This is a genomic window from Enterobacteriaceae endosymbiont of Donacia proxima (assembly GCF_012569285.1).
GTDB lineage: Bacteria > Pseudomonadota > Gammaproteobacteria > Enterobacterales > Enterobacteriaceae.
Genome location: NZ_CP046198.1, coordinates 2313 through 59983, shown reverse-complemented (window position 1 = coordinate 59983; position 57671 = coordinate 2313). Strand labels below are relative to the sequence as shown.

General features: G+C 20.7%; 50 protein-coding genes, 6 tRNA genes, 2 rRNA genes and 1 other RNA gene (1 of these 59 only partly in view). 29 read left to right on the top strand and 30 right to left on the bottom strand.

Annotated features, from left to right (window positions below):
* Positions 1-104 carry the 5' end (the start) of a 30S ribosomal protein S20 gene (gene rpsT, locus GJT97_RS00305; RefSeq protein ID WP_169767517.1) on the bottom strand. The gene continues 160 nt to the left of window position 1, outside the view, so only the first 104 of its 264 coding nucleotides appear in the window; its start codon is at positions 102-104; the stop codon falls past the left edge of the window.
* 138 nt (positions 105-242) lie between these two features.
* On the opposite strand from rpsT, the gene ileS reads away from it, so the two are divergent.
* From ileS to dapB, 3 genes are read left to right on the top strand one after another with little or no spacing between them, the layout of a single operon-like run.
* Complete coding sequence (gene ileS, locus GJT97_RS00300; protein WP_425482455.1) at positions 243-3041, top strand: isoleucine--tRNA ligase; 2799 nt, start codon at positions 243-245, stop codon at positions 3039-3041.
* Complete coding sequence (gene lspA / locus GJT97_RS00295; protein ID WP_169767515.1) at positions 3016-3501, top strand: signal peptidase II; 486 nt, start codon at positions 3016-3018, stop codon at positions 3499-3501. Before ileS ends, lspA begins: the two co-directional genes overlap by 26 nt.
* A gap of 27 nt (positions 3502-3528) precedes the next feature.
* The gene (gene dapB / locus GJT97_RS00290) at positions 3529-4305 is read left to right on the top strand and encodes a 4-hydroxy-tetrahydrodipicolinate reductase (RefSeq protein ID WP_169767514.1); all 777 of its coding nucleotides are present in this window, start codon (positions 3529-3531) and stop codon (positions 4303-4305) included.
* Between the two features lie 75 nt (positions 4306-4380).
* Here the strand turns inward: dapB and rplY are convergent, their stop codons facing one another.
* Genes rplY through GJT97_RS00275 form a run of 3 tightly spaced genes read right to left on the bottom strand, consistent with a single transcriptional unit; the run spans position 4381 to position 6640 of the window.
* Positions 4381-4674, bottom strand: a complete 294-nt coding sequence (gene rplY, locus GJT97_RS00285) for a 50S ribosomal protein L25 (RefSeq protein ID WP_169767513.1) — start codon at positions 4672-4674, stop codon at positions 4381-4383.
* Positions 4675-4699: 25 nt separating this feature from the next.
* Positions 4700-5662, bottom strand: a complete 963-nt coding sequence (gene pfkA, locus GJT97_RS00280) for a 6-phosphofructokinase (RefSeq protein WP_169767512.1) — start codon at positions 5660-5662, stop codon at positions 4700-4702.
* 33 nt (positions 5663-5695) lie between these two features.
* The gene (locus tag GJT97_RS00275; RefSeq protein WP_169767511.1) at positions 5696-6640 is read right to left on the bottom strand and encodes a cation diffusion facilitator family transporter; all 945 of its coding nucleotides are present in this window, start codon (positions 6638-6640) and stop codon (positions 5696-5698) included.
* A gap of 177 nt (positions 6641-6817) precedes the next feature.
* On the opposite strand from GJT97_RS00275, the gene glyQ reads away from it, so the two are divergent.
* Positions 6818-7696 carry a glycine--tRNA ligase subunit alpha gene (gene glyQ / locus GJT97_RS00270; RefSeq protein ID WP_169767510.1) on the top strand — a complete coding sequence of 293 codons (879 nt, stop codon included), beginning with the start codon at positions 6818-6820 and terminating at the stop codon, positions 7694-7696.
* A 29-nt stretch (positions 7697-7725) separates the two neighbouring features.
* Entirely contained in the window at positions 7726-9801 is a 2076-nt protein-coding gene (glyS, locus tag GJT97_RS00265) for a glycine--tRNA ligase subunit beta (RefSeq protein ID WP_169767509.1), read from the top strand.
* On the opposite strand, the gene dapA is transcribed toward glyS, so the two are convergent.
* From dapA to leuA, 6 genes are all read right to left on the bottom strand, one after another.
* A complete protein-coding gene (dapA, locus tag GJT97_RS00260) occupies positions 9793-10671 on the bottom strand; it encodes a 4-hydroxy-tetrahydrodipicolinate synthase (protein WP_169767853.1) in 879 nt (292 codons plus the stop codon). The genes glyS and dapA overlap by 9 nt on opposite strands.
* A gap of 129 nt (positions 10672-10800) precedes the next feature.
* Complete coding sequence (locus GJT97_RS00255; protein WP_169767508.1) at positions 10801-11472, bottom strand: adenylate kinase family protein; 672 nt, start codon at positions 11470-11472, stop codon at positions 10801-10803.
* A 17-nt stretch (positions 11473-11489) separates the two neighbouring features.
* Positions 11490-12089, bottom strand: a complete 600-nt coding sequence (gene leuD / locus GJT97_RS00250; RefSeq protein ID WP_169767507.1) for a 3-isopropylmalate dehydratase small subunit — start codon at positions 12087-12089, stop codon at positions 11490-11492.
* 10 nt (positions 12090-12099) lie between these two features.
* A complete protein-coding gene (gene leuC / locus GJT97_RS00245) occupies positions 12100-13497 on the bottom strand; it encodes a 3-isopropylmalate dehydratase large subunit (protein ID WP_169767506.1) in 1398 nt (465 codons plus the stop codon).
* Positions 13498-13510: 13 nt separating this feature from the next.
* Positions 13511-14599 (bottom strand): 3-isopropylmalate dehydrogenase, encoded by a 1089-nt coding sequence (leuB, locus tag GJT97_RS00240; protein WP_169767505.1) that lies wholly within the window; start codon positions 14597-14599, stop codon positions 13511-13513.
* A gap of 14 nt (positions 14600-14613) precedes the next feature.
* Positions 14614-16158 (bottom strand): 2-isopropylmalate synthase, encoded by a 1545-nt coding sequence (gene leuA / locus GJT97_RS00235; RefSeq protein ID WP_169767504.1) that lies wholly within the window; start codon positions 16156-16158, stop codon positions 14614-14616.
* A gap of 282 nt (positions 16159-16440) precedes the next feature.
* On the opposite strand from leuA, the gene ribD reads away from it, so the two are divergent.
* The 3 genes from ribD to nusB are packed head-to-tail and all read left to right on the top strand — an operon-like array spanning position 16441 to position 18496.
* Positions 16441-17553, top strand: coding sequence for a bifunctional diaminohydroxyphosphoribosylaminopyrimidine deaminase/5-amino-6-(5-phosphoribosylamino)uracil reductase RibD (ribD, locus tag GJT97_RS00230; protein WP_169767503.1), 1113 nt, complete (start codon positions 16441-16443; stop codon positions 17551-17553).
* A gap of 25 nt (positions 17554-17578) precedes the next feature.
* The gene (ribH, locus tag GJT97_RS00225; protein ID WP_169767502.1) at positions 17579-18064 is read left to right on the top strand and encodes a 6,7-dimethyl-8-ribityllumazine synthase; all 486 of its coding nucleotides are present in this window, start codon (positions 17579-17581) and stop codon (positions 18062-18064) included.
* 12 nt (positions 18065-18076) lie between these two features.
* The gene (nusB, locus tag GJT97_RS00220) at positions 18077-18496 is read left to right on the top strand and encodes a transcription antitermination factor NusB (protein ID WP_169767501.1); all 420 of its coding nucleotides are present in this window, start codon (positions 18077-18079) and stop codon (positions 18494-18496) included.
* A gap of 79 nt (positions 18497-18575) precedes the next feature.
* On the opposite strand, the gene GJT97_RS00215 is transcribed toward nusB, so the two are convergent.
* The 3 genes from GJT97_RS00215 to tadA are packed head-to-tail and all read right to left on the bottom strand — an operon-like array spanning position 18576 to position 20906.
* Complete coding sequence (locus tag GJT97_RS00215) at positions 18576-19142, bottom strand: DJ-1/PfpI family protein (RefSeq protein ID WP_169767500.1); 567 nt, start codon at positions 19140-19142, stop codon at positions 18576-18578.
* Positions 19143-19180: 38 nt separating this feature from the next.
* Positions 19181-20431 (bottom strand): serine hydroxymethyltransferase, encoded by a 1251-nt coding sequence (locus GJT97_RS00210; protein WP_169767499.1) that lies wholly within the window; start codon positions 20429-20431, stop codon positions 19181-19183.
* Between the two features lies 1 nt (position 20432).
* Positions 20433-20906: a tRNA adenosine(34) deaminase TadA gene (gene tadA, locus GJT97_RS00205; protein ID WP_169767498.1), complete on the bottom strand. Its 474-nt coding sequence runs from the start codon at positions 20904-20906 to the stop codon at positions 20433-20435.
* Between the two features lie 233 nt (positions 20907-21139).
* Here tadA and hisS point away from each other — a divergent pair, with 233 nt between their 5' ends.
* From hisS to dapD, 7 genes are all read left to right on the top strand, one after another.
* The gene (hisS, locus tag GJT97_RS00200; RefSeq protein ID WP_169767497.1) at positions 21140-22426 is read left to right on the top strand and encodes a histidine--tRNA ligase; all 1287 of its coding nucleotides are present in this window, start codon (positions 21140-21142) and stop codon (positions 22424-22426) included.
* Between the two features lie 446 nt (positions 22427-22872).
* The gene (der, locus tag GJT97_RS00195) at positions 22873-24240 is read left to right on the top strand and encodes a ribosome biogenesis GTPase Der (RefSeq protein ID WP_169767496.1); all 1368 of its coding nucleotides are present in this window, start codon (positions 22873-22875) and stop codon (positions 24238-24240) included.
* Positions 24241-24291: 51 nt separating this feature from the next.
* On the top strand, positions 24292-25272 hold the full coding sequence (dusA, locus tag GJT97_RS00190) for a tRNA dihydrouridine(20/20a) synthase DusA (protein WP_169767495.1): 981 nt from the start codon (positions 24292-24294) through the stop codon (positions 25270-25272).
* Positions 25273-25330: 58 nt separating this feature from the next.
* Positions 25331-26716: a replicative DNA helicase gene (gene dnaB, locus GJT97_RS00185; protein WP_246208923.1), complete on the top strand. Its 1386-nt coding sequence runs from the start codon at positions 25331-25333 to the stop codon at positions 26714-26716.
* A gap of 87 nt (positions 26717-26803) precedes the next feature.
* Positions 26804-28210, top strand: a complete 1407-nt coding sequence (cysS, locus tag GJT97_RS00180; protein WP_169767493.1) for a cysteine--tRNA ligase — start codon at positions 26804-26806, stop codon at positions 28208-28210.
* The gene (gene ligA, locus GJT97_RS00175; protein WP_169767492.1) at positions 28192-30276 is read left to right on the top strand and encodes an NAD-dependent DNA ligase LigA; all 2085 of its coding nucleotides are present in this window, start codon (positions 28192-28194) and stop codon (positions 30274-30276) included. Before cysS ends, ligA begins: the two co-directional genes overlap by 19 nt.
* A gap of 74 nt (positions 30277-30350) precedes the next feature.
* Positions 30351-31178 (top strand): 2,3,4,5-tetrahydropyridine-2,6-dicarboxylate N-succinyltransferase, encoded by an 828-nt coding sequence (dapD, locus tag GJT97_RS00170; RefSeq protein WP_169767491.1) that lies wholly within the window; start codon positions 30351-30353, stop codon positions 31176-31178.
* Between the two features lie 100 nt (positions 31179-31278).
* On the opposite strand, the gene GJT97_RS00165 is transcribed toward dapD, so the two are convergent.
* The 5 genes from GJT97_RS00165 to recA form a co-directional block, all read right to left on the bottom strand.
* Positions 31279-31351, bottom strand: a tRNA-Arg gene (locus GJT97_RS00165).
* Between the two features lie 8 nt (positions 31352-31359).
* Positions 31360-31446 (bottom strand) — tRNA-Ser (locus GJT97_RS00160).
* A 45-nt stretch (positions 31447-31491) separates the two neighbouring features.
* Entirely contained in the window at positions 31492-31683 is a 192-nt protein-coding gene (gene csrA / locus GJT97_RS00155) for a carbon storage regulator CsrA (protein ID WP_169767490.1), read from the bottom strand.
* Positions 31684-31749: 66 nt separating this feature from the next.
* Positions 31750-34389, bottom strand: coding sequence for an alanine--tRNA ligase (gene alaS, locus GJT97_RS00150; protein WP_169767489.1), 2640 nt, complete (start codon positions 34387-34389; stop codon positions 31750-31752).
* A gap of 62 nt (positions 34390-34451) precedes the next feature.
* Positions 34452-35450, bottom strand: a complete 999-nt coding sequence (gene recA / locus GJT97_RS00145) for a recombinase RecA (protein WP_169767488.1) — start codon at positions 35448-35450, stop codon at positions 34452-34454.
* Positions 35451-35556: 106 nt separating this feature from the next.
* Between recA and GJT97_RS00140 the strand changes: the two genes are divergently transcribed.
* Complete coding sequence (locus GJT97_RS00140; protein WP_169767487.1) at positions 35557-35808, top strand: sulfurtransferase TusA family protein; 252 nt, start codon at positions 35557-35559, stop codon at positions 35806-35808.
* Between the two features lie 11 nt (positions 35809-35819).
* Here GJT97_RS00140 and rsmD read toward each other — a convergent pair whose 3' ends face one another.
* On the bottom strand, positions 35820-36401 hold the full coding sequence (gene rsmD, locus GJT97_RS00135) for a 16S rRNA (guanine(966)-N(2))-methyltransferase RsmD (protein ID WP_169767486.1): 582 nt from the start codon (positions 36399-36401) through the stop codon (positions 35820-35822).
* A gap of 118 nt (positions 36402-36519) precedes the next feature.
* Here rsmD and ftsY point away from each other — a divergent pair, with 118 nt between their 5' ends.
* From ftsY to metG, 6 genes are all read left to right on the top strand, one after another.
* The gene (gene ftsY / locus GJT97_RS00130; protein WP_169767485.1) at positions 36520-37464 is read left to right on the top strand and encodes a signal recognition particle-docking protein FtsY; all 945 of its coding nucleotides are present in this window, start codon (positions 36520-36522) and stop codon (positions 37462-37464) included.
* 65 nt (positions 37465-37529) lie between these two features.
* Positions 37530-38411 carry an RNA polymerase sigma factor RpoH gene (rpoH, locus tag GJT97_RS00125; RefSeq protein WP_169767484.1) on the top strand — a complete coding sequence of 294 codons (882 nt, stop codon included), beginning with the start codon at positions 37530-37532 and terminating at the stop codon, positions 38409-38411.
* 79 nt (positions 38412-38490) lie between these two features.
* The gene (gene ssb, locus GJT97_RS00120) at positions 38491-39009 is read left to right on the top strand and encodes a single-stranded DNA-binding protein (protein ID WP_169767483.1); all 519 of its coding nucleotides are present in this window, start codon (positions 38491-38493) and stop codon (positions 39007-39009) included.
* Between the two features lie 15 nt (positions 39010-39024).
* Positions 39025-40968 carry an exoribonuclease II gene (locus GJT97_RS00115; RefSeq protein ID WP_169767482.1) on the top strand — a complete coding sequence of 648 codons (1944 nt, stop codon included), beginning with the start codon at positions 39025-39027 and terminating at the stop codon, positions 40966-40968.
* 35 nt (positions 40969-41003) lie between these two features.
* Positions 41004-41525 (top strand): metal-dependent hydrolase, encoded by a 522-nt coding sequence (locus tag GJT97_RS00110; protein WP_169767481.1) that lies wholly within the window; start codon positions 41004-41006, stop codon positions 41523-41525.
* Between the two features lie 40 nt (positions 41526-41565).
* Positions 41566-43197 (top strand): methionine--tRNA ligase, encoded by a 1632-nt coding sequence (gene metG, locus GJT97_RS00105; protein ID WP_169767480.1) that lies wholly within the window; start codon positions 41566-41568, stop codon positions 43195-43197.
* Positions 43198-43242: 45 nt separating this feature from the next.
* Here metG and alr read toward each other — a convergent pair whose 3' ends face one another.
* Positions 43243-44322, bottom strand: coding sequence for an alanine racemase (alr, locus tag GJT97_RS00100; protein ID WP_169767479.1), 1080 nt, complete (start codon positions 44320-44322; stop codon positions 43243-43245).
* A gap of 230 nt (positions 44323-44552) precedes the next feature.
* On the opposite strand from alr, the gene hspQ reads away from it, so the two are divergent.
* Positions 44553-44873, top strand: coding sequence for a heat shock protein HspQ (gene hspQ, locus GJT97_RS00095; RefSeq protein ID WP_169767478.1), 321 nt, complete (start codon positions 44553-44555; stop codon positions 44871-44873).
* A gap of 71 nt (positions 44874-44944) precedes the next feature.
* Here hspQ and gltX read toward each other — a convergent pair whose 3' ends face one another.
* The gene (gene gltX, locus GJT97_RS00090; protein ID WP_169767477.1) at positions 44945-46354 is read right to left on the bottom strand and encodes a glutamate--tRNA ligase; all 1410 of its coding nucleotides are present in this window, start codon (positions 46352-46354) and stop codon (positions 44945-44947) included.
* A gap of 144 nt (positions 46355-46498) precedes the next feature.
* Here gltX and GJT97_RS00085 point away from each other — a divergent pair.
* Positions 46499-46571, top strand: a tRNA-Val gene (locus GJT97_RS00085).
* 31 nt (positions 46572-46602) lie between these two features.
* Positions 46603-46675, top strand: a tRNA-Lys gene (locus tag GJT97_RS00080).
* Positions 46676-47550: 875 nt separating this feature from the next.
* Here GJT97_RS00080 and GJT97_RS00075 read toward each other — a convergent pair.
* Positions 47551-47624, bottom strand: a tRNA-Arg gene (locus GJT97_RS00075).
* A gap of 93 nt (positions 47625-47717) precedes the next feature.
* Between GJT97_RS00075 and folD the strand changes: the two genes are divergently transcribed.
* A complete protein-coding gene (gene folD / locus GJT97_RS00070) occupies positions 47718-48566 on the top strand; it encodes a bifunctional methylenetetrahydrofolate dehydrogenase/methenyltetrahydrofolate cyclohydrolase FolD (protein ID WP_169767476.1) in 849 nt (282 codons plus the stop codon).
* Positions 48567-48590: 24 nt separating this feature from the next.
* Here the strand turns inward: folD and rnpB are convergent.
* An RNA gene (rnpB, locus tag GJT97_RS00065) (RNase P RNA component class A) lies at positions 48591-48948 on the bottom strand.
* 37 nt (positions 48949-48985) lie between these two features.
* On the bottom strand, positions 48986-49849 hold the full coding sequence (gene rsmI, locus GJT97_RS00060; protein WP_169767475.1) for a 16S rRNA (cytidine(1402)-2'-O)-methyltransferase: 864 nt from the start codon (positions 49847-49849) through the stop codon (positions 48986-48988).
* Between the two features lie 88 nt (positions 49850-49937).
* On the opposite strand from rsmI, the gene GJT97_RS00055 reads away from it, so the two are divergent.
* Together GJT97_RS00055 and GJT97_RS00050 are read left to right on the top strand one after the other, a co-directional pair.
* A tRNA-Ser gene (locus GJT97_RS00055) sits at positions 49938-50022 on the top strand.
* Between the two features lie 52 nt (positions 50023-50074).
* Positions 50075-50344, top strand: coding sequence for a TusE/DsrC/DsvC family sulfur relay protein (locus GJT97_RS00050; RefSeq protein WP_169767474.1), 270 nt, complete (start codon positions 50075-50077; stop codon positions 50342-50344).
* A 73-nt stretch (positions 50345-50417) separates the two neighbouring features.
* Here GJT97_RS00050 and mreD read toward each other — a convergent pair whose 3' ends face one another.
* The 3 genes from mreD to GJT97_RS00035 are packed head-to-tail and all read right to left on the bottom strand — an operon-like array spanning position 50418 to position 52797.
* On the bottom strand, positions 50418-50900 hold the full coding sequence (mreD, locus tag GJT97_RS00045) for a rod shape-determining protein MreD (RefSeq protein ID WP_169767473.1): 483 nt from the start codon (positions 50898-50900) through the stop codon (positions 50418-50420).
* Between the two features lie 3 nt (positions 50901-50903).
* The gene (mreC, locus tag GJT97_RS00040) at positions 50904-51725 is read right to left on the bottom strand and encodes a rod shape-determining protein MreC (RefSeq protein ID WP_169767472.1); all 822 of its coding nucleotides are present in this window, start codon (positions 51723-51725) and stop codon (positions 50904-50906) included.
* A 25-nt stretch (positions 51726-51750) separates the two neighbouring features.
* Complete coding sequence (locus GJT97_RS00035) at positions 51751-52797, bottom strand: rod shape-determining protein (protein ID WP_169767471.1); 1047 nt, start codon at positions 52795-52797, stop codon at positions 51751-51753.
* Positions 52798-52990: 193 nt separating this feature from the next.
* Here GJT97_RS00035 and aroQ point away from each other — a divergent pair, with 193 nt between their 5' ends.
* A complete protein-coding gene (gene aroQ / locus GJT97_RS00030) occupies positions 52991-53446 on the top strand; it encodes a type II 3-dehydroquinate dehydratase (RefSeq protein WP_169767470.1) in 456 nt (151 codons plus the stop codon).
* A gap of 23 nt (positions 53447-53469) precedes the next feature.
* Here the strand turns inward: aroQ and murB are convergent, their stop codons facing one another.
* From murB to GJT97_RS00015, 3 genes are all read right to left on the bottom strand, one after another.
* Positions 53470-54516, bottom strand: coding sequence for a UDP-N-acetylmuramate dehydrogenase (gene murB / locus GJT97_RS00025; protein ID WP_169767469.1), 1047 nt, complete (start codon positions 54514-54516; stop codon positions 53470-53472).
* Positions 54517-54539: 23 nt separating this feature from the next.
* A 5S ribosomal RNA gene (gene rrf / locus GJT97_RS00020) occupies positions 54540-54655 on the bottom strand.
* 53 nt (positions 54656-54708) lie between these two features.
* Positions 54709-57645 (bottom strand): 23S ribosomal RNA (locus GJT97_RS00015).
* Positions 57646-57671 lie beyond the last annotated feature (26 nt).

Genomic DNA, 57671 nt, shown 5'->3' with positions numbered 1-57671 from the left:
ACTTTTTTAATAAAAGTACGCAACATAGAACGATATTTTTTATTATGTTGTCTATTTTTTTCTGATTTTAAAGCTCTTTTTTTAGATGATTTTATATTAGCCATATAATATCCGATAATTATAATATTAATTGTAATATTTTATAAAAATAAAATATTTACATAAAATATTATTATATATAATATTCTTAGATAAATAAAATAAAAATTTTAATAATTTAAAATTAATTTTTAAGATTAAAGATAATAAGTATGAAAAATAAATTTCAATTAAATTTACCAAAAACAAAATTTCCGATGAAAGCTAATTTAATAACTAATGAATTAACAATATTAAAACAATGGGAAAAAGATAATTTATATAAAAAAATTTTAAATATAAAAAAAAAAAAAAAAAAAAAATTTATTTTACATGATGGTCCTCCTTATGCAAATGGTGATATCCATATTGGACATGCTTTAAATAAAATTTTAAAAGATATTATTTTAAAATCTAAAAATATGGATGGTTATTATACTCCTTTTATTCCAGGATGGGATTGTCATGGATTACCTATAGAACAAAAAGTAGAAAAAATTTTAAAAAATAAACATAAAAATATTTCTAAAAAACAATTTAGGATCGAATGTAGAAAATATGCCTTAAAACAAATTTCTAAACAAAAAAAAGATTTTATTAGACTAGGAATATTAGCTGATTGGTCAAATTCTTATTTAACAATGGATTTTAAAACAGAGGCAAATATTGTACGTACTTTAGGTAAAATTATTAAAAATAATTATATATATAAAGGAGAAAAACCAGTTTATTGGTGTATAAAATGTATTTCTTCTTTAGCAGAAGCTGAAGTTGATTACATAAGAGAAAAAACATTAACATGTTATATTAAATTTACTACCATTAGTAATGATTTTTTTACAAAATTTTTAGATTTTAAAATTAAAAAAGATAATAATATTTCTTTTTTAATATGGACTACTACTCCATGGAGTATACCAGCTAATCAAGCAATTGCTATTAATCCAAAAACATATTATCAATTAGTTAAAATTAATAAAGATATTATAATTATATCAAAAAATTTAGTAAGTATTATTATGAATAAAGCGCAGATTATAAATTGGAAAATTTTAGGAGAAATACAAGGAAAAAATTTTAAAAATTTATTAATATATAATCCTTTTAATAATAAAATTTCACATTTAATTATAAATAATTATGTTTCTGAACAATCAGGTACCGGTATTGTCCATATGGCTCCTAATCATGGATTAGATGATTATAATATTTGTAATCAACATAATATAAAATTTATGAAAAATATTATAGATAAAAAGGGATTTTTTATAAAAGGAATCCATCCTAAATTAGATAATATCAATGTATTTTATTCAAAAAAAATAATATTAGATATTTTAAAAAAAAAAAGAGCATTATTTTTAGTAGATAATTATATACATAAATATCCATATTGTTGGCGTCATAAAATACCAATTATTTATATATCTACTCCACAGTGGTTTATTAGTATAAATAAAAATAATTTTAAAGAATTAGTAAAGGAATCAATTAAAAAAGTAAAATGGATACCTAATTGGGGACATAAAAGAATGTCTATTATGTTAGATAAAAGACCTGATTGGTGTATTTCTAGACAAAGAGTTTGGGGAATCCCAATTCCTTTATTTATTCATAAAAAAACACAAAAAATACACGATCATTCAATAGAATTTATTGAAAAAATAGCTTGTATGATAGAAAAAAAAGGTATACAAGCATGGTGGGATTTAGATATTAAAAATTTTTTAGGTAATGATTCTATTTTTTATGAAAAAGTTACAGATACATTAGATGTATGGTTTGATTCTGGTTCAACTTATAATTCTATTATAAATCAAATTAAAGAACTTAAAAATAATATTATTGATATGTACTTAGAAGGAACTGATCAATACAGAGGATGGTTTATATCATCATTAATTATTTCGTTAATTATACATAATCGTTCTCCTTATAAAACAGTTATTAGTCATGGATTTACTGTAGATAGTCAAGGGAAAAAAATGTCTAAATCTTTAGGTAATATTATAAAACCTCAAGATATAATTACTAATTTAGGTAGTGATATTCTTAGATTATGGGTATCATCTACAGATTATTCTAATGAAATTAATATATCTAATGATATTTTAAAAAGAACCACAGAAATTTATAGACGTATTCGTAATACAATTAGATTTTTATTATCAAATTTATATGATTTTAAACCAAATATACATATGATTAAACCTGTTAAAATGATAATTTTAGATAAATGGATTATTCATAAAACAAAAATTGTGCAAAATAACATTATCAAGTATTATAAAACATATAATATACAAAATGTTATTAAAGAAATAACACAATTTTGTTCTATAGATTTAGGTTCTATATATTTTGATATTATAAAAGATAGACAATATACATTTAAACAATATAGTATAGAAAGATTAAGTTGTCAAACTACTCTATATATGATTCTTGAATCTTTAGTAAGATGGATAGCTCCAATATTATCTTTTACAGCTCATGAAATTTGGAATTATATTCCTGGTACAAGAAGTAAATATATTTTTATAGAAGAGTGGTATTCTCATCTATTTTATCTTTCATCAAAAGATATTATGAATAATGAATATTGGAATGATATTTTTACTTTTAAAAATGAAATTAACCAAATTATAGAATTTGCAAGAAATAAAAAAATTATTAAAAGTTCTTTAGAAATAGATATAATTGTATTTGTAAAAAAAAATATTTATAATAAATTATTATTATTAGGTTCGGAATTACGTTTTTTATTATTAATTTCTAATATTACTATTTTTTTAGAAAAAACAAAAATTAAAAATAAATTAATACAAAAATTTAAAATTATGAAATCGAAATATATGAAGTGCCACCGTTGTTGGTATCATGAAAAATATATAGTAAATAATATTTGTAATCGTTGTCAATTAAATATGACAGGAAATGGAGAAAAACGTTTGTTTATTTAAAATTCTGTTTAAAAAAATAAAATATTTCTTAAATATTTATATTATATTACTTATAATCATAGATTTTTTTAGTAAAATTATAATTATTAAAAATATAAAATTATATGAATGTTTTTATATAAATCATTATATAAATTTTATTTATATACGTAATTATGGTGTTACTTTAGGATTTTTAAAAAATAATAAAATAACTATTTGTTTTTTAACAATTATAAGTATTCTAACTTTATTTTATATTAAATTTTTATTAAAAGATAAAAATATTGAATTATCATATAATTTAATAATTAGTGGAATATTAGGTAATTTAATTAATAGAATTTATTATGGTTTTGTAATAGATTTTATAAGCATAAATATTTTTGATTATCAATATCCTATTTTTAATTTTGCAGATATTTTAATTTTTATTGGTTTTATTTTAATATTAAAAAATAATATTTTTTTTTTATATTAAAATAATATATTTTATAGGTTTATTTATATGAATAAAAATCAAATTCGTTTAGCTATAGCAGGTATTAATGGTCGTATGGGTAAAAGTATTTTAAAATTATTAAATATGCAAATAGATAAAAATATTTTATTAAATGGAGTTATAGAAACAAAATCTTCTTTAAAAGAAAGAAAAAAGATTTTTTATAAATCTAATTTTTTAAATATTAAATCTAATATAATAGATATTATAGATGATTTTGATGTTTTAATAGATTTTACAAATCCAAAATCAACAATAGAAAATCTTAATATATGTAAATCATATAATAAAAAAATTGTAATTGGTACTACAGGTTTCAATATACAACAAAAATTAATAATTGAAAAAATATCTAAAAAAATAGCTATTGTTTTATCTGCTAATTTTAGTTTAGGTATTAATATTTTACTAAAAATTTTGGAAAATATTACAAAAATTTTTTGTAAAAATAAATTAGAAAATAAAGTAGATATAAATATAATAGAGAAACATCATAAGAATAAAAAAGATGCTCCTTCTGGAACAGCTTTATCGTTAAAAAATATTATAATTCAAATTTATAAAAAATATAATTTTATGAAAGAAATTAAATGTCATTCTATTAGAGCAGCTGATTTATATGGAGAACATAATATTTTATTTTCTTTTATTGGAGAACAAATTGAGTTAATTCATAAAGCTTCTAATAGAAGAGCATTTTCAGAAGGTGCTATTAAAGCTGCTATTTGGTTGTATACAAAAAAAACTGGTATATATAATATGAGTCATGTATTAGAAATATAAATAATAAAATTTTATAAAAAGATTAAACGATTATTTATTTTTAAAATAAAAATCTTAAACTTTAATTTAAAAATATTATATGGTAATAAAATCTATATGATATATTTTATTAATTTTAAAAGGATGATATTGAATATCTATAATTTTTACTTTAAATAAAGTATTTTTTTTATTTATTAAAGTTAATAAAATTTTTTTTTTATAAAAATTTTGTATATTAATATGATTAATATCATTATTATTTATAATAATAGGCAACGTTTTTATTTTTTTCCCATATATAACAGCCGGGATTTTATTATTTATTCTTAAACGCCTACTAAATCCTTTTCCTATTTTTATTCTTTTAAAAAATTGTACTTTATACATGTTTTATATCTCGATTTTAAATTAATTAGTATAATTTCTTAGCAGTATTTAATAAATCTTTTTTAAAAATTTTTTTCATATTTAAAATAGCATCTATAATATCATGATGCACCATTTTATCATTTTGAGTTCCTATACATTTTCCACTGTATCCTTTATATAATAATTCAACTGCATAAGCACCCATTCTAGATCCTAAAATGCGATCATATGCTACAGGAGATCCTCCTCTTTGGAGATAACCTAAAACTGTAGTTCTTGTCTCACGTTTAATTCTATTTTGAATAAATTTAGCTAATTTATTAATATCACAAATAAATTCTGTAATCAATACTATTGCATGTTTTTTACCTTTATCTATACCTAATTTAATTTCTTTAACTAAATCATCTTGATTATAATCAATTTCAGGTAAAACAATAAATTCACATCCTCCTGCTATAGCAGCAGCTAAAGTTAAATCTCCACAATGTCTTCCCATAATTTCTATTATAGATATTCTTTGATGAGAAGTAGAAGTATCTCTTAATTTATCTATTGATTGTACTATAGTTTCTAAAGCTGTAAAATAACCAATACTATAATCAGTTCCAACTACATCATTATCTATTGTTCCTGGTATTCCTATACAAGGAAAACCCATTTCTGTTAATAATTTAGCCCCCATGTATGTACCATCTCCACCTATTACAACTAATGCATTAATACCGTTTTTTTTCATATTATTTATAGCAATAGAACGTATTTTTTTATTTTTAAATTGAGGAAAACGTGCAGATCCTAAAAAAGTACCTCCTTTATTAATAATATCAGATACACTATATCTGTTTAATTTAATAATATCATTATTATATAATCCTATATAACCATTGTATATTCCAAATACTTCAATATTATAACTAATAGCAGTTCTAACAACACCTCTTATAGCAGCATTCATGCCAGGTGCATCTCCTCCACTTGTAAGAACACCAATTTTTTGAATCATAAAATACCTCAAAATAAATAATTTTATTAATAGTTAATTTTTAAAAAAACCTCTATATTTATCAGATACAATAGAATATGGATCTTGATGTATAATTATATCTGAATAAGGAAATTTCTCATTTAAAGCCTTCTCTATTTTTTTTGCAATTGAATGCGATTCTAATAAAGGTAAATTATCTTCTAATACTAAATGAAGTTGTATAAAACGAGTAGGACCTGATTGTCTTGTTTTTAATTGATGTGCTCCTTTAACTTTAGGCCAAGATTTTATTAAATCTATTATAATTTTTTTTTCATGATCTGGTAAAGATCTATCTAATAAAGATTGTATTGCTTTATATCCTACTTTAAAAGAATTATAAAAAATAAATATACTTATAGTTAATGCTATAAAAGAATCTGCTTGTTTTATATTAAAAATATTTAAAATTAAAGCTAATAAAATTGCAGTATTAATTAAAATATCTGATTCATAATGTATCATATCAGCATGAGTTGCTTGGCTATTTGTTTTTGCTATAACTTTTTTTTGGAAAATAACTAATATTAAAGTTAAAAAAAATGAAATAATAATAACTATTATTCCTATTATTGGATAACCTATTTTAGTAGGATGAGATATATAATGTAAACTATTTAAAAATAAAAATATTGCTGTTCCACAAATAAAAATACTTTGAGCTAAAGCAGATAATGATTCAGCTTTACCATGTCCGAAAGTATGTTCTGAATCTGCTGGTTGTAAAGAATAATATATAATTAATAAATTAATTGTTGAGGATGTAATATCGATTAATGAATCTATAGATGCAGCTAACATACTTAAAGATTTAGTTTTCCACCAAGCTAATAATTTTAATGATAATAGTATTACAGATAATAAAATCGCTAAATTTGTAGTTTTAGTAATTAATTTATTATATTCATTTTTTTCTTTTTTTAAAGAAATTTTATTATATATATTATTTATATTCATAATTAATCCCTGTTAATGTTTATAAGAAAATAAAATTATTTTAAATTTTATGGATAATAAATTATTTTAACATTTTTTTTTTCTATAAAAAAATAAGTTAAATTTTAATTTATATCTTTTTATTTACAATAATATATAATAGTTATGTTAGAATAAAAAATTTAATAAATTTGAAATATGAAAATATTTAGTGAAAAAACCTTTCAAGGTATGATTTTAATTTTACAAAATTATTGGGCAAAACAAGGTTGTAGTATTATTCAGCCAATTGATATTGAAGTAGGAGCCGCAACATCTCATCCAATGACATGTTTCTATGCAATTGGTAATAAACCAATAAAAATAGCTTACGTTCAATTATCTAGAAGACCTTCAGATAGTAGATATGCTAATAATTCTAATAGATTACAACAATATTATCAATTTCAAGTAATAATGAAACCTCCACCTTATAATTTTCAATTTTTATATTTTAAATCTTTAGAAGAACTAAAATTAGATTTAAAAAATAATGATATTCTTTTTATAGATGATAATTGGGAAAATCCTTCTTTAGGAGCTTATGGAATTGGTTGGGAAATATGGTTAAATGGGATAGAAATTACCCAATTTACATATTTTCAGCAAATGGGAGGAATAAATTGTGATCCGATTACAGGTGAAATTACTTATGGTTTAGAAAGGTTAGCGATGCATATACAAAATGTAGATAATGTATTTCATATAATATGGAATAAAAATAAAAATAAATATATTACTTATGGTGATTTTTTTTATAAAAATGAACTTGAACAGTCTATTTATAATTTTGAATATGCAGATATTAATTTTATTAATTTATGTTTTCAACAATATGAAAAAGAAATTAATGTTTTATTAAAATTAAAACAACCATTAATTTTTCCTGCATATGAGAAGCTTTTAAAAGCTTCTCATTGTTTTAATTTATTAGAAGCACGTAAATCTTTATCTCATACAGAACGTCAAAGATATATTTTAAAATTACGTAATATGACTAAATTAATTATAATTCAATATCGTAATTTTATAAATTAAAATTCTTAATAAGAAGGTAGTATAATGTTATGGATAATAATATTTTATTATTAGAAATAGGTATAGAAGAAATACCTGCTAATTATTTATTAAAATTATCTAATATAATTTTAATAAATTTTAAAAATGAATTAAAAAATAATTATTTTACATATAAAAAAATAAAATGTTTTTTTACTTGTAGACGTATTGCAATACAGATACATTTATTAAATATAATACAAAATAATTCTCAATATATCATTAAAGGACCTTTTATAACTAAAAAAGAAGATATTTTTGTAAATAAAAAAGTTAAATTTTGGATGAAAAAATATAATATTATAAATAATAATGATTTAATATATAAAAATAATTATGTTTTTTATAAAAAAAACATTAAAGGATTACATATTAAAAATTTATTATCTAATATGTTAATAAATTCTTTAAAAAAAATAGTTTCTTTTCCTCATTTTATGTATTGGGAAAAAAATATATTTAAATTTATTAGACCTATAAGAAGTGTAGTTTTTGTTCTTGGAGAAGAAAATATTAAACAAAAATTATTAAATATTCAATCTAATAATATTATTCAAGGACATAGATTTATGTGTGAAAAAACAATTATTTTAAAACATGCCAAAGAATATGAACATTTATTATTTAAAAAAGGGAAAATTATTGTTGATTTTATAAAACGTAAAAATGTTATTATTAATAATATAAAAAATATAATAAAGAAATTAAATGCAATTGTAAAAATTAATAATCATTTTTTAGAAGAATTAACTTCTATGGTTGAATGGCCTATACTTTTAGTAGGGAAATTTCATAAAAAATTTTTAGTATTACCATCTAAAATATTAGAACATGTAATGATAAAATATCAAAAATATATTCCTTTATATGATAAAAGAAATAATTTATTAACTTCTTTTATTATATTAACTAATATTAAAACAAAAAATAGTCAAATGATTATTTATAGTAACGAAAAAGTACTTACTTCGAGATTTAAAGATATTCAATTTTTTTTAAAAAATGATTTAAAAATAAAATTTGAAAAATTTTTAGAAAAATTAAAAAATATTATTTTCCAAAAAAAATTAGGTAATTTATTTGAAAAAACTATACGAATTGAAATGATATCAAAATATATAGCTAAAAAAATTAAAAATGTTAATTATTTAGATTGTATTAGAGCGAGTAGATTATCTAAATGTGATTTAGCAACACAAATGGCTTATGAATTTCCAGAATTACAAGGTGTTATTGGTATGTATTATGCTAAATATAATAAAGAAAATATAAATGTTATTACAGCGATTAAAGAACAATATCAATATATTAAAAATAATTTAATACCTAAAAATATTATTTCTTGTATTTTGTTTATTGCAGATAAAATAGATACTTTAGTAGGAATATTTAGTATATCTTTAATACCTAAAGGTAATAAAGATCCTTATGCTTTAAAACATATTACTTTATGTATTATACGTATTATTCTAAAAAATAAATTATATATTAATTTAATTAAATTAATTAATTTTAATTTATCTTTATATAAAAAAGAAGATAATTTTAATAAAGAGATAATTATAACTAATATAATTTCTTTTATACATGGTAGATGTAGAAATTGGTATGTTTTTTTAGGTTATAAAAAAAATATTATTAATTCTATTTTAGATAATCCAGTTAATAATTTAATTATTTTAGATTTTAAAATAAGAGCATTAGATATGTTTTTAAAAATTGAAAAAAAACAAAGTAAACTTTTAATTTTAACAGATAAAAGAATTAACAAAATTTTACAAAAAAACAGCATATATATAAACATTAATGATGATATCAATTTTTCTTTATTAAAATATAAAGAAGAATTTGTATTATTTAATCATATACGTAAATTATCTAAAATTATTAAATACCAGACAAAAAATAATGAATTTTATAAAATATTCTTAATATTATCAGAATTATTTTATCCTATAAATATTTTTTTTAAAAAAATAATAATTAATCATAAAGATAATAAAATTAAAAAAAATAGAATTTTAATTCTCAGTAAAATACAAGAATTTTTATCAAAAATAACTAATTTAAGTAAATTATATTAATTTTAATCTTTTTAATGTTATTTCTATAATTTTTTGATTACACTTTTTAAGTGTAGTCATAGGAAGTCTCATTTTATCACTAATAATTAACCCTAATCTTTTGGCTGCCCATTTTACTGGTATAGGATTGGATTCAATAAATAATTGATTATGTAATATATTTAAATATTGATTTATTTTTTTTGCTTTAATAATTTTATTGGTTTTCATATAATCACAAAATTTTTTCATTTCTACAGCTGCTATATTAGCTGTAACAGATATAACACCATCACCACCTAATAACATAAATTCAAAAGAAGTTCTATCATCTCCACTAATTAAAAAAAAATTTTTATTAATTAAATTTCTAATTTTATTTACACGAGATAAATCTCCAGTAGCTTCTTTAAGACCTATTATATTATTAATTTTAGATAATTTATATATAGTTTCTGGTAATAAATCACATCCAGTACGTGATGGAACATTATATAATATTTGAGGTAATTCTGTATTATTTGCAATTTTTTTAAAATGTTGATATAAACCTTCTTGGGTGGGACGATTATAATATGGAGTAACATTTAAACAGCCAATAATTCCTGAATTTTCAAGATTAGATATGATAGATATACTTTCAGATGTTGAGTTAAATCCAGTACCTGCTATAATAGGTATTTTCTTTTTTGCAAAATCTAATGCATACATTATTGTACTTATACGTTCATTATAAGTAAATGTAGAAGATTCACCAGTAGTTCCCATAATAACAATAGCTTTTGTACCACTGTTAATATGATATTTAATAAGTTTTTTTAAACTTTTTTTACAAATATTACCTTTAATATCCATTGGAGTTATAAGCGCTACAATACTTCCAGTAAACATTAGATTATAATCCATATTATTTATATTTAATATTTAATAATAATATCAAATTTAAAATAAATAAACAAATTATTATAAATATAACTATTTAATTAATATTTAAAATAAATAAATAATATTTAATTAAAATTAATGTTTTTTTATCTTAAAAGATTGTAAAATATGATCTATTTTTTTTTGTATATCTATAATAGATAATGTATTATTAATTTTTTTATATAGAATTTTTTTTTTAAAAAATTCTTTTTTATAATATTTAATTAATGGTTTAGTTTGTTTAGAATATTCTTTTAAACGATTATTAATTGTTATTACATTATCATCTGTTCTAGTTATTAATTTTTCTCCAGTAATATCATCTCTATTTTTTATTTTTGGAGGATTAAAAATAACATGGTAAGTTCTTCCAGAAGGTAAATGTATTCTTCTACCTATAATTCTTTCAATGATTTTTGTATTTGGAATATATAATTCTAAAACTATATTTATATTAATTTTTTCTTTTTTTAAAATATGCGCTTGTAAAATATTTCTAGGAAATCCATCCAGTAAAAAACCTTTATTATGATTTATATTGTATAATTTTTTTTTAATAATCTGAAAAATTATATTATCAGGAATCATAATTCCTTTATGAATAAATTTATTTAATTTATTAGTTAATGATAAATTTTTATTATTTAATAAAAAATTTCTTATTATATTTCCCATTGAAATATTAATTAAATTATATTTTTTAGATATAAATCTTGCATAAGTACCTTTACCTCCTCCTGGAGGTCCTAATAAAATTATACGCATTGAATAAATTTCTCATTTTAAAAAAATTTAAAATATGTTTTTTCAAACATATAAATTTTTTTAGAATATTTCATAGTTAAATCTATTTGATCTAAATTACTTATAATGAAATTAATTATATCTTTTTTTATTTTAAAAGTAAAAGATTGATTATTTATGGTAATTGTTTTATATATTAAGTCTATATAACAAATAATTCCAGGAAATTGTTTAATTATTAAAAATAATTTTTCAATGATATCTTTTTCTAAAGTAATTAATAATAATTTATTATTAATTGCATTATTATAAAATATATCTGCATAACTAGAAGAAATAATAGTATGAAAACCAAAATCTAATAATGCCCACGCTGCATGTTCTCGAGAAGAACCACAACCAAAATTTTCTTTAGTTAACAAAATTTGAGCATTTTTAAATTCTTTTTTATTTAAAATGAAATCAGGATTAATTATTTTATTTTTTTCGTCTAAATATCTCCAGTTATGAAATAAATTTTTACCAAAACCTTTTTTATTATTTTTTTGTAAAAATTGTTTTGGTATAATAACGTCAGTATCAATATTTGTAATATCTAAAGGTACTATAATACCATTATAATGAAATTTTTTTTTCATAGTTCTTACTTTATAAAGTATTAATATTAACAAAATAACCATAAATAGCTGTTATTGCCGCCATAATAGGACTTACTAAATGAGTTCGACTATTACGTCCTTGACGACCCTCAAAATTTCTATTACTAGTAGATGCACATCGTTCATTAGGTTCTAATTTATCATTATTCATAGCTAAACACATAGAACAACCTGGATATCTCCATTCAAAACCAGCGTTTTTGAAAATTTTATCTAATCCTTCTTTTTCTGCTTGTTTTTTTACCATATTAGAACCTGGTACAACTATAGCTATAACATGAGAAGCAACTTTTTTATCTTTAATCATATTTGCAGCAGATCTTAAATCTTCAATTCTAGAATTTGTACAAGAACCGATAAAAACTTTATTAATTTTTATATTAATTAATTTTGTTCCTTCATATAAATTCATATATTTTAATGATTTAATAGCTAGTTTTTTTTTATTTATATTCTTATAAGAATTAATTAAAGGAATACATTCATTTATACCTATAATTTGTTCTGGATTAGTTCCCCAAGAAATTTGGGGTGTTAATTTTGAAATATTTATATTAACAATTTTATCAAATTTAGCATTATAATCACTATATAATGTTTCCCAATATTTTTTTGCTTGTTTCCATAATTTTTTTTTAGGAGTAAATTTTTTATTTTTTAAATATTGAAAAGTAATATTATCTGGTGCTATTAATCCTGTTTTAGCTCCCATTTCGATAGACATATTACAAATTGTCATTCTAGATTCCATACTTAATTGTTTTATAACATTTCCACTATATTCAATAATATGTCCATTACCACCACTAATACCAATTTTTTTTATAATTGATAAGATTATATCTTTTGCTGTAATATTTTTAGGTATATTACCAGTAATATTTATTAACATATTTTTAGCAAGATTTTGTTTTAAAGTTTGAGTAGCTAATACATGTTCTATTTCAGTAGTACCTATTCCAAAAGCTAGTGAACCAAATGCTCCATGTGTTGAAGTATGTGAATCACCACATACAATAGTCATTCCCGGTAAGGTAATACCTAATTCTGGACCTATAACATGTACTATCCCTTGTAGGGGATGGTAAAGATCATATAATCTTATATTAAAATCATGACAATTTTTAATAAGTGTTTCCATTTGTTTTTTTGCTATATATCCGGATGCATTAATGTTTTTAATTTTTGTAGACACATTATGATCCATTGTTGCGAATGTTTTATCTGATCTATAAACTTTTCTATTTTTACTTCTTAAACTTTCAAATGCTTGAGGAGAAGTTACTTCATGAATAAAATGTCTATCAATATATAATAAATTAGTATTATTTTTTATATTACAAATAATATGTTTATTATATATTTTTTCATATAATGTTTTTCCCATATTATTACCATATCTATTTAATAGATTCCATAATTAATGTTCCCATATCATCAGTTGTAATTATCTTTTCTTTTGAATTATTTATAGATAAATCTTTAGTTCTATAACCTAAATTCAAAATTTTGTGAATAGCATTTTTAATTTTTACAGATATTTTTCTTTCTTTTAAAGAATATTCAATTAACATTGCTAATGATAGAATTTGTGCAATTGGATTAGCTATATTTTTTCCTGCAATATCAGGAGCTGATCCTCCAGCTGGTTCATATAAACCAAAATAATTTTGATTAAAACTAGCTGAGGGTAAATTACCTATTGATCCAGTAATAACTGCACATTGATCAGATATTATATCTCCAAATAAATTCGGACATAATATAACATCAAATTGCGACGGATTTTTAATTAATTGCATAACAGCATTATCAATATACATATGTTTTAATTTAACTGATTTATATTTTTGAGATATTTCTATTAAAATTTTTCTCCATAATATAGATGTTTGTAAAACATTTGCTTTATCAATAGAACATATTTTTTTATTTCTTTTTAATGCTATATTAAAGGCAATATGTGCAATTCTTTCTATTTCAAATCTTGAATAGATTTCAGTATCAAATGCATGTTCATTTATTCCTTTACCTTTTATACCGTTTGGACCATAATATATACCACCAATTAATTCTCTAATACAAATAATATCAAATCCTTTATTTAAAATTTTTTCTTTTAGAGGACTTAAAATACTTAAATTTTTATAAAAGAAAGAAGGACGTAAATTAACAAATAAGTTAAAATGTTTCCTTAATTTTAATAAAGAACCTTTTTCAGGTCTTTTATGTAAAGGTAAGTGATCCCATTCAGGACCTCCAACTGATCCTAATAATATAGCATCAGATTTTTCACACCCCTCTAATGTAACTCTAGGTAAAGGATCGCTATATTTTTTAATAGCAATTCCTCCTATACAATAGGTATTAATAGTTATTTTTTTCTTTATATATTTTTGAATTCGTTCTAATATTTTAATTGCTTGTTTCATTACTTCAGGCCCGATACCATCTCCTGGTAATATAGCTATTTTAAATATATTTGACATAATTATCTCTTTTTTTAAAATTTATTAATTTGTGAAATATTTTTTTGTACTTGATTTGATCTCCATATATTATTAAGACAATTAATAATTGCTATAACTGAAGCTTTTATAATATCTTTAGAAAAACCTATTCCATTAAATATTTTTTTTTTATATTTTATTTTAATATTAACTTGTCCTATTGATTCTTCAGTATGACTTTTAGCTGTTAGTATATAATTAATTAATTTTATATTATAATTTGTTATTTTAATTATAGTTTTATATATTGCATTAACAGCACCTAGTCCTGTTGCCGATTCTAATTTACTTAATTTCCCACATTTTAATTTTATAGTAGCAATAGATATATTAGAATTTGATTCTACATTAAAATATTTTAATGAAAAATATTCTGTATTATTATCTTTTTTACTATTAAAAGCTAATGATTCTAAATCATAATTAAATATTTGGCCTTTCTTATCAGCTAATTTAATAAAATTATTATATAATAAATTAATATTATAGGTATTTTCTTTATATCCCATTAAATCCATATGATATTTTACAGCAGCTCTTCCTGATTTAGAAGTAAGATTAAATTCTGTTTTGTTTAAACCAATATTTTTAGGATTTAATATTTCATAAGTATTTCGATTTTTTATCATTCCATCTTGATGAATTCCAGAAGAATGAGAAAATGCATTACTTCCTACAATAGCTTTATTTATTGATATAGGAATATTACATAGTTTACTAACTAGTTTACTAGTATAATAAATATTATGAGTATTTATATTTGTATTAAAATTCATACTTTTTTTTCTTGTATATAATGCCATAATTATTTCTTCTAAAGCACAATTACCAGCTCGTTCTCCTATACCATTAATTGTTCCTTCTATTTGTCTTGCTCCTGCATTTATTGCAGTGATAGCATTACCTACAGCCATACCTAAATCATTATGTGTATGTACTGAAATAATACATTTATCTATATTATCTACTTTATTTTTTAAATGAGAAATTATATTATAATACTCTTGAGGGAATGTATAACCTACTGTATCTGGAATATTAATTGTAGTAGCTCCGGCATTTATTGCTGTTTTTACAATGTAACATAAATCATTAATAGGTGTACGACTACTATCTTCACAAGAAAATTCAATATCGTCAGTATATTGACGTGCATATTTAATCATAAATGATATTTTTTCTATTACTTTATTTAAAGTAGTTTTTAATTTTGTAATTATATGTATAGGAGAAGTTGCTAAAAAGATATGGATTCTAAAATTTCCTGTTTTTTTAAGTGATTTATATACCATATCTATGTCTTTTTTTTTACATCTTGCTAAACCACATAATTTACTATTTTTTATAATTTTTGATAATTCTTTAGAAGTTTTGTAATCTATTGGAGATGAGATAGGAAATCCTACTTCAATAATATCAATGCCCATTTTTTCTAATGCTAATGCTATTTTTATTTTTTCTTTAGTATTTAAATTAAATTTTAGGGATTGTTCACCATCACGTAATGTAGTATCTAAAAGAATAATTTTTTTTTTCATATAAATATCATCTCTTTAAACAAAATTTTTTTATAAAATTTTGTTTATTAATAATTAATAATTTTTTTATATAAAAATATATTTTATATAAATAAAATAATATATTCTAAGTATAGAAAAAATATTTATTTTATTATATTTATTTTAAATAAATAATTAATTTTTGTAATTATTTATTTAATTTTATATTTTAAATATTTATAATATTAATTTAATATAATTAATATTATAAATTAAAATTATTAAAATATTTTATTATTAAATAATAAATTTAAGGTTATTATGTATTTACTAGATAAATTTTATATGATGCATGCTATTAGGTTAGCTAAATTAGGTGTTTTTACTACAACTCCTAATCCTAATGTAGGATGTATTATTGTTAACAATAAAAAAATTGTTGGTCAAGGATATCATTTTAAAACGGGTGGACCTCATGCAGAAATTAATGCATTAAAAATGGCAGGAAATAATGCTAAAGGATCAACAATGTATGTTACATTAGAACCTTGTAATTATACAAATCTGACACCATCATGTTGTAATGCATTAATTAATGCTAAAATTAAGCGTCTTGTAGTAGCAACAAAAGATCCTAACCCTAAAGTAAATGGTAAAGGATTAAAATTTTTATATAGTAAAGGTATTAAAATTACAAAAAATATTTTATCAAAAGAAGCACAAATTATAAATTCAGGTTTTTTTAAAAGAATGTATACAGGTATACCTTGGGTACAACTAAAATTAGCGATATCATTAGATGGTAAAATTGCATTATTAAATGGAAATAGTAAATGGATATCATCAAAAATTTCTAGAAGAGATGTTTATAAATTAAGAGCTAAAAGTACAGCAATTTTAAGTACAAGTAAAACAATAATTAGAGATAATTCTACTTTATTAGTTAAATGGCATAAATTAAATTATAATATAAAAAAAATTTACCCTAAAAAATTATTAAGACAACCTATTAGAATAATTTTAGATAGATTAAATAAAATTAAACCTACTAATAAAATAATTTTATCTCCTGGAAAAATATTATTAATTAAGTCAAAATATACTTTTAATAATTGGCCTAATTATGTAGAACAAATTATTATACCTGCGACTAATGGATATTTTGATTTAAAATATTTATTTAAAATTTTAGGTAGTAAAAAAATAAATTCTCTTCTTATAGAAGCTGGAAGTACATTATCAGGATTTTTAATTACTTATAATTTAATAGATGAATTAATTATTTATCTTACACCTAAATTACTAGGTAATGCAGCATTAAATTTATGTAATATTAATTCATTTATGAATATTATTAATGTTCCTCATTTTTATTTTAAATATATAAAAAAAATAGGACCAGATTTAAAACTAATATTAAAACCTATTAAATAATTTTTTAAAGGATATAAATTATATTATGAAAATTATTGATGAAAATGTTATAGCACCTAATTCATTTATTGCAATTGTTATATCTAGATTTAATACATTTATAAATAAACATTTATTATATGCAACTATTGATACTTTACAAAGAGTAGGTATGGTACAAGAAAAAAATATAACTATTTGTTGGGTTCCAGGAAGTTATGAAATAGCTTCAGTAATACAATTATTAATACAAAAAAACATATATGATGGTATAATAGCTATAGGAAGTATTATAAAAGGAGAAACATCTCATTTTAAATATTTATCTCAAGAAGTTTGTTCACAAATATCTAATTTATCAGTAAAAAATAATATCCCGATTTCTTTTAGTATTTTAACAACTGATAATATTGAACAAGCTATTGAAAGATCGGGTATTAAAGTTGTTAATAAAGGTACAGAAGCTGCTATAACTTTATTAGAAATGATTAATATATTTAAATCAATAAAATTATTACATACAAAAAATTAAAAAGGAAGTTAAGTGAAATTTACTTATAGATATCAATCTAGAAAATATGCTTTACAAGCTATTTATTCTTGGCAATTATCTCATAATAATTTTAGTGATATTCAATATTATTTTTTAAATGAATCAATAAAAAATATAAAATATATAGATATTGATTATTTTAATGACTTAATAAATGGTGTTATAGTAAATAGTAAGTATTTAGATAAAATGATGAAACCATTTTTATCTCGAAAATTATTTGAATTAGGACAAATTGAAAAAGCAATATTACGTATTTCAATATACGAATTAATAAATCGTTTAGATGTGCCATATAAAGTTGTAATAAATGAAAGTATTCATTTAGCAAAAAGTTTTGGAGGAGTAGAAAACAGTTATAAATTTATTAATGGTGTTTTAGACAAAATGGCTAATAAATTAAGAATATAATGAAAAATTTTTATAAAAATAGTTAAACATAAATATTTTTATTTATAAAAATTTATTCTCACATTAATTTAATAATTAATTATAATTCTTGTTCAATTTTTAAAGATATTTTTTCACCTAAAAGAATTTTAATTAATTTTAAATTGAATTTAATTGCGTATTTAACACTTTGTGCTGTTAATAATTTATATTTTTTATCCCAGAAAACTGGATATTTTTTCCATTGTTGATATGGAATTAAATTTTTTAATCCTAAATATCCAGTCATTTTTGCATTTGGAAAAAGATTATTTGAAGATATAACCATAGATGGAGATGCACATATTGCTCCTATTATTTTATTATTTTTTTTAAAAAATTTTAAATATTTTAATAAAATTTTATTTTTTTGGAAATGTTCTGCGGCTTGTAATCCTCCAGGAAGAATAAGTGCAGATTCATTACTAAGATTAATATTTTTTAAATCATTTATAAAAATATTACTGATAATTTTTGTACCATGTGCACATTTTATTTCACGTTTATTATTTGTACTTACTAACTTAATATTTATATTACTTCTATTTAAAAGATCTATAGAAGATATTGTTTCTATATCTTCAACACCATCTGTAATAAAAATTAAAATAGATAAAAATTTTTTCATTATATTTACCTTATTATTTTATTTAAATAAATTTAATCTTATTTATTAATATATACAGGGAAATCATTACATAATTTGATTATATCATCTTTTATATATTTAAAATATAAATTTTTATTATTTAAAATATTTATAATATGTGTTGTTAATATTGTTATTTCTTTTTCTTTAAAACCTCTTTTTGTAACAGCTGGAGTACCTATTCTTATACCAGATGTAATTGAGGGAGGAGTTATATCATCAGGAATACTATTTTTATTAACAATAATATTATAGTTTTCTAATAAAATTTGAGCTTCTAATCCCGTTATATTTTTGTTAGTTAAATTAAGAATAAACAAATGAGTATCAGTACTATTAAATACAATTTTATAATTATGTATTTTAAATATTTTTACCATTAATTTTGAATTTATTAAAATTTGTTTTTGATATATATTAAAATTAATGTTTAATGCTTCTTTAAAAGCTAAAGCTTTAGCAGCAATAATATGCATTAAAGGTCCTCCTTGACTTCCAGGAAATACTGCTTTATCAATTTTATGAAATAAATTTTTATTTTTTTTTATTGATAATATAATACCTCCTCTTGGACCAGATAAAGTTTTATGTGTAGTACTAGTTATTACATGTGCATAAGGTAATGGATTAGGATATAATCCAGCAATAATTAAACCTGCAATATGTGAAATATCTACAAATAAATATGCATTTACTAAATCAGCAATATATCTCATTTTAACCCAATCACATTTTCTAGAATATGAAGAAAATCCTCCAATAATCATTTTTGGTTTATATTTTATTGCTAATTTTAATAGATTTTTATAATCAATTATTCCATTATTATCTATTTTATAAGATATATTTTGATAAAATTTTCCTGAAAAATTTACTTTAGATCCATGAGTTAAATGACCTCCATGTGAATTTTCTAAACCCATAATTATATCTCCAGGTTTTAATAAAGCCATATATACAGCAAAATTAGCTTGTGAACCTGAATGTGGTTGTACATTTACATAATCTGCATGAAATAATTTTTTAGCTCTTTGAATAGCAAGATTTTCAATTTGATCTATGTATTTACACCCACCATAATATCTATTATTAGGATATCCTTCTGCATATTTATTTGTTAATTTTGATCCTTGAATATTCATTACACCATATGATGTATAATTTTCAGAAGCTATTAAATTAATATTATTTTCTTGTCTTTCAGATTCTTTTTTTATAATATTAAATAATTTTGTATCCAAATTAAATATTTCTTCTAATTTTTTCAAATTAATAAACCTTTTTAAGAAATTTTTTTTTCTTTTTTAAAAAAAAATTTTTTATAATATTTGTACATTCTTTTTCTAAAATACCAGAATTAATTTTTAATGTATAATTAATATTATATGTGCTTAATAAATCTATAAATGATCCTGTATTATTATATTTTTTATTATAAGTACTAAAAACTAAACGAGAAATTCTACTAGTAATTATAGCACCCGAACACATTAAACATGGTTCTAATGTGACATACATAGTTGTGTTTAATAATCTATAATTTTTTAAATATTTTGCTGCTTTTCTTAAAGCAATGATTTCTGCATGTCCTGTAGGATCATTATTTTTTATTGAACTATTACTTCCATAAGAAATAATTTTATTATTTTTTATAATAATAGCTCCTACTGGTACTTCTTCAAAATACTCTGCTAATTTAGCAAAATTTAAAGCACATTTCATCCAATAAATATCGTTTTTCATTTAAATATACATTGTTTTGTTTATATATATTAAATATAATACTCATATATCATTGACATGATAAGTATCATCATACTTACTTTTTAAAAAATATTAAAATATTTTATAATTAAATATAAAATTATGAATTTTAAAATTTATTAACATTTAATATACTTAAATTTTTTTTTAAATTATTTTAATGAAATTTAAATTTTATTAAAAATTAATATTTATAATAAGAGATATTTATAGTGATAAAATTAATAACAGCCGTTCATGGTATGCATGATTGTTTATTTCCTAATACCATATTATGGAAAAATATTGAGAATATAATTCAAGATACTTTAAATAATTATGGTTATCAAGAAATTAAATTACCAATTTTAGAAAAAAGTGAATTATTTAAAAAAACTATTGGAGAATATACAGATATTATAGAAAAAGAAATGTATACTTTATCAGATAAAAATAATAATTCTTTAACTTTACGTCCAGAAGGAACTGTAGGTTTTATTAGAGCTATAATAGAACATAATATATTTTATAATAATAGAAGATTTTGGTATAATGGTCCTATGTTTCGTTATGAAAGACCTCAAAAAGGTAGATATAGACAATTTAATCAAATCGGCATCGAAATACTTGGATTAACATCCCCATATATTGATGCTGAAATTATTATTATTGTAAATAATATATGGAAGAAATTAAATATCACAAATAGTATTTTTTTAGAAATTAATTCTATTGGATCTTTAATAGATCGGCAAAAATATATAAAACAATTAATATTATTTTGGGAAAAAAATTATTTTCATTTAGATCTAAATGATAGAGAAAAAATATATACAAATCCTTTGAGAATATTAGATAATTATAAATATAAAAATATTAAATTATTAGATTATGCACCTAAATTACATGATTTCTTAAATAAAGAAAGTATAAATAAATTTAATAAATTTTGTGATATTTTAAATTTTATGAATATAAAATTTAATATTAATCATTATTTAGTAAGAGGATTAGATTATTATAATGATATTGTTTTTGAATGGAAAAGTTATGATATAGGTAGTAAATATATTTCTAAAACCATTTGTGGAGGAGGAAGATATGATAAATTAATTACTAATATGAGTAATGGTAAAAGTAATAGTGGTTTAGGATGTGCTATAGGAATGGAACGTTTATTATTATTAGTACAATTTAATAAATCGTTAAAATTAAATATTAATTATTTAATTGATATTTTTTTAATTCCGATGGAATCAGATCAAAGTTTAAAAAAAATTTTAATAATTGGAGAATTAATTAGAAAAAAATTTCCTAAACTTAGAATTATTATTAGTTATCTTTTTCAAAAAATAAAAAAACAAATTATTCAAGCAAATAAATATAAAGCACGTTTTATATTAATAATAGGTCCTAAAGAAATTAAAAATAATTTCATTATTTTAAAAGATTTATATTTTAGGAAACAAATAATTGTATCAGAAAACCAATTAGTATTGAATTTAAAAAAATATTTTTAATAAATAATTATTTTAAATAATTAATATTGATTATTTAAGAATAAAATTTATAGTTATTTAAATAATAATATTATGTTTTTTATTTTTTTAAAATATTATATTTAATATATAAAAATATTTTATTTACTAATAATAGTAATTTTTTTATTTTTATTTAAAAAAAATTTAAGTTAATTAAATTAATTATTATAGAAAAAAATATTTTTTATCAAAATTATATTATTTTAATAAATAAAATTTTTTAAAAAAAATATACCATTATTAATAATATTTTTTTATAAAATTTAAAATATATAAGTAAATTTATTACTACTATAATTTATTTATATAAAAAATAATTTTAATATAATAAATAATGATTAATTTAATATAAATATTTTATTTAACAATAAAAAAATATTTATATAAAATATATATAATATATTTATTCAAAATTTTAATTACATATGATAAATACAAAAAACAGGATTGGATATCAATATCCTATTATTACTATTTTAGGTAATAATAATGTAGGTAAATCTTCTTTATATAATATATTAACAAAAAAATATGATTCATTAGTGAATCAAATACCAAATTTTACAATAGATAAAAAATATGGTAAAGCTAAAATTAAAAATATAAAATATATTTGTGTAGATACAACTAGTTATAATAAAATTAAAGAAAATAATTCTTCAGTAAAAAAACAAATTCTATCATCTATTATAGAATCAAATTTAATTTTATTATTAATAAGAGGAAATAAATTAAATATTATAGATTACGAAATAATAAATTATATCAGAAAATATAATAAACAAGCAATTATTATATTAAATAATACAAAAAAAATATTTTTAGATAATGAATTTTATTCTTTAGGTTTTAAATTTTTTTTAATAAATATTAAAGATTATAAAAATATTTTAAAGTTAAAAAAAATATTATATACACATATAAAACAAATAAATGATAATAAGAAAAACGATAATAATATTTTATATAAAAAAATTTATACAATAAATAAAAATAACATTAAAATAGCTGTTATAGGTATGCCTAATGTAGGTAAATCAACTTTAATTAATAAATTTATTAATGAAAAAAGAATAGTTGTTAATAATACACCAGGAACAACTAGAGAAAGTATTTATATACCGTTAAATATTTTAAATAATTACAATAGAAATATAATTCTAATTGATACTGCTGGTATAAAAAAAAAAACTAAAATCAAAAATAAAATAGAAGAATTTTCAGTTTTAGAATCTTATAAAACTATCTATAAATCAGATATTATCTTATATATAATAAATGGAGAAAAAAAAAATTTGTGTAAACAAGATATACAATTAATGCAATATATTATATCAAAAAAAAAAATTATGATTATTATTATTAATAAAATAGATCTTTTAACAAAAGAAAATATTTTGTATTTAAAAAATTTAATAAAAATAAAATTTAAATTTTTTCCTGTAATTGCTATTTCAGCTAAATTTATTTCAAATTTAAATAATATTTTACAATTAATTTATAAAACATATAGTATGTCAACAAAAATATATCGTACTTCTCAACTTATGAAAATATTAAATTTAGCAACTAATTTAGTTTTACCCCCATTATATAATGGGAAAAGAATAAAATTAAAATATATACATCAAGTAAGAAATCATCCTTTATTATTTAAAATATATGGTAATCAATTAAAAAAATTAAATCATAATTATAAACGTTATTTATTAAAATTTATTTATAATAAACTTCAATGTTTTGGTAATATTATAAATATAAAATTTCAAGAAAATAAAAATCCATATAATTAAACGATTTTAAAATTTATAATTATTAAAATAATATAAATTATTATTTATATAATGAAAAAAAAAATTCCATACTTTACATTTGAAATAGCTCCTATGTTAGGAAAAACAAATAAATATTGTAGATATTTTTATCGTAAATTAACTAAAAAATCACTTTTATATACTGAAATGATTCATTCTAATGCAATTAAAAATAATAAAAACCTTTTATTAGAAAATAAAAATATCAATAATATTGTATTACAAATAGCAGGTAATCAACCAAAATTATTATCTCTATGTGCTAAAAGAGCAGAGAAAATAGGATATAAAGAAATTAATTTAAATTTAGGTTGTCCTTCTTTAAAATCTCAAAAAGGTAATTTTGGGGCATGTTTAATGAATAAACCTTTAATAGTATCAGATTGTATTAAATCTATGAGTGATAGTGTTTCTATACCTATAACTATAAAAATGCGTATAGGTATTAATAATAATGATAACTATTTATTTTTACATAAATTTATTAATTTACTTACAGAAAGTGGTTGTAAAAGATTTATTATTCATGCTAGAAAAGCATTATTATATCAGAATATTAATGTTAAAAAAAATTTAATAATTCCTAAATTAAATTATAAAATTATTTATCAAATAAAAAAAAATTTTCCAAATATAAAAATATCAATTAATGGAGGTATTAAAACTTTATTAGATATAAAAAAACATTTAAAATATGTTGATGGAGTTATGATGGGAAGAGAAATTTTTAAAAATCCTAAAATATTAATAGATATAGATTCATATATTTATAATTATACATCTGTTTTACAAAATCCTATAATAATAGTAAAATCTATGTTTCCATATATAGAAAAAGAATTAAAAAAGGGTAATTCTCTAATCACTATTATAACCCCTTTATTAAATATTTTTTATGGTATTAATGGATCAAATAAATTTAAAAAATTTATTTTTGATAAAAAAAATTCTATAAAAACTAATAATATAGAAATTTTGGATAAAGCTTTGTCTTACATAAAAATAAAATAATATATTTATTATTTAAATAAATTAAAAATTATATTTATATATGGTAAAAAATAATTGGATGAAACAATTTAAAAAAGATCCTCAAATTGAAAAAATAAAAGTTCCTCCTCATTCTTTAGAAGCAGAACAATCAATATTAGGAGGATTAATGTTAGATAATAATCGATGGGATAACATTACAGAAAAAATAATAGTAGACGATTTTTTTATTTTATCACATAAAATAATTTTTAATGAAATGAATTATTTAATAGAATTAGGAAAACCTATTGATTTAATAACACTTTCGGAATCTTTAGAAGGTAAAAATAAATTAAATCAAGTAGGAGGTTTTGCATATCTTGCTGAATTATCAAAAAATATTCCTAGTATTTCTAATATATCTGCATATGCAGATATCGTCCATGAACGTGCTATTATTAGAGAAATGATATCTGTTGCTAATGAAATAGCAGAAGCAGGATATTATCCTAATGGAAGAAATAGTGACTATTTATTGAATTTAGCAGAATCACGTGTATTTAAAATAGCAGAAAAACGTTTAAATAAAGATACTAAACCAAAAAATTTAGAAGAAATATTAGAAGTTACTATTTCTAAGATTGAATCATTTTATAATATGCCTAAAAATGGTATTACAGGTATAGATACTGGTTATCATGAATTAAATAAAAAAACAGCTGGATTACAAAAATCTGATCTTATAATAATAGCTGCACGTCCCGCTATGGGGAAAACTACATTAGCAATGAATATTTGTGAATATACAGCAATATCTCAAGATAAACCTGTATTAATATTTAGTTTAGAAATGCCTTGTGAACAAATTATGATTCGTATGTTAGCATCTCTTTCTCGAGTACATCAAAGTAAAATTAGAACAGGACAATTAGATGATAATGATTGGAGAAAAATATCAGCTACTATGGAAATTTTATTAAAAAGAAAAAATATATACATCGATGATTCTTCTGAATTAACTCCTACAGAGATTAGGTCACGTTCTCGACAAATATTTAGAGAACATAATGGATTATGTTTAATTATGATAGATTATTTACAATTAATTAGAGTACCATCTTTATCTTTTAATAGAACTTTAGAAATTTCTGAAATTTCTCGTTCTTTAAAAGCTTTAGCAAAAGAATTACATGTACCTGTAATTGCTTTATCTCAATTAAATAGATCTTTAGAACAAAGATCTGATAAACGTCCAATGAATTCTGATTTAAGAGAATCAGGATCTATAGAACAAGATGCAGATCTTATTATGTTTATCTATAGAGATGAAGTATATAATGAAAATACTAATTTACATGGTATTGCTGAAATTATTATAGGAAAACAACGAAATGGACCTATTGGAAGTATAAAATTAATTTTTAATAATCAAATTACACGTTTTGATAATTATTCTAATTATTATAATAATGAAAATATTTAAATTTGAAAAATATTTTTATTAATTTTTATGTAAAATAAATTTATTATAAAAATATATTATATAAAACTTTTTATTATGAGACAGTAAATGTTAAAAATTTTTAATACATTAAGTAAAAAAAAAGAATTTTTTTCCCCTATTAATAAAAAACAGGTTAAAATTTATGTGTGTGGAATAACTACATATGATGTATGTCATATTGGTCATGGAAGAACTTTTATTATATTTGATGTTATTATCAGATATTTAAAATTTTTAGGTTATAAAATTAAATATATAAGAAATATTACTGATATTAATGATAAAATTATTAATATAGCAAAAAAAAAAAATCAAAATATAAGATATTTTACAAAAAATATAATTAATAATATTTCTAAAGATTTTAATAATTTAAACATATTACCACCTAATTTTGAACCAAAAGTTACTGATCATATTACAGATATTATTCAAGTAATAGCAAAATTATTAATAAATAATGCTGCATATATTGCTAAAAATGGTGATATTATATTTTCTATTAAAAAATATTTAAACTATGGAATATTGTCTAGACAAAAAATAAATTTATTAAAATCAACTTTAAGAATTAAAAATATTAATTTTAAAAAAAATTATAAAGATTTTATTTTATGGAAATTAACTTCTAAATTAGAAATAGGTTGGATTTCCCCATGGGGGTATGGCCGTCCTGGTTGGCATATAGAATGTTCTACTTTAAGTCGTAAATATTTAGGAAAATGTTTTGATATACATGGTGGAGGTAATGATTTAATTTTTCCCCATCATGAAAATGAATTAGCACAATCTTCTTGTATAGATAAAAATTTTTATGTTAATTATTGGATACATACAGGAATGATTATTGTCAATAACAAAAAGATGTCTAAATCTTTAAAAAATACTTTAAAAATAAAAGATCTTTTATCACAATATAATAAAGAAGTTGTAAGATATTTTTTAACTGCTACTCACTATCGTAGTCCTATTATATATCATGAAAGTAAATTAATACAGGCACAATTAATTTTACAAAAATTGTATATTTCTTTACTTTACAAAAATTATTCTTATAATATAAGAAAATTAAAAAATAATTTTTTTTTATTAGAACAACAATTTTATAATGCAATGAATGATGATTTTAACACTCCTAAAGCATACAGTATTTTATTTAAAATTTCACGGAAAATAAACATCGCTTATCAAAAAAAAAAATATTTAATTACTAATTATTTAATTTTAAAATTAAAAAAATTAGGTAATATTTTAGGAATTTTATTTTATAATCCTAAAACATATTTACAAAAAAATACAAATTTACACGATTTTTATAATATAAACGAAATTAAACAATTAATAAAAATACGTAATATTGCACGTCATAATAAATTATGGGAAAAAGCAGATTTAATTAGAAAAAAATTAGAAGATAAAAATATTTCTTTAGAAGATACAATTAATGGAACTATATGGAAAAAAAAAATTTAAAATTTTTTATTAATAAAATAATAAATATTTTATATAAAATTTCTAAACTTTTTTTTTATAAAAAAAAAATAATAAAATTACGTAAAATAATTAATAATTATAATTATAAATATTATATATCAAATAATTCTAATATTTTAGATTATCAATATGATAAATTAATTAACAAATTAAAAAAATTAGAAAATTTATATCCTTATTTAAAAAATAAATATTCACCTACTCAAATAGTAGGTGCTAAATTAACATCAGTATGTCAAAAAATAAAACATAAAATGTTAATGTTATCATTAAATAATGTTTTTAATGAAAGTGATTTATTAAAAAATTTTTTTTATCCTATAAAAAAAATTAGTAATAAATTTGAATTTTGTTGTGAATTAAAATTTGATGGGATAGCAGTAAATTTATTATATATAAATGGAATATTATCTAGTGCCTCAACAAGAGGAGATGGATCAATAGGAGAAAATATTACTAAAAATATATTACAAATTAAAGATATTCCTCATGTTTTAAAAAAGGGGAAATTACCTAAATATTTAGAAATTAGAGGAGAAATATTTATTACAAAAAAAAATTTTCAAATACTAAATCAAAAAAAAATTATTAAATCTAAAATATTTAGTAATACAAGAAGTGCTACTTATGGTATTATAAAATCAAATAAAAATTATAATGAAAAATATTTACATTTACTAAGTTTTTTTAGTTATGGTATTGGTTTTGTAAATAAAAATTTTTTTTTTAGTCAAAAAGAAATATTAAATAATTTAAAAACGTATGGCATTCCTATATCACAATATACTAAAGTTTTTTTTTCTTATCATAAAATAATTAATTATTATAAATATTTTCAAAAAAATAGAAATTTATTACCTTATAATATTGATGGTATTGTTATTAAAATAAATAATATCCAACAACAAAAAATTATTGGATATACTAATCATGCTCCTAAATGGTCTATTGCATATAAATTTCCTCCACAAGAAAAAATAACATTACTAAAAAAAATAATTTTTCAAATAGGACGTACAGGAATTTTTACTCCTATTGCTAAATTTAATACTGTTAATATTACTGGAGTTAATATTAATTTTGCAACATTATATAATATTAATGAAATTAAAAAACTAGATTTAAAAATAGGAGATACAATTGTTATACAAAGATGTGGAGATGTTATTCCTAAAATTGTTCATGTAATTAAAACAAATAGATCTTTTAAAAAGATAAAAAAAATTTCTATACCTAAAATATGTCCTAGTTGTTATTCTGTACTGCGAATAAAAAAAAATTATTTATATTGTCCAGCAGGAATATCTTGTAAAGCTCAATTAAAAGCATATTTAAAACATTTTATTTCTAAAGATGCTTTAAATATTAATTTTATAGGAAATAAATTAATTAATAAACTTGTAGAACAAAATTTAATAACAAATGTTATAGATTTATTAAATCTTAATATTAATACTTTATCTAAAATAGATAATTTAGGTATTAAATCTATAAAAAAAATTTTTAAATTTTTACAAAAAAAACAAAATGTTATATTTTATAAATTTTTATTTTCTTTAGGTATTCCAGGAATTGGAAAAGTAACATCATATAATATATCATTATGTTTTAAAACATTACATAAATTTTTAGATACTAATATAATCAAATTATCAAATATAATTGGAATAGGAGAAAAAAATTCAATAAACATTTTAAATTTTATAAAAAATAAAGAAAATATTTATATAATTTCTAAATTATTAGAAAAAATAAATATTATTTATCCTAAAAATATTTTAAAAAAAAATTTTTTTTATAAAAAAAATATTTCTATTACTGGAACATTTATTTCTCTTAAAAGATCATATATTACAGATAAATTAACTATTTTAGGTGCTAAAATAAATAAAAATATTAATAAAAAAACTAATTTATTAATTTTAGGGAAAAATCCTGGTTCTAAATTATTAAAAGCAAATAAACTAAGTATTAAAATTATTGATGAAAATCAAATTATTTCTTTATTAGAAAATAATAAAAATAATTTTTTTAAAAAAAATTAAATTTGTGGATTATAAAAATCGATGGTATTGTAATTAGTAATATTTTTAATAAAATTTTGTAATAATTTAATTATATGAAAAATCTAAAAAATATTATAGAAGATTATTTTATCAAATATAAAAAAAATAATAATTTTTTATATAAAAAAGAAGTTATTAATAATATTAATACTGTAATTAAATTTTTAGATAAAGGCATGATTAGAGTGGCTGAAAATATCAAAGGACAGTGGGTAATTAATAAATGGATAAAAAAAGCTATATTATTATATTTTAAAATTAGTAAAAATTTTTTATTAAAAGGTTCATATAATAATTTTTATGATAAAATACCTTTAAAATTTAATTATGATAGTAAAAAAAATATTTTTGAAAACATGAAATGTCGAGTTGTACCTCCTACTGTTATAAGATATGGTTCTTTTATTTCTAAAAATACAGTTTTGATGCCATCTTTTGTAAATATAGGTGCTTTTATTGGTAAAAAAACTATGATAGATACTTGGTCTACTATTGGATCTTGTGCACAAATAGGAGATAATGTCCATATTTCTGGTGGTGTAGGTATAGGAGGTGTTCTTGAACCTATACAATCTAGACCTACTATTATAGAAAATAATTGTTTTATAGGAGCTAGATCGGAAATAGTAGAAGGAGTTCTTATAAAGGAAGGATCAGTAATTTCAATGGGAGTATATATTGGACAAAGTACTAAAATTTATGATAGAGAAAATGAATTAATTCACTATGGTATTGTTCCTAGTTATTCAGTTGTTGTTCCTGGTACTTTACCCTCTAAAAATGGAAAATATAATTTATATTGTGCTATAATAGTTAAAAGGGTAGATAAAAAAACTTTAAGTAAAGTTGAAATAAATGATATTTTACGTGGTTCAATATAAGTAAAAATAAGTTATAGAATGCGTTTTGGTTTAAAACAAAAATGTAGTTTCTTTCTATAAAATAATGTTAAATTTTAATTTAAATAGTATAAATTTTAACTGCATCCGGGAGGATTTGAACCCCCGACCACTCGGTTCGTAGCCGAGTGCTCTATCCACTGAGCTACGGATGCTTTTCCATCGGTGAGAGAGAGATTCGAACCCTCGATGTAGAATACTACATACACCCTTAGCAGGGGTGCGCCTTAAACCACTCGGCCATCTCACCATTATATATAAATCTAATTATATCTACTAGAAAAATTTTGTCAAATTATTTTATTAAATTTGTTTTTTGTTTTTTTTCTGTTTGTATACGTTGATATATTTCTTCACGATGAACAGCAATTTCTCTAGGAGCATTAACACCTATTCGAACTTGATTTCCTTTTATTCCTAATACTGTTACCATAACTTCATCACCAATCATAAGTGTTTCGCCTATTCGACGAGTAAGAATTAACATTCTTTTCTCCTTAAAAGAAATAAAATATAAAATATATATTATTATATTTAAATTTTATTTAAATTATTAACTTAATTTATTTATTTTATTTAAAATAAATGTTCTTATTTTAGATAAGATAAAGTAATACTGATCTATATTAAAATTAATATTACCTTGGACTATATTAGCACATCCATTTATATTACAAACATTTTTATCTAAATTTCTTTTCATAAAATCTAAAATATTTATTTCATTATTAATATTTTTTGTAATCTTAATTATAAAAAATATCTTTTTTTCCCATTTAGTAGATAAAATTATTATAACTTTATTTAATTTTTTTAATATTTTTTTTAAAATAATATTAAAAAATATTGGGTTAAAATTATATATTTTACTAATAATTATATTTATATTATTTAATAATATATTATTTTTTAATAAAATATTTTCTTCTTTTAAAAGAAAATACTGTTGTAATTCTTTAAAATTTTGTTTTAATAAATAATTTTTTTTTTTATTTAATAAAATATTTTGTATTAAATGTTTTTCATTTGTGTTAAATAAATGAGAAATATATTTAATATTTTTATTTTGTTGTTGTATGTATTCTAATGCTATATTATGTGTGATTGCATGTATACGTTTTACGCTATTAGCAATATTTAAAAATTTAGTAATGATAAATAAACCAATTTGTCCAGTATTTTTAACATGTGTACCACCACATAATTCTTGTGAGATATCTTTAATATCTACAATTCTTACAGAAGAAGAATATTTATTTTCAAATAATGCTATTATATTTTTTTTATTTTTTATTTCTTTTTTTTTTTTTATATATGTTTTTATAGGTATATTTTCTAATATATAATCATTAATTTTTTTTTCAATATACGAAATATCGTCTTCTTTTAAAGAATTGTTTAGTAAAAAATCAAACCTTAAATATTTATTAGTTATTAATGATCCTTTTTGTTGTACATATATACCAAATTTTTTACGTAATATAGTATGTAATAAATGTGTCGCAGAATGATTTCTACTGATCATCATCCGATTTAATATATCTATTTTAGAATATAAATAATCATTTTTATTTAATGAACCTAAAATCATTTTTCCTATATGAATAATTATATTCCCTTGTATTTTTGTATCATACACTTGAAAAATATTTTTTTTATTTTTTTTTAAATATCCTATATCTCCTTTTTGTCCACCTGATTCTCCATAAAAAGTTGTAATATCTAGTATTATTTCTCCTTCATCTCCTAATTTTATTTGATCATGAGAAATTTTATTTATATAAATATCTATTATTTTGCTATAAGTTATAAACTTTGTATACCCATTAAATTTGGAAACATGATTTTTATAATAAATATTTTTTTTATTAATAAAAAAATTATTTTTTTTTGATTTTTGACGTTGAATTTCCATATATTGAATAAATTCTTTTTTATTTATATTAATATTTTTATCTATACATATATTTTGAATTAAATCTGGAGATAATCCAAAAGTATCATATAAATAAAATATTTGTTTCCCTGTTAAAGAATTATTATTAGATTTTTTAAGTTCTTTATTTAATAATAAAATTCCTAAATGTATAATTTGATTAAATTTTTCTTCTTCATTCCTAATAATATTTACAATTAAATCAAATTTTTCATTTAAAAAATTTTTTTCATTATTATTTGTATATTTAATATAAATTTTTACTAATTGATAAAAGAATGGTTCTTTTTTCCCTAAAATTCTTCCATGATTTATAGCTCTTCTAATAATTTTTCTTAAAATATATCCTCTTTTTTCATTACTAGGAATAATACCTTCTGTTATTAAATAAATAGTTGATCTAATATGATCTGCTATAACTTTTAAAGAATTATGTTCTAAATCTTGTATTTTAATTATATTAGCTATTTCTTGAATAATTTTTTTAAAAAAATATATTTTATAATTTGAATCAACTCCTTCTAAAACACCAGTAATACGTTCTAATCCCATACCAGTATCTACTGATTTTATCATTAAAGGAATTAATTTTCCGTTTAATGTTTTATTAAATTGTATAAAAACAATATTCCATATTTCAATAAAACGATTACCAAAATTATTTTTAATATTTCCTTTTAAATGATCACCTAAATCATAAAAAATTTCAGTAGATGGTCCACAAGGTCCAGTTTCAGACATTTGCCAAAAATTATCAGAATTATATTTTTGATTATTTTTGTCTTCTATCAAAATTAAATTTTTTTTAGGTATACCAATAATTTTATTCCAAATATTATAGGTTTCAATATCTTTATAATATACAGTAATAAATATTTTTTTTTGTTTTAAATTAAACCATTTAGAATTAGTTAATAATTCCCATGCATAAAAAATAGCTTCTTTTTTAAAATAATCTCCAAAACTAAAATTACCTAACATTTCAAAAAATGTATGATGTCTATTTGTAAAACCTACATTTTGAAAATCATTATGTTTACCTCCAATACGTATACATTTTTGTATTGTAACAATTCTTGAATAAGGAGACTTTTTATATCCTAAAAAATATTCTTTAAATTGATTCATGCCTGCATTTGTAAATAATAATGATGAATCATTGTAAGGTACTAATGAACCTTCTTTAATTGTTTTATGTTGTTTCTTATTAAAAAATTCTAAAAATATTTTACGAATTTCTTCAATTTTATTATCCATATTATAAATTAACCTTAAATACTTTTTAAAACATTGTTTTTAAATACAAATATACGCATATATTATTTTTTTTTAAAAAAAATTTTTCTTAATTTTTCTTCTATTTCTATTGATTTTTTTTTATTATTTTTAAGAAAATTAATAGCATTCATTTTCCCTTGACCAATTTTCTCATTATGGTAACTATACCACGAACCGCATTTTTCAATTATTTTTTCTTTTACTCCTAAATCTAATAATTCACCATAAATATTAATACCTTCACCATAAATAATTTGAAATTCAGCTATTTTAAAAGGAACAGCAACTTTGTTCTTAACAACTTTTACTCTAGTTTCACTACCGATTATATCATCTCCAATTTTAACATTTCCTATTTTACGAATATCTAATCTAACAGAAGCATAAAATTTTAAAGCATTACCTCCAGTTGTTACTTCAGGATTGCCAAATAAAACACCAATTTTCATTCTTATTTGATTAATAAAAATTAATAATGTATTTGTTTGTTTCAAATTACTTGCTAATTTTCTCATAGCTTGGCTCATCATTCTTGCTGCTAAACCTATATGTGAATCTCCTATTTCTCCTTCTATTTCAGCTTTTGGAGTTAAAGCAGCAACTGAATCTACTATAATAACATCTATAATACCTGATTTAGCTAATGAATCACATAATTCTAATGCTTGTTCCCCTGTATCTGGTTGAGAACATAATAATTTATTAATATCAACATTTAATTTTTTAGCATAAAAAGGATCTAATGCATGTTCTGCATCAATAAATGCACAAATTTTTTGTAGTTTTTGAGCTTCTGCAATAATTTGCAATGTTAAAGTAGTTTTACCAGAAGATTCAGGTCCATATATTTCTACTATTCTACCAATTGGTAATCCCCCGATACCTAAAGCTCTATCTAAAGATAGAGATCCTGTAGATATAGATTCTATATCCATAGTTCTATTATCTCCTAATCTCATAATAGAACCTTTACCAAATTGGTTTTCTATTTGTGTAATAGCATTTTCGAGAGCTATTTGTTTTTTTTTTTCTAAATTCATAATATATACCTTATTTAATAATAAATTTAATTATGAATTTTATAAAAAATTATTTTATTATAATAAAATAATTCATATTAATTTATATATTAAAAATATATTCAAAATGTTTAAAAAAGAAAATTTTTATAAAAATGCAAATTTTGTTTTAGATATAAGAGGAATACAATGTCCAAATACAATTATAATGATAAAAAAAAAATTACTTAAAATAAAAAAAAAAGAAACTTTAATTATAATTACTAATGATAAAATTGTTAATATAGATATTAAAAATTTTTGCTATTTTATGAAATTTAATATTATCAAAAAAAAAACAAATAAAATACCATATTATTTTTTAATACAAAAAATATAATAACATCTCTTTTAAAGAGAGACTATTTTATATAATAAATATGTTACAATACCGAAACTATTTTGTCGATATTTAATCCATTTTTTAGATAAAGATAATTTTTTACTTTTTGTTTTATACTGAATAAAAATTTTTGTATTATTTTTTAACCAATTATTTTTTTCTAATAAAACACACGTTTTTTCTAATAAAATATTTTTTTGACAAAATGGGGGATCAATAAAAATTAGATCATATTGTATATCAGATTTTTTTGATAATATTTTTATAGTATTATCAAAAATTAAAGAAATATTTTTTTTTGTTAAAAAATAAATATTTTTTTTTAATTGTTTAAATATCTTTTTATTATTCTCTATTAAAGTAGCTGAATAAATATTTTTTCTAGAAAAAGCTTCAAAACTTAAAATCCCGGTTCCTGCATAACAATCTAAACATGTAAAATAAGTATCATTCATAATCCAATTAAATAAATTTTCACGTATAAAATTCATTGTAGGTTTTAATATTTTATTATTTATTACTTTTATTTTTTTATTTTTCCATTTTCCTGCAATAATTTTAACTTGATTAAAATTTTTTTTTTTTTTCATAATTTATATAAAATTTTAAAATATGATTTACTTTAAATTTTAATTTAATTATATTATTATAATAATATAATTAAATTAATTATTTAATAATAAATATTATTATATATTCTATAGAAAAATGATAAATAAACAAGATTTAAATGTAAAAAAAAAACATGGTTTTTTAAATTATTTAAAAAAAAATTTAATTAAAACTACTAAAAATCTTAGTCAAAAAATTATTAATCTTTTTAAAAGAAAAAATATTGTTAATGAAGAATTATTTAATAAATTAAAAGAAACATTAATAATTTCTGATATAGATATACATACTACAAATAAAATCATTAATTTAACAAAAAATTATGCACAAAAAAATAAAATTCAAAATTCTTGTAAATTATACGATTATATAAAAAAGGAAATGTTAAAAATATTACTTTCAGTAGAAGTTCCCTTAATAATTAAAAATAAAAAACCTTTTATAATATTAGTTATAGGTATAAATGGAGTTGGAAAAACAACAACAATAGGAAAACTTGCATATTATTTTTATAAACAAAAAAAATCTGTGCTTTTAGCATCTGGTGATACTTTTAGAGCAGGCGCTTATGAACAATTATCTGTTTGGAGTAAAAGAAGCCATAGTATTTTATTAGAAAAAAATAAAAAAAAAGATAGTTCAGCTATTATTTTTGATGCAATTTCTTATTCTAAAAAAAAAAAAATTGATATTTTAATTGCAGATACATCTGGTAGATTACATAATAATATAATGTTAATGGAAGAGTTAAAAAAAATTACACGTGTAATTAAAAAAAATAATAATATGGTTATTGATGAAGTTATGTTAGTTTTAGATGCTAATATCGGACAAAATTCTATTAATCAGCTTAAAATATTTCATGATAGTGTAGGAATAACAGGAGTTACAATAACAAAAATTGATGGTACAGCAAAAGGTGGTGTAATTTTTTCTTTAGCAAATAAATTTAATATTCCAATACGTTTTTTAGGTTCTGGAGAAAAAATTACTAATTTACATTTATTTAATGCAAAAAATTTTATAAATGCTATTTTATAAATAATTAATTATTAATTTTAAATTAATTAAAATTATATTGATAATATTTATTTTTGGAGGATTTAATGTATAAAAATATATTTACCTCTAATTTAAGAACATCTAATATTTTTATAGGAACATTAGATTCTTATGTTTATAATACTAATAATTATCCAATACTAACTTCTCAAGAGGAAAAAAAATTATCTAAGAAATTATACTATAAAGGTGATTTAGAGGCTGCTAAAAAATTAATTTTATCACATTTAAGATTTGTTGTACATGTCGCTAAATATTATTCTGGATATGGTTTACAACAAGCAGATCTTATTCAAGAAGGTAATATAGGTTTAATGAAAGCTGTACGTAAATTTAATCCAGAAATTGGTGTACGTTTAGTATCATTTGCTATTCATTGGATTAAAGCAGAGATACATGAATATGTTTTACGTAATTGGCGTATAGTTAAAGTAGCCACTACAAAAGCACAAAGAAAATTATTTTTTAATTTACGTAAAGCAAAACAAAGATTAGGCTGGTTTAACCAAAGTGAAATTAAAATAGTTGCTAAAAAATTAGGAGTTTCAGTTAAAGATGTGTGTGAAATGGAAAAACGTATGTCAGCACAAGACATGAATGATAATCTTAATATTAAAGATAATATTAAAGATAAAAATATAAATACAAATATTTTTTTAAAAGATCATAATTCTAATTTTGCTAATATAATTGAAAAAGATAATTGGAATAAATTTCTTTCAAATAAATTATATAAAGCACTTTTAAAACTTGATTATCGTAGTCGTAATATTATTAATCTTAGATGGTTAAATAAAAATAAAAAAAAAATTACATTACAAGAATTAGCAATATATTATGGTATATCAGCAGAACGTATAAGACAATTAGAAAAAAATGCGATGAAAAAATTACGTTGTATTATTGAAAATTTATTTTTAATATAATTTATATTTTTTTTATTAAATTTATGTAATAATAAGATAATGTGTAAGTAATCGTTATTTTTTTAACAAAAGGATAAAAATGGCTGGTAAAAGAGGTATAAATAAAGTTATTATTATCGGTTTTTTAGGTAAAGATCCTGAAATGCGTTATATGCCTAATGGGAATCCTGTTGTTAACATTATAGTCGCAACTTCAGATAATTGGAAAGATAAAAATACAGGAGAAAATAAAGAAAAAACTGAATGGCATAGAATAGTAATTTTTGGGAAATTAGCAGAAATTTCTAATGAATATTTAAAAAAAGGATCTCAAGTATATATTGAAGGATCTCTACAAACAAGAAAATGGCAAAACCAAAATGGACAAGATAATTATATAACTGAAATTATTGTAAGTATAGGAGGTACTATGCAAATATTAAATAATTCACGTAATCATAATAATATAACATTAAATAAAGAAAAAAAATCTGTAGAAGATAAAAATCTCTGGAATAAAAAATTAAATAAATCTAATTTAGTAGAAAATAATAATAATGAATTATCTGTTAACAAAAATGAAAATATTCTTGATTTTGAAGACGATATTCCATTTTAATTTCAAATTTTATTTATGTTTTATAATAATACATTACTTTTACAATTAAAAAAAAAATTTACAAAAAATTTACCTTCTATAAAGGGTTATGTTAAAATTTTTGATAAAAAAAAAGTAATTTTAGAAACAAATAAAAATAATATATATTATATATCTGAGATTTATTTAAAATATGTAATGGAAGGAGATTATATATTAGCTAAAAATGATATTAATAATTTAATTAAAGTTATACCAATAAAATTAATAAAATCTAATATTAATATATTTCAAGGAAAAATAAAAAAAAAAAATAATATTGTTTATATAATTCCAGAAAAAGAAATTTTATGTAAAAATATTATTAAATGTTCTATAAAAAAAAAAAAATTTTTAAAAAATTTAAAAGATAATGATGAAGTAGTTGCTAAAATTATTAAACATCCTTTAAATGGAGAAAAAGATGTTTTTATAGCCGAAATAACAGATATTGTTACAATAAATAATAAGTATTTATTACCATGGTGGAATATATTATTAAAATATAATCTTTCTATCGATTCTCCTAGTAATTCTTTATGTGAAAAAATAAAATTTTTAGAAAAAAAAATATATAGAAAAGATTTAACTAAATTATGTTTTATTACAATAGATAACAAAGATACTAAAGATATAGATGATGCACTATATATAGAAGAAATATCTGAAAAAAAATTATTAATCTATGTAGCTATAGCAGATCCTACTTCTTATATTCAGCAAAATAGTTTAATAGATCAAATAGCTTTACAAAGAATGTTTACAAATTATTTACCTGGATTAACAATTTCTTTATTACCAAAAATATTATCAGAAAATTTTTGTTCTTTAAATTTTCAAAAAAAAAAACCAGCTTTAATTTGTAAAATGATTATTAACCAAGACGGTTTTTTATCTAAAAAAATATTTTTTTTTACAGGATGGATAAAATCTCATGCTAAATTGAATTATAATGATGTTTCAAATTGGATAAAAAAAATAGGGACTTGGAAACCTAATAATAATAAAATAGAAAAACAAATACTTTTTTTGTATAAATTTTATTTATATCGTAAAAAATGGAATATTAGAAATATTATAAATTTTGATAATATTGATTATAAATTTATTTTTGGAGAACAAGGAAATATATTAGATATAATAGTTGAAAAAAAAAGAACAGCTCATAAAATGATTGAGGCTGTTATGTTAGCAGCTAATATATGTGCATCTAATTTTTTATATAAAAATTCAAATTTTGGAATATATAATGTTTACTATGGTTTTAATACAAATAAACTTGATAAAATAATAAAATTATTAGAAGAATATGATATTAAATGTAATAAATCTGATCTTCTAACATTAGAAGGATATAAAAATATTTTTCATAGATTAAAAAATTTAAAATTATCACTTGCATTAAATAGAATTAAAAAATATCAATTAATTTCTTTATTTAATATAAAACCTGGTCCTCATTTTGCTTTAGGAGTAAAGAGATATGCAACATGGACATCTCCTATACGAAAATTTGGGGATATGATTAATCATCGATTAATTAAATCAATTATTTATAAAAAAAAATTTTTAATAGAAAAATTTTTAAATAATATTCATATTGAAATGAATCAAAAACGTTATTTAAATAAACAAGCAAAAAAAGATTTGTCAAATTTTTTATATTTTCAATATTTTAAAAAAATATCAATAAATAATAAGATTTTTATTTCAGAAATTATTGATATATCTTTTTTTAGTATAAAAGTAAGGTTAATTCAAAATGGTGCATATGCATTTGTTCCTAAAAAATTTTTATGTAATAATATAGATAATATTATTCTTAATAAAGAAAAAGGAATTGTTTTTAACAAAAAAAAAATTTTATATAAAGTTACGGATAAAGTTAAAGTAATTATAAAAGAAATTAATGTTAATAGTATTATTGTTAAAATAATTTAAAATTTATAATTTATTTATTTAATAATAAGGTTTATATGACAGTTAAAGGACATATAATATTTGCTATATCTAGCAGTATTTTGATACAACATTTTATTTTTTCTAATATAATGTATCATGATGATTGGTGGCGTATTATTCCTGTTTCTATCATTACGTGTTTATTACCTGATATTGATCATCCTAAATCTATTTTAGGACGTAAAATTAAAATTATCTCATATTTAATTAATAAATTATTTGGGCATAGAGGATTTACACATAGTTTATTATCTATATTAATATTTGGATTTATGATTTTTTTTATTGATATAAAGTTAATACATATTTTTGACATGAAATTAGGTTTAATTATAGGTTATTGTAGCCATATTATAGCAGACATCCTAACTCCACTAGGAGTACCATTATTTTGGCCATATAAAAAGAAATTTAAGTTACCTCTTATTACAAAAAAAATTATTAAAGAAGATATTTTTTGTTATTTTTATTTAATATTTTCTATATATTTATTGTATCCTGTTTGTAATAATATTATAATTAAATTCTTTAATTAAAATAATTTTTAATTTATATTAAATATATATAAAAAATATTATGTTTCTCCCAAAAAAAAAAAAAATGTTAGTTACATGTGCTTTACCATATGCTAATGGTAGCATTCATCTAGGTCATTTATTAGAACAAATACAAGCAGATATTTGGGTAAAATATAATCGTATGTGTGGTCATGAAGTATATTTTATTTGTGCTGATGATGCTCATGGAACACCTGTTATGTTAAAAGCTAAACAGTTAAATATTAATCCAGAAAAATTAATTAACAAAATATATAATGAACATGTTTTAGATTTAAAACAATTTAATATTGATTATGATAATTATCATACTACAAATAGTATTGAAAATTTTTTTTTTGTTAAATTAATTTTTAATCATTTAAAAAAAAAAAATTTTATAAAAAAAAAAATTATTAAACAATTATACGATGATACATATAATCTTTTTTTACCTGATAGATTTATAAAAGGAACTTGTCCTAATTGTAAATCTATTAACCAATATGGTGATCATTGTGAAAATTGTGGTACAACTTATTCTTCTGTTCATTTAATTAATCCAATTTCTATTTTATCTAAAAAAAAACCTATATTATGTAATTCTGAACATTATTTTTTTGATTTACCTCAATTTAATAATTTTTTACAAAAATGGATTAATTCTAATGTATTAGATCATATTATTAAAAATAAAATTCAAGAATGGTTTTTTTTAGGATTAAAACAATGGGATATTACTAGAGATGGACCATATTTCGGGTTTAAAATACCTAAAACTATTAATAAATATTTTTATGTTTGGTTAGATGCCCCTATAGGTTATATAAGTACTTTTAAAAATTTATGTGATAAATATTCAAAATTAAATTTTTATCAATGGTGGGAAAAAAAAACTAATACAGAATTATACCATTTTATCGGAAAAGATATAATTTATTTTCATTGTTTATTTTGGCCTGCTATATTAGAAGGTATGAATTTTAGAAAACCTACTAAATTATTTGTTCATGGTCATGTAACATTAAATGGATATAAAATGTCTAAATCTAGAGGAAATTTTATTACTGCAAGAAAATGGTTAGAATTTATAGATTCTGATAGTTTACGTTATTATTATGCATCTAAATTATCATCTAATATTAATGATATTGATTTAAATATTAATGATTTTACATTTAAAATTAATGGAGATATTGTTAATAAAATTGTTAATTTAGCTTCAAGAAATGCATATTTTATTAATAATTATTTTAATGATAATTTATCTAATATTAATATTATATTGTATTTAAAATTTATTAAAAAATCTGAAATTATTCATAATTATTTTTTTAAACGTCAATATAGTCATGTTATTAAACAAATTATAATTTTATCAAATATAGCTAATTCTTATATTGATAAACATAAACCTTGGTTATTAATAAAAGATAATTTAAAAAAAAAAAAAGTTCATAATATTTGCTCTATGGGAATCAATATGTTTCGTGTAATTATGATTTATTTAAAACCAATTATGCCTATTTTATCTAAAAAAACTGAATTATTTTTAAAACATAAATTATCTTTTCATAATATTAAAAATCCTTTAATTAATCAAAAAATTAATAAATTTAAACCATTATTTAGTAGAATAAATATAAAAAATATAAAAAATATCATAACATAAAAATATAAATATATATTTTTTATATGTATAATTATATAATTAAATTTATTTTAAGATTCTAGGTACTCTTTTTGATAATGAACACATTAGTTCATATCCAATAGTATTTGCTGATTTAGCTACATCATCTATTTTAATATTATTGCCCCATAATTCTACTGAACTTCCTATTTGAGCCTCTGGAATATTTAATAAATCTATAACCATCATATCCATAGATATGATTCCTAATATTTTTGTTTTAATACCTTGAACTAAAACAAATGTTTTATTGTTTATATTTCTAGGATAACCATCTGCATAACCACATGCTATAATCCCAATTTTACGTTTTTTATTTGTATAATATCCACAATTATAACCTATAATTTGTCCAGGAAAAATTTTTTGTATAGATATAATTTTACTTTTTAATGTCATTACTGGTTTAATTTTTATTTTAGCAATATCTTTCCATTCACCAGTAGGTGAAGCTCCATATAAAATAATTCCAGTTCTTACCCAATCATAATGAGTATATTTATGCCATAATACAGCAGCAGAATTTGCGAATGAACATGAAAAACTATGATAATTATGAATATATTTTTTTATATTATCTATTTGTTTTTTTATAAAATTAGAATTAATTTTTGCGTCTGAAAAATGAGTCATTAAACTAATTTTAGAAGTATTAATATTATTTTTAATAATATGTATTATTTTTATGATTTTTTTTGTAGAAAATCCTAATCTATTCATACCACTATTTATTTTAATATATATATTAATAGGATATTTTGATTTATATTTTATTAATGCATTTAATTGCCATTTACTATGTAAAGTAATAGTTAAATAATATTTATAGATTAAATATAATTCTTTTTCATTAAAAAAACCTTCTAATAAAAGAATTGGTTTATTACAACCATTTTTTCTTAAAATTATAGCTTCATCTAATGTTAAAACAGCGAAACCGTCACTATTATAATTAATACATGAATATATATTTTTAATACCATGACCATAAGCATCTGATTTTAAAACAGACCAAACTTTAGATTTAAATGCAATATTTTTAATAATTTTTAAATTATTTTTTAATGCATTAGTATCAATAATTGCTGAAATTGGTCTAACCATTTATAATTTTTTTTTAAAGTAAAATTTTAATATTTAATATTTTTTATAAAAACTTATTCTAATATTATTTAATATATATATATTTTATATTAAAAATAAAAAAATTCAAGAATATATAAAATATTGTATATTTTACTTTAAATTAATATTTAATTTATAAAAAATTTATTATATACTTATTTTAAGTAGTAGATAATATATCTTAAATATATTTTAAAAAGGATCTTATTATGATTACTAGTAAATTCGGTATAGGTCAACAAGTAAGACATAAGTTATTAGGTTTTTTAGGAGTTATAGTTGATGTTGATCCTGAGTATTCATTACGTGATGCTAAAATAGATGAAGTTGCAGAAAGTATAACATTACGTAATAGACCATGGTATCATGTAGTAATGGAAGATGATACAGGACAACCTATACATACATATTTAGCAGAAGCACAATTATCAGGAGAACCTTTAGAAAATAAACATTCAGAAAACTCATTATTAGATGAATTATCCGATTCAATTAAAAAACAATTAATAACACCTAGATTAAGAAATTAATATAAATAAAATAAAATCGTTTTTTATTTATTTATATCATTATTAATATTGTAAAAAATAAGTTTTATATTTTAAAAATTATTTAATTTAATAAAATTTATTGCATTTTTAATATGATATATAGTCTTTTTTTTACCCATTAAATATAAAATATTCCTAATAGGAGGAGTATTTTCAAATCCAGTAATAGCTAGACGTACAGTCATTGCTATTTTTTTAAAATTTAAATTTAATTTAAACAATATTTTTTTTAAAATAAAATCTATATTTTTTATAGACCATGTTTTTGTATAATTAATATTTTCTAAAAATAAATATAAAATTATTTTTGTATCACTGTTTAGATATTTTTTAATTATTGAATTTTTATTGTAATTAGGATCTGTATAAAAAATCACACATAAATTACTTATTTCACTTAATGTATTACATCTTTTATAAAATATTTTATATAAATTTTTTAATTTAGGCCCATTATCAATATTTATATTTTTTTTATTAAAAAATTTTTTTAAATAATTAAGCATTTCTTTTTCTGATAATTTATTTAAATAATATTTATTTAACCAATTTAATTTTTTTATAGTAAAAATACTAGAAGATTTATTTAAATTTTTTAGATTAAATAATTTTTTCATTTCTTCTAATGAAAAAATTTCTTTATTACCATAAGACCAACCTAAACGTAAAATATAATTTAATACTGCATGAGGTAAATAACCATTTTCTTTATAACTTAAAATATTAAAGGTATTATTTCTTTTAGAAATTTTTTTTCCTGATGTATCTGTAATTACGGATACATGAGTATAAGAAGGAACTGATGCTTTAATAGCATGAATAATATGTACTTGTTTAGGAGTATTATTTATATGTTCTTCACCTCTAATTACATGAGTAATTTTCATATCCCAATCGTCTATGACTACACAAAAATTATATGTAGGAATACCATTAGAACGTCTGATTATAAAATCTTCTATTACATTATTTTTAAATGTAATTTTTCCTCTAATAGTATCTATAAATGTAATATTTTTATTTTTTGGGATATATAATTTTACTGTATAAGGTCTATTATTATTTATAATAATTTTATTATTTCGACATTTACAATTATTTTTAATATTATTTTTAGTAGTATTTTGTTTAAATTTATTTTTTTTTAATTCTTCTTTAGAACAATAACATTTATATGCATTACCATTATTTAACATAACATTAATTATATTATTATATCTATCTAATTTTTTACTTTGTAAATATGGTCCTTCATCCCAATCAATTTTTAACCATTTTAATGTCTCAATAATATTTTTAATAAAAATATTTTTTGATCTTTTAAAATCAGTATTTTCAATACGTAATATAAACTTACCATTATTTTTCTTAGCAAATAACCATGAATATAAAGCAGTACGAATATTACCTATATGTAAATAACCAGTAGGACTAGGTGCAAATCTAGTGATAATTTTCATAATGTATAAAATTATTAATTTTTAATTTTATATTATAATATATATATATTATAATGTAATAGTTATATATTTTAATTTTAAAATTTTTAATAAAAATATTGACATATTAGTAATAAAAATAATAGCATGTAAGTATTATATTTTGGGTGATTAGCTCAGTTGGTAGAGTATCTCCCTTACAAGGAGGAGGTCGGCGGTTCAATTCCGTCATCACCCATAAATTTTAATAAAATTTATAAAACATATTTGGGTCGTTAGCTCAGTTGGTAGAGCAGTTGACTTTTAATCAATTGGTCACAGGTTCAAATCCTGTACGACCCAAAATCAGGTGTATTTTAATTTTATCGATATTATATTTAAATATTGTATTTGCAAATTTATTTCAAATACTATATATATTTATTTATATTTTAATATGTAATAAATAATACATTTTTATAAAAAAGATTTTTTTTTACCTAAAAAAGTAAGATGTAAAATATAATAATTTTGATTTTTTTATATCAAATTAATAAATATAGTTTTAAAAATTTTAGTAATTTGAGAAAAGATTATTATTTTAAATAATAAGTAATTTTATTAAGTATAATATACAAAAAATAATTTTATTATTAAAAATAATATTTGAAAATATATTTTTCTTAAGAGGATTATTTCTATTTTTTATTAATTATTAGTTTATTAAAACTAAAAACTTAACTACCTATAATTATAGGTTATTTAAAAATTTTAAAAACAAGAAAATATATAAATTAAAATTTATGATAATTCATATTAAAAATAATTTTTAATGTATTTATTAAAAAATTTAAAATTTTTTTATAATTAAAATCTACTGAAATAGTATTTTTTAAAAAATAAAAATTTTTAAAAAAATATATTATTTTTGTGTTTAAAAAAAAGGATCATGAAAAAACTAAAAAATATTAAAAATAATTTAAAATTATATTAAGTTTTTAATTTAATAAACTTAATAAGTATCAAAAAATTTTACATTTATTAAAATTATTTACTTTAACTAAATTTTTAAAAATATTGAAAATACTAATTTTTTAATCTCTAGTTCATTTTTTTTACTTTTATATACTAAGATTAAAAATATTTTTCATTTAATAAAAGAATTAAATTTTCTAAATTATAGATTAAAAATAATAAATAAATTTCTTATTTTAAGAAAAATTATTTTATCTAAATTTTGCGCTCTACAGGATTTGAACCTGTGACAAATAGCTTAGAAGGCTATTGCTCTATCCAACTGAGCTAAGAGCGCAAAAATATTACCAGTAATATACCATATATTGTAATATATATTCAAATTAATTAAATTATTTTATTTATTATTTTTTATAATGAGTTATATCAAATGAATGCTAAAGTTATTAACGGACATGTTATCGCAGAAAAAATATATATTAACATATATAAAAAAATGAAAAATATTTTATTTTTTAAACAAAGGAAACCCGGTTTAGGAGTAATATTAGTAGGACATAATTCAGCATCTAAAATTTATGTAAAAAATAAATTAAAAATATGTAAAAAATTAGGATTTTTTTATGATAATTATGATTTATCAAATAAAATTAATGAATATAAAATAATAAAAATAATTAATTTTTTAAATAAAAATAAATATATTGATGGTATTTTAGTACAACTACCATTACCTAAACAAATTAATTTTATAAAAATAATTGAAACAATAGATCCTAAAAAAGATGTTGATGGTTTTCATCCTTATAATATTGGTCGTTTATGTCAAAGAGCTCCATTATTACGACCTTGTACTTCTTTAGGAATATTACAATTATTAAAATATTATAAAATTAATACTTATGGACTAAATACTGTAATTGTAGGTGCTTCTAATATAGTAGGTCGTCCTATAGCTATGGAATTATTATTAGCTGGATGTACTATTACTATTACACATCGTTTTACAAAAAATTTACGCTATTATATAGGATATGCCGATTTACTAATAGTAGCAGTGGGTAAACCTAATTTTATACCAGGTAATTGGATTAAATTAGGTGCTATTGTAATAGATGTTGGGATTAATAGAATTAATAATAATAAAATTATAGGTGATGTTCATTTTGAACAAGCTAAAAAAAGAGCTTCTTATATTACTCCAGTTCCTGGAGGAATAGGTCCAATTACTGTAGCTACTTTAATGAAAAATATTTTATATGCTTATGAAAAAGCATAATTTTAAATAAGAAAATTATGCTAATTATAAAGTTATTTTTTAAGCCGGATTCTGTCTAGAACAGTCATTTATCTAGAATAATAATTACTTATTATTTCAAGCAGCTTACCCAAGTTTATAGTACGGGTTATACAAACTTATATTTAGCCTTGCTCCTGGTGGAGTTTACATCGACATATATTATTACTAATATATCGGTATGCTTTTACCATACCTTTTCACCCTTACCACATTTTATTTTTTTTATACTATGGCGGTATTTTTTCTGTTGCACTATTCGTAAGTTTACACTTCCCAGTAATTATCTGGCACCATACCCTGCGGAGTCCGGACTTTCCTCTTTTATTTTTTGTGATAAAAGCGACTGTTTTTTATTAACTTTAACAAAACATTATTATAACTTATAATAATATTAATTACTATTTATTTTTTATATAAAATTCATATAATAAATTTCTTTTAATAGAATATATTTTTGCAGTGATATTTATTGCTTTTTTTATTGATAATTCTTTATTTAAATCGAATAATGTTTTTATTACTTTTGGAGATAATTCTAAATTTGTTTTAGATAATATTTTATATCCATTAATAATTAGAATAATTTCTCCTTTTATTTTATTTAAATCTAATTCAATCCATCTAATTAAATTAGATATATTATCTCCATGAATATTTTCCCATTTTTTTGTTAATTCTCTAGCAATTACTAAATATCTATTTTTTCCAAAAATATTTTTTATATCATATAAACATTTTAGTAATCTGTGAGTTGATTCATAAATAATTATAGTTCTATATTCTAATTTTAATTCTTGTAATCTTTTAATTCTTTTATTTTTTTTATATGGTAAAAAACCTTCATAACAAAATCTATTTGTTGGTAAACCTGAGACAGATAAAGCTGATATAGCAGAACAAGGTCCTGGTATTGGTATAATTTTTATATCAGTATATTTTTTACGACATAATTTAATAATTCTATATCCGGGATCATTAATTAATGGAGTTCCTGAATCTGATACTAATGCTGTATCATATCCTTGTTTAATTTTTTCTAAAAAAAATTTTGCATTTTTTCTTTCATTATATTCATAATATGAATATAATTTCTTTTTAATATTAAAATATTTTAATATTAATCCTGTTTTTCTAGTATCTTCTGCTAAAATAAAATCCACTTTATTTAAAGTAATTAATGCTCTTTTACTTATATCATCATAATTACCTATTGGTGTTGCTACTACATATAAATTACCTGATTTAATATTATTTTTTTTCATATATTACTAATTAATTAAAATATTAACTTTAATTTTTTTATTAAATATATTATTATACATGTAATAATTAGTTTTATATATAAAATTTGGAGGAATGGCCGAGTGGTTGAAGGCACCGGTCTTGAAAACCGGAAATAGGAAACTATTCGAGAGTTCGAATCTCTCTTCCTCCTAATAATATTAATTAATTTATTAAAATGTATTTATATGTAAAAAAATAATAATATGTTATGGAACATAAAAATAGCTACTAATATAGCTAATTTAGAAAAAATTAAATTAAATGATAATCATTGGAAAATAATATATGTATTACGTTATTTATATTTTAAATATAATATACATCCAAATATGAAAATACTCATTAATGAGTTAAAGAAAAAATATAAAGATATAGAATGGAATAGTATCATTTTATTTAATCTATTTCCCAATGGGGTTATAAAACAAGCATCTAAAATAGCTGGACTTCCACAAAGTAATATTTGTTTATAATAAACAAAAAATAGTTTTATAAAAAAACTAATAAACTAAGAAACATTATCCTTTAAAGGATAATGTTTCTTTTTTAAAAAGACGAATAATTTTTATACTTAAAATATACTTTTTTAAAATATAGATAAATAATAATCCATATAAAACTATTTAAAATACTTTGTAAAAGTAATTTTACATAATTAAAACTAACATTATTTATATTATAAATAGTTAAATTAATTAAGAAAAAAATACTAGTTATAAATAATAATTTACAAATTAAATTTAGATTTATAATTATTTTATAATTATATAATAAAAAATATGTTATTATACATAGTAAGAGACTATGTAATCCTAAAACATAATTTGTAAAAAAATCTATTACTAATCCAATAAAAAAACTAGTGATAATATTAATATTATATGGGTTGCATATAAGCCAACAAATTAAAATTAATGTTAACCATTGTATATGTAAAATAATATTATTATTTTTACTAAAAATAATTTGTAAAAACAATGATATTATAAATGTTATATAAATAAATAATTTAAATAAATAATTTTTCATGTTTTATTGAGAATTTATTAATAATAATACATATTTTATTTGTTCTATTTGTAAAAATGGTTTTACGTAAATTATATTTAAATTTTTTTCTTTGTTAAAAGATATATTATTAACTGTACCAACAGGATATCCTTGAGGATATTGTTCATCTAAACCAGATGTAACTAATATGTCTCCTTTTTTTATTATTATATCCGTAGATATATATTCAGATTTTAAAAATTTTGTACATCCATTCCCATTTATTATAAATGTAATATTACTATTTTGTATTTTTACTGGTAAAGAAATATTTTTATTACAAATTAATAAAACTTGACTACTTGTTTTTTTACTAGATATAACTTGTCCCACCACACCTTTTTCATTAAGTACGATTGTACCGGGAAAAATATTATCTTTTAATCCTTTATTAATAAAAATTTCGTTTTTACATCTAGGTAATATAATTGGTATTATTTTTGCTAAGATACTAATTTTTTCTTTTAAAAGGGGTAATTTAAAAATATGTCTGAAATCATTATTTTCTTGTTTAACTTCTCTTAAATCATACAATTGTACATTTTGTTGTAAAACTTTGTTAAATAAATATTTATTATTCTTTTGTATAATCTTTTTTTTTAAAAAAAAATTTGATATATTTTCATAGAGAGAAAATGGTTTATTTAAAATAAAATATATAGGGCTTATAATATGATTAGTTTTATATCTTATTTTAACAAAAAAATTAGAATATATATCAACAATTATAATAATAATTGATATAATAATAAAAATTATTGTTCTTAATTTAAAAATAGGCCTCTTATTAAAAATTAATTTCATAAATATATTATCTTAAAATTATAATTTATTCTTCACTAAATAAATCACCTTCATGTGTATCAATAATTTCCAACGCTTTTCCTCCACCTCTAGCTACACAAGTTAATGGATCTTCAGCAATTGAAACTGAAATACCTGTTTCTTCTATTAGTAATTTATCAAAATTTTTTAATAATGCGCCCCCACCTGTTAATACTATTCCTCTTTCTGCAATATCAGCTGCTAATTCAGGAGGACATTTTTCTAAGGCGATCATTATAGCACTTACTATCCCAGTTAAAGGTTCTTGTAGTGCTTCTAAAATTTCATTAGAATTTAATTTAAAACTTCTTGGAACTCCTTCAGCTAAATTTCTTCCTCTTACTTCCATTTCTAATACTTCTTCATTATTATTATAAGCAGAACCTATTCTATGTTTAATTTTTTCAGCAGTTACTTCTCCAATTAAAGAACCATAATTACGTCTTACATGATTAATAATAGATTCATCAAATCTATCTCCTCCTATTCTTACAGAAGAAGAATATACTACTCCATTAAGAGATATTACTGCTACTTCAGTAGTCCCTCCCCCTATATCTATAACCATAGATCCTGTAGCTTCTGAAACTGGCAAACCAGCACCAATTGCAGCAGCCATTGGTTCTTCTATTAAAAAAACTTCTCTTGCTCCTGCTCCTTGTGTAGATTCACGAATAGCTCTTCTTTCAACTTGTGTTGCACCTACAGGCACACATACTAATACTCTGGGACTAGGTCTCATAAAACTATTACTATGAACTTGTTTAATGAAATGTTGTAACATTTTTTCAGTAATAAAAAAATCTGCTATAACACCATCTTTCATAGGTCTAATAGCCGTAATATTACCTGGAGTTCTTCCTAACATCTGTTTCGCATTATATCCAACAGCAGCTACATTTTTAGGGAATCCTGCTTTATCTTGTCTTATAGCTACAACAGAAGGTTCATTTAAGACAATACCTTTACCTTTAACGTAAATTAAAGTATTTGCTGTTCCTAAATCTATAGATAAATCATTAGAAAACATTCCCCGAATTTTTTTTAACATAATAAAAAAACCCGATTTTATATTGTATATTTATTTTGATTAGATTAAATTTTTGTATATATATGCATAATAACATTTTATTTATAATAAATATATTATTTATTATAAATAAAAAAATTAATTTACATTTTAAATTAAAATATATTAAAATTATAAATTAAATAAATTTTTTAAAAAAATAAAATATAAAAACATGAAAAAAAAAAAATATCATATTTTAATCTTAAATGGTCCTAATTTAAGTCTTTTAGGTACTAGAGAGCCTAGTAAATATGGTAATAAATCTTTACAAGATATTATTAAAATGTTGTCAACAAAAATTAATAAAAAAAATTGTGAATTAAGTCATTTTCAATCTAATGCAGAATATAAATTAATAGATTATTTAATAACATATAAAAACAAAATTAATTATATTATTTTTAATCCTGCTGCTTTTACACATACTAGTATTGCTCTACGTGATACTTTATTAGGAATTAACGTTCCTTTTATAGAAGTTCATATTACTAATATATATAAGAGAGAAATATTCCGTAAAAAATCTTTTTTTTCAGATATTTCTAGTGGTGTTATATCAGGATTAGGTTCCTATGGCTATATTTTAGCATTAAAAGTTATTATTAAAAGATTAAAAATATGTATTTAATATAAAAAATACAATTTTTGTTATTATTTTTTATTTTTAAAATAAATTAGAGGATTTATTTCTCCATAATTACCTATAATTCTTACTTCTGGTTCTAACCAAATATCAAATTTATTTCCGACAGTATTATATATTTTAATAGCAAAATTTAATATATCTATACCTAAGGAGTTATTAAATTTATTTAAAATTATTAATGATTGTTTGGAATATACTGTAACTCCTTTATAAAGATATTTTTTAAAATTACATTGGTTGATTAACCATCCTGCAGATAATTGAATACAATTATTTTGTAAAGTATAAGGTATATTAGGAAATATCTGTAATAATTTAAATCCCTGTTTTAAGGAAATACAAGGATTTTTAAAAAAACTACCTGCATTACCATAAATTTTAGGATGAGGAATTCTTTTTTTTCTTATATTACAAATATAATTAAAAATCTTTTGAGGAGTAATTTGATAATTTTCTAAATGTTTTAAAGAAAAATATTTTAAATTTGGAACCCATTTTTTGGATAAAAACAAACCAACAGAAATTATAACATATTTTTTATAATTTTTATGTTTAAAAATACTATCTCTATATTTAAATTGACAATCTTTGTTATTAAATCTTTTAATTTTTTTACTTATAGGATCAATAACATCAACATATTTACAAAAATTTTCTATACTAGAACCATAAGCTCCAATATTTTGGATTAATGCTGAACCAACACGTCCTGGTATTAATGCTAAATTTTCTAAACCATAAATTTTACTTTTTAAAGTAAATTTAACTAATTTATGCCAATTTTCTCCAGAATTTACATGTAAATCCCAATATTTTTTAGATTCTCTGATATAAATACCTTTAATTCTATTAAAAATAATTAATCCATAAAAATTATTTAAAAATAAAACATTACTTCCTTCTCCTAAAACTAAACAAGGATAACATTTTTTTTCATATTTTTCCCATAACTGACATAATTTTTGTAAATTTTTAATTATAAATACTTTATATACATTAACTTTTAAATTAAAAGTATTTAATATTTTTAATGAATTATTTATATATGACATAATTATATAAAATTTCAACTTTATCCTGGTATTTACCTACTCTCACATGAGGAGACCTCACACTACCATCGGCACTATAATATTTCACTTCTGAGTTCGGAATGGATTCAGGTGGTACCATTATGTTATTTATACCAGGATTTTTTATAAATATTATTTAATATTTTAATAACTAAACGATTCTGGTGTTGTAAGGTTAAGACTCACGGGTGTTTATTAGTACTAGTTAGCTTAACATATTACTATGCTTACACATCTAGCCTATCAACGTCATAGTCTTTAACGTCCCTTAAGAGATTTTTGTAAATAATTAACAAAAATCATGGGAAGACTAATCTTAAGGCAAGTTTCGCACTTATATGCTTTCAGCGCTTATCTTTTCCGTATTTAGCTACCGGGCAATGCCATTGGCATGACAACCCGAACACCATAGATACGTTCACTCCGGTCCTCTCGTACTAGGAGCAAATCCTTTCAATCTTCCAACGCCCACGGCAGATAGGGACCGAACTGTCTCACGACGTTCTAAACCCAGCTCGCGTACCACTTTAAATGGCGAACAGCCATACCCTTGGGACCTACTTCAGCCCCAGGATGTGATGAGCCGACATCGAGGTGCCAAACACCGCCGTCGATATGAACTCTTGGGCGGTATTAGCCTGTTATCCCCGGAGTACCTTTTATTCGTTGAGCGATGGCCTTATCATACAGAACCACCGGATCACTAAGACCTGCTTTCGCATCTGTTCGAATTGTCATTCTTACAGTTAAGCCAGCTTATGCCTTTGTACTAACCTCACGATTTCCGACCGTGATTAGCTGACCTTAGTACTCCTCCGTTACTCTTTAGGAGGAGACCGCCCCAGTCAAACTACCTACCAGACATTGTCTCTAATCCGGATTACGGATTTAGGTTAGAATAATAAGTACTAAAGGGTGGTATTTCAAGGTTGATTCCATACTGACTAGCGTCAGTATTTCATTATCTCCCACCTATCCTACACATTAATATTTATTATTCAATATCAAGTTATAGTAAAGGTTCACGGGGTCTTTCCGTCTTGCCGCGGGTACACTGCATCTTCACAGCAATTTCAATTTCACTGAGTCTCAGGTGGAGACAGTCTGACCATCATTACGCCATTCGTGCAGGTCGGAACTTACCCGACAAGGAATTTCGCTACCTTAGGACCGTTATAGTTACGGCCGCCGTTTACCGGGGCTTCGATCAAGAGCTTCTTATAAAAATAATAACCCTATCAATTAACCTTCCGGCACCGGGCAGGCGTCACACCGTATACGTCCACTTACGTGTTTGCACAGTGCTGTGTTTTTAATAAACAGTTGCAGTCAGCTGTTATCTTAGACTGATATCAGCTTAAAAAGTAAATTTTCTCACCTATTTTCAGTGTGCCTTCTCCCGAAGTTACGGCACTATTTTGCCTAGTTCCTTCACCTGAGTTCTCTCAAGCGCCTTAGTATTCTCTACCTGACTACCTGTGTCGGTTTAAAGTACGATTCAATATTATTTAAGTTTAGAGGATTTTCTTGTAAGCATGGTATTAATTACTTCAATACAATAAAGTATCTCGTCATCACATCTCAATGTTAACAATTATCCGGATTTTCCTAGATAATCCATCTACATGTTTAAACCAAGACAACCATCACTTGGATAATTTAACCTTCTTCGTCCCCCCTTCACAATAATAATGAGTACAGGAATATTAACCTGTTATCCATCGACTACGCTTTTCAGCCTCATCTTAGGGGTCGACTTACCCTACCTCGATTACCGTTGGATAGGAAACCTTAGTCTTTCGGCGAATAGGTTTTTCACCTATTTTATCGTTACTCATGTCAGCATTCGCACTTCTGATATCTCCAATAAATTTTACAATTTATCTTCAACGATTTACAGAACGCTCCCCTACCCAATAAAATAATACTTTTTTTATTGTCGCAGCTTCGGTGTATAATTTAGCCCCGTTACATCTTCCGCGCAGAACGACTAGACCAGTGAGCTATTACGCTTTCTTTAAATGATGGCTGCTTCTAAGCCAACATCCTGGCTGTTTATGCCTTCCCACTTCGTTTCCCACTTAATTATAACTTAGGGACCTTAGCTAGCGATCTGGGTTGTTTCCCTCTTCACAACGGACGTTAGCACCCGCTGTGTGTCTCCCATGATAACATAAATTCGGTATTCGTAGTTTGCATCGGATTGGTAAATCTGGTAGATTCCCTAACCGAAACAGAGCTCTACCCCCGAATATGAATTACATGAGGCGCTACCTAAATAGCTTTCGGGGAGAACCAGCTATCTCCCGGTTTGATTGGCCTTTCACCCCTAACCACAAGTCATCCGCTAATTTTTCAACATTAGTCGGTTCGGTCCTCCAGTAAGAATTACCAAACCTTCAACCTGCTCATAGTTAGATCACCGGGTTTCGGGTCTATATCTTGCAACTAAACGCCCTTTTAAGACTCGGTTTCCCTACGGCTTCCTTATACAGTTAACCTTGCTACAAAATATAACTCGCTGACCCATTATACAAAAGGTACGCAGTCACATTTTTAAAAATGCTCCTACTGCTTGTACGTATATGATTTCAGGTTCTATTTCACTCCCCTAACCGGGGTTCTTTTCACCTTTCCCTCACGGTACTAGTTCACTATCGGTCAGTCAGTAGTATTTAGCCTTAGAGGATGATCCCCCTATATTCAAACAAGATTTCTCGTGTCTCGTTCTAATCATTGAGATTATAATCATCATATTTTAATATACAGGACTATCACCTTGTGTCGTATAACTTTCCAGTTATTTCTACTAATATGATAAGTAAAATATATCTCGGGCTTTTTCCTGTTCGCTCGCCACTACTAAGGAAATCTCTATTGATTTCTTTTCCTCAGGATACTTAGATGTTTCAGTTCTCCTGGTTTACTTCGTAATTCTATGTATTCAAATTACGATAATATATAGTTACATATATTAGGTTTCCCCATTCGGATATCATCGACTAAATAACGCTTTATATCAGCTCATCGATGCTTTTCGCAGATTTACACGTCCTTCATCGCCTCTGACTGCCAAGGCATCCATCATATACGCTTATTTACTTAACCTTACAACCCACAATCGTTTAAATATC

Excerpts from the sequence above, each read along its gene's own strand:
- ribH (WP_169767502.1), top strand. The coding sequence starts at position 17,579 with ATGAAAATTATTGATGAAAATGTTATAGCACCTAATTCATTTATTGCA.
- GJT97_RS00115 (WP_169767482.1), top strand. The coding sequence starts at position 39,025 with ATGTTTTATAATAATACATTACTTTTACAATTAAAAAAAAAATTTACA.
- rpoH (WP_169767484.1), top strand. The coding sequence starts at position 37,530 with ATGTATAAAAATATATTTACCTCTAATTTAAGAACATCTAATATTTTT.
- leuD (WP_169767507.1), bottom strand. The coding sequence starts at position 12,089 with ATGAAAAAAAAATTTCATTATAATGGTATTATAGTACCTTTAGATATT.
- csrA (WP_169767490.1), bottom strand. The coding sequence starts at position 31,683 with ATGTTAATTCTTACTCGTCGAATAGGCGAAACACTTATGATTGGTGAT.
- rsmI (WP_169767475.1), bottom strand. The coding sequence starts at position 49,849 with ATGAAAAAAAATAATATTAAATCAGGTAATTTATATGTAGTAGCAACA.
- GJT97_RS00140 (WP_169767487.1), top strand. The coding sequence starts at position 35,557 with ATGTTTAAAAAAGAAAATTTTTATAAAAATGCAAATTTTGTTTTAGAT.
- tadA (WP_169767498.1), bottom strand. The coding sequence starts at position 20,906 with ATGAAAAACGATATTTATTGGATGAAATGTGCTTTAAATTTTGCTAAA.
- GJT97_RS00215 (WP_169767500.1), bottom strand. The coding sequence starts at position 19,142 with ATGAAAAAATTTTTATCTATTTTAATTTTTATTACAGATGGTGTTGAA.
- GJT97_RS00275 (WP_169767511.1), bottom strand. The coding sequence starts at position 6,640 with ATGAATATAAATAATATATATAATAAAATTTCTTTAAAAAAAGAAAAA.
- gltX (WP_169767477.1), bottom strand. The coding sequence starts at position 46,354 with ATGAAAATTATCACTAGATTTGCACCTAGTCCTACTGGTTATTTACAT.
- dapB (WP_169767514.1), top strand. The coding sequence starts at position 3,529 with ATGAATAAAAATCAAATTCGTTTAGCTATAGCAGGTATTAATGGTCGT.
- hspQ (WP_169767478.1), top strand. The coding sequence starts at position 44,553 with ATGATTACTAGTAAATTCGGTATAGGTCAACAAGTAAGACATAAGTTA.
- metG (WP_169767480.1), top strand. The coding sequence starts at position 41,566 with ATGTTTCTCCCAAAAAAAAAAAAAATGTTAGTTACATGTGCTTTACCA.
- aroQ (WP_169767470.1), top strand. The coding sequence starts at position 52,991 with ATGAAAAAAAAAAAATATCATATTTTAATCTTAAATGGTCCTAATTTA.
- cysS (WP_169767493.1), top strand. The coding sequence starts at position 26,804 with ATGTTAAAAATTTTTAATACATTAAGTAAAAAAAAAGAATTTTTTTCC.
- folD (WP_169767476.1), top strand. The coding sequence starts at position 47,718 with ATGAATGCTAAAGTTATTAACGGACATGTTATCGCAGAAAAAATATAT.
- dapD (WP_169767491.1), top strand. The coding sequence starts at position 30,351 with ATGAAAAATCTAAAAAATATTATAGAAGATTATTTTATCAAATATAAA.
- dapA (WP_169767853.1), bottom strand. The coding sequence starts at position 10,671 with ATGTTTACTGGAAGTATTGTAGCGCTTATAACTCCAATGGATATTAAA.
- GJT97_RS00255 (WP_169767508.1), bottom strand. The coding sequence starts at position 11,472 with ATGCGTATAATTTTATTAGGACCTCCAGGAGGAGGTAAAGGTACTTAT.
- leuA (WP_169767504.1), bottom strand. The coding sequence starts at position 16,158 with ATGAAAAAAAAAATTATTCTTTTAGATACTACATTACGTGATGGTGAA.
- ssb (WP_169767483.1), top strand. The coding sequence starts at position 38,491 with ATGGCTGGTAAAAGAGGTATAAATAAAGTTATTATTATCGGTTTTTTA.
- mreD (WP_169767473.1), bottom strand. The coding sequence starts at position 50,900 with ATGAAAAATTATTTATTTAAATTATTTATTTATATAACATTTATAATA.
- glyQ (WP_169767510.1), top strand. The coding sequence starts at position 6,818 with ATGAAAATATTTAGTGAAAAAACCTTTCAAGGTATGATTTTAATTTTA.
- der (WP_169767496.1), top strand. The coding sequence starts at position 22,873 with ATGATAAATACAAAAAACAGGATTGGATATCAATATCCTATTATTACT.
- leuC (WP_169767506.1), bottom strand. The coding sequence starts at position 13,497 with ATGGGAAAAACATTATATGAAAAAATATATAATAAACATATTATTTGT.
- GJT97_RS00110 (WP_169767481.1), top strand. The coding sequence starts at position 41,004 with ATGACAGTTAAAGGACATATAATATTTGCTATATCTAGCAGTATTTTG.
- mreC (WP_169767472.1), bottom strand. The coding sequence starts at position 51,725 with ATGAAATTAATTTTTAATAAGAGGCCTATTTTTAAATTAAGAACAATA.
- ribD (WP_169767503.1), top strand. The coding sequence starts at position 16,441 with ATGTATTTACTAGATAAATTTTATATGATGCATGCTATTAGGTTAGCT.
- ftsY (WP_169767485.1), top strand. The coding sequence starts at position 36,520 with ATGATAAATAAACAAGATTTAAATGTAAAAAAAAAACATGGTTTTTTA.
- lspA (WP_169767515.1), top strand. The coding sequence starts at position 3,016 with ATGGAGAAAAACGTTTGTTTATTTAAAATTCTGTTTAAAAAAATAAAA.
- glyS (WP_169767509.1), top strand. The coding sequence starts at position 7,726 with ATGGATAATAATATTTTATTATTAGAAATAGGTATAGAAGAAATACCT.
- rplY (WP_169767513.1), bottom strand. The coding sequence starts at position 4,674 with ATGTATAAAGTACAATTTTTTAAAAGAATAAAAATAGGAAAAGGATTT.
- GJT97_RS00050 (WP_169767474.1), top strand. The coding sequence starts at position 50,075 with ATGTTATGGAACATAAAAATAGCTACTAATATAGCTAATTTAGAAAAA.
- alr (WP_169767479.1), bottom strand. The coding sequence starts at position 44,322 with ATGGTTAGACCAATTTCAGCAATTATTGATACTAATGCATTAAAAAAT.
- GJT97_RS00035 (WP_169767471.1), bottom strand. The coding sequence starts at position 52,797 with ATGTTAAAAAAAATTCGGGGAATGTTTTCTAATGATTTATCTATAGAT.
- leuB (WP_169767505.1), bottom strand. The coding sequence starts at position 14,599 with ATGTCAAATATATTTAAAATAGCTATATTACCAGGAGATGGTATCGGG.
- ligA (WP_169767492.1), top strand. The coding sequence starts at position 28,192 with ATGGAAAAAAAAAATTTAAAATTTTTTATTAATAAAATAATAAATATT.
- murB (WP_169767469.1), bottom strand. The coding sequence starts at position 54,516 with ATGTCATATATAAATAATTCATTAAAAATATTAAATACTTTTAATTTA.
- dusA (WP_169767495.1), top strand. The coding sequence starts at position 24,292 with ATGAAAAAAAAAATTCCATACTTTACATTTGAAATAGCTCCTATGTTA.
- pfkA (WP_169767512.1), bottom strand. The coding sequence starts at position 5,662 with ATGATTCAAAAAATTGGTGTTCTTACAAGTGGAGGAGATGCACCTGGC.
- alaS (WP_169767489.1), bottom strand. The coding sequence starts at position 34,389 with ATGGATAATAAAATTGAAGAAATTCGTAAAATATTTTTAGAATTTTTT.
- rsmD (WP_169767486.1), bottom strand. The coding sequence starts at position 36,401 with ATGAAAAAAAAAAAAAATTTTAATCAAGTTAAAATTATTGCAGGAAAA.
- recA (WP_169767488.1), bottom strand. The coding sequence starts at position 35,450 with ATGAATTTAGAAAAAAAAAAACAAATAGCTCTCGAAAATGCTATTACA.
- dnaB (WP_246208923.1), top strand. The coding sequence starts at position 25,331 with ATGAAACAATTTAAAAAAGATCCTCAAATTGAAAAAATAAAAGTTCCT.